This is a genomic window from Acidovorax soli, assembly GCF_014207955.1.
GTDB classification, from domain to species: domain Bacteria; phylum Pseudomonadota; class Gammaproteobacteria; order Burkholderiales; family Burkholderiaceae_C; genus Acidovorax; species Acidovorax soli_A.
On record NZ_JACHLK010000004.1, the window covers coordinates 222918 to 278901 of the forward strand.

The window sequence follows — 55984 nt, forward strand, 5'->3', positions numbered from 1 at the left end:
CGTGCCAGTGGCAAGGTGCTGCTGGCCGACAAGGTGCTCGTCGTGGCCCAGGCTGCGGGCAGCCCGCTGATGGGCGATCCCCAGTGGTCGCGCGATTTCGCACGCGCCGCCAGTGCCGCGCTGGCCCGGCCGGTCGTTCGGGTCGACGTCCCCGCGATGGCTGTAACGTTTTGATCCCCCCTGAGTCGCTTCGCGCCTTCCCCCCAGGGGGGGCGCCCCCAGCGCAAGCGCTGGATACGCCGCCTTCGCGGCGGGGCGGCCCTTGCGCGGGGGCACTGGCTTAGGCTGTGCCGGTATTTCAGGCTGACAGCACTTCAGACAACTGAGATCGAGGCGGTGGGGTCTACCGCGCCAGCGCCTGCAGCAGGCGTGCATGCACCCCGCCGAAGCCGCCATTGCTCATGCACACGATGTGGTCGCCGGGGCGTGCCGCGGCGCTGACCTGGGCCACCAGGGTGTCGATGTCGGGGGCGGTCTGGGCGCGTTGGCCCGGGCCGACGCCCAGGGGGGCGAGGGCTTCTGCCGCATCCCAGTCCAGCCCGGCGGTGTGGCAGAACGCCAGGTCGGCCGATTCGAGCGCCCAGGGCAGCTGGCTTTTCATGGCGCCCAGCTTCATGGTGTTGCTGCGCGGCTCGAACACCGCGAGGATGCGTGCGCCGGCAGGCAGGGTGCGTCGCAGGCCGTCGAGCGTGGTGCGCAGTGCGGTCGGGTGGTGGGCGAAATCGTCGTACACCGCCACGCCGTTGACCGTGCCGCGCAGTTCCATGCGGCGCTTGACGTTCTGAAAGCTCCCCAGCGCCCGTGCCGCCTGCTCGGGCACCACGCCCACGTGCTGGGCAGCGGCGATGGCGGCCAGCGCATTGAGCTGGTTGTGCACGCCGGTGAGTGACCACTCCACCCGGGCCACGGCACGGCCCTGGTGCAGCACATCGAAGGCCTGGGGCTCGCCCACGGCCGCAAAATCACCCACGGCCGCGCCAAAGCTGCTCACACTGCTCCAGCAGCCGGCATGCAGCACGCGCGCCAGGCTCTCCTCCAGCCCGTTGACCACCACGCGGCCCGAAGGCGGTACGGTGCGTACCAGGTGGTGGAATTGGCGCTCGATGGCGGCCAGATCATCGAAGATGTCGGCGTGATCGAATTCCAGGTTGTTGAGCACCGCCGTGCGTGGCCGGTAGTGCACGAACTTGCTGCGTTTGTCGAAGAAGGCCGTGTCGTATTCGTCGGCCTCGATCACGAACAGGGGGCTTGCGCCCAGCGGGCCATCGGCCGCATGCGGACGGGCGGCAGCGCCCAGCCGGGCCGAGAGGCCGAAGTTCAGGGGCACACCACCGATCAGGAAACCGGGCTGCTGGCCCGCGCTCTCCAGGATCCAGGCCAGCATCGAGGTGGTGGTGGTCTTGCCGTGCGTGCCGGCCACGGCCAGCACATGGCGGCCCTGCAGCACCTGCTCGGCCAGCCACTGGGGGCCGCTGGTGTAGGGGGCGCCCGCATCGAGGATGGCTTCCATCAAGGGGTACTTGGGGCTCCCGTCGGGCAGGCGCGCCCGGCTGACCACATTGCCGACCACGAACACATCGGGCGCGAGGTCCAGCTGGTCCGTGCCATAGCCCTCGATCAGCTCGATGCCCAGGGCGCGCAACTGGTCGCTCATGGGCGGGTAGACGCCCGCGTCGCAGCCGGTGACCCGGTGGCCCGCTTCGCGGGCCAGGGCCGCCAGGCCGCCCATGAAGGTGCCGCAGATGCCCAGTATGTGAATATGCATGGGCGATGATTCTAAGGTTCCCGGTCTGCAGGTCTGCGTTGGCAGCCCGGTGTCTTGGATTGCTATTGTTTGAACAGCGCGGCGTGTCAATGGCCCTGTGCTCTGCCATGCTGTGGGGGAATGCAGGCGACACCGCGCGCGCGTTCGCGCCACAATGGAGCTCCCATTGCCTGCCCGGTGTGTGCCATGACCTCCGACCTCAGTGCCGAAATCGCCCAAGCCACCGCCCGCATCGTTGTCGAAGAGGGGATGGAGTGGGGCCCCGCCAAGCGCCGCGCCGTGCGCGACATGGGCCTGTCCGCCCGCACGCCGCTGCCCGGCAACGACGAGGTGGAGGATGCGGTGCGCGAGTACATCGCGCTCTTTTGCGCCGACACCCAGCCGCGCGAACTGCGCGCCCTGCGCCAGCTGGCCCTGGTGTGGATGGAGCGCATGGCGGCCTTCCGGCCCCACCTGGCGGGGGCGGTCTGGCACGGCACGGCCACGCGCCTGTCGGATATTTACCTGCAGTTGTTCTGCGATGACTCCAAGTCGGCCGAAATTGCGCTCATCGACCACCATGTGGACTACGAGCCGCGCACGGTCACGGGATTCCATGGCGAATCGGTCGAGGCCCTGAGCCTGGGCAGCAAGTCGCCCGAACTCAATGAAATGATCGGCGTCCACCTGCTGGTGTATGACCTGGATGACCTGCGCGGGGCCTTGAAACCCGATTCCAAGGGGCGCACGCCCCGCGGCGACATCACGGCCGTGCGCCGCCTGCTCCAAGACACGGAAACCCCTGCTCCATGAATTCGCCTTTGCCCGAGACCTCGCCCGCACCCTCTCCTGTACCGCCCGCGCTCCCGGATGCGGCCCGCCGCCGCTGGCTGTATGCCGGTGTGGCAGGGGCGGCCGCCGTGGCAGGGGTGGCCTGGTGGAAGTTCCAGCCGCATGCGATGGAAAGCGAGGCGGAGAAGGCCCTGTGGGCCATGGAGTTCGAAACCCCGGAGGGCACGGCACTTCCCTTGAAGCCCTACCTGGGCAAGCCGCTGCTCATCAACTTCTGGGCCACCTGGTGTGCCCCGTGCGTGGAAGAGCTGCCCATGCTCAACGCCTTTTACCGCGAACAGGCGCCCAAAGGCTGGCAGGTGGTGGCACTGGCCATCGATCAGCCGTCTTCTGTGCGCAAGTTCCTGGCCAAGCTGCCGCTCGCCTTCCCGGTCGGGCTGGCGGGCATGCAGGGCACGGACCTGGGGCGCTCGCTGGGAAACCTCACGGGGGGCCTGCCCTTTACCGTGGTCCTGGGTGGGGAGGGGCGGGTGCTGCACCGTAAAATGGGCCAGGTCACGGCGCAGGATCTGCAGCAGTGGGCGGCCCTGCGCTGAGCCGCACCGCACGCAACGCCCTGCTGATCCGCCATTTGTGCTGATGTCGACACTCCGGCGTTCATCAAAATTGTGCTTCAAAGACGGAAATAGGGCGAAATTGGAGTAAATTCGCGCCCTGTTCAGTTTTTAGCCGTTGGAGCTTTCATGGATCTGCGAAAACTCAAGACCCTCATCGACCTCGTGTCCGAGTCGAATGTGTCCGAACTCGAAATCACGGAAGCCGAGGGCAAGGTCCGTATCGTCAAGAGCGGCGGTGCCGTGGTCCAGCAGTATGTCCCCGCGCCCGTGCAGCAGGCCCCGGCTCCCGCCCAGGCCGCCGCGGCCCCCGTGGCCGAGCTGCCAGCCCCCGCACCCGCCGTGCCGGCAGGCCATACCGTCAAGTCGCCCATGGTCGGTACCTTCTACCGCTCGTCCAGCCCCGGCGCCAAGCCTTTCGTCGAGATCGGCAGCCAGGTCAAGGAAGGCGAGACCATCTGCATCATCGAGGCCATGAAGATCCTCAACGAGATCGAGGCCGACAAGTCCGGCACGGTGACCCGCATCCTGGGTGAGAACGGCCAGGCCGTGGAATACGGACAACCGCTGTTCGTTATCGAATAAGGTTCGCATGTTCAAGAAGATTCTTGTAGCCAACCGTGGCGAGATTGCGTTGAGAATTCAGCGCGCCTGCCATGAGCTGGGCGTGAAGGCCGTGATGGTCTACTCCGAGGCCGACCGCGACGCCAAGTACGTCAAGCTGGCCGAAGAGGCGGTGTGCATCGGCCCCGCGCCCTCGCCGCTGTCCTACCTCAACATGCCGGCCATCATCTCGGCCGCCGAAGTCACCGATGCCGAGGCCATCCACCCCGGCTACGGCTTCCTGTCCGAGAACGCCGACTTCGCCGAGCGCGTGGAAAAGAGCGGCTTCCAGTTCATCGGCCCCACGCCCGAGTCGATCCGCATCATGGGCGACAAGGTGTCGGCCAAGCAGGCCATGATCCGCGCGGGCGTGCCCTGCGTGCCCGGCTCCGAGGGCGAGCTGCCCGAAGACCCGGTGCAGATCCGCCGCATCGCCAAGGCCGTCGGCTATCCCGTGATCATCAAGGCCGCAGGCGGCGGCGGTGGCCGCGGCATGCGCGTGGTGCACACCGAGGCCGCCCTGGTCAATGCCGTGCAGATGACCAAGGCCGAAGCCGGTGCCGCGTTCGGCAATCCGGCGGTGTACATGGAGAAGTTCCTCCAGAACCCGCGCCACATTGAGATCCAGGTGCTGGCCGACAAGCACCGCAATGCCGTCTACCTGGGCGAGCGTGATTGCTCCATGCAGCGCCGCCACCAGAAGGTGATCGAGGAAGCACCGGCTCCGGGCATCCCGCGCAAGCTGATCGAGAAGATTGGCGAGCGCTGCGTCGCCGCCTGCAAGAAGATCGGCTACCGCGGCGCGGGCACCTTCGAGTTCCTGTACGAGAACGGCGAGTTCTACTTCATCGAGATGAACACCCGCGTGCAGGTGGAGCACCCCGTGACCGAATGGATCACGGGCGTGGACATCGTGAAGACGCAGATCATGGTGGCGGCCGGCGAGAAGCTGCCCTTCACCCAGCGCCAGATCGAGATCCGCGGCCATGCCATCGAGTGCCGGGTGAATGCAGAAGACCCCTACAAGTTCACCCCCTCGCCAGGGCGCATCACGACCTGGCACCCGCCAGGCGGCCCGGGCGTGCGCGTGGACTCGCATGCCTATACCAACTACTTCGTGCCGCCCAACTACGACTCGATGATCGGCAAGATCATCGTGCACGGCGATACGCGCGAACAGGCGCTGGCGCGCATGCGCACGGCGCTGTCGGAGACGGTGATCGAAGGCATCAACACCAATGTGCCGCTGCACCGCGAGCTCATGGTGGACGCCAAGTTCATGGCCGGCGGCACCAACATCCACTATTTGGAAGAATGGCTCTCGCACCACAAGCGTTGAGCACCTCCCCGGTGGTTTGATTCATATGCTGGCCCCTGGCGACGGGGGCCGGCATTTCATTTTTTCTGAGAGGCCTTTGCCATGTTCGAGCTGATTCTGATGTGCCCCGAGGACCGGATCGAGTCGGTCAGCGACGCGCTGGATGCGCTGGACGCACTCAGCGTCTCGGTCGAGGACGCCGATGCCCAGACCGATGCCGAGCAGGCCCTGTTCGGCGAGCCCGGCATGCCGCCGCCCAAGGACGGCTGGCAGCGCAGCCGCGTGGTGGCCTTGTTCCCCACGCGCGAGGCCGCGGCCGAGGCACAGCAGCTGCTGTCGGTGCAGGACTTCTTCGAAGGCTGCCAGGTGCTGGGCCTGGCCGAGGTGGCCGAGCAGGACTGGGTGCGGCTCACGCAGTCGCAGTTCGCACCCGTGGACATCACGCCCGACTTCTGGATCGTGCCCACCTGGCACGAGCTGCCGGCCCAGGCCGTGCGCAGCATCCGCCTGGACCCGGGCCTGGCCTTCGGCACCGGCACGCACCCCACCACGCGCATGTGCCTGCGCTGGATCGCGCGCAAGGGGGGCACCGGTGAAGGTGCTGCCGTCTTCGGCCGCGTGCTCGATTACGGCTGCGGCTCGGGCATCCTGGCCATCGGCGCCGCCAAGTTCGGCGCCACCGACATCGATGCGGTGGACATCGACACGGCCGCCGTGGAATCCACGGCCCTGAACGCCGAGGCCAATGGCGTGCAACTGCGCGCCGGCCTGCCCGACAAGGCCAGCGGCCAGTACCAGACTGTGCTGGCCAACATCCTGGCCACGCCGCTGCGCGTGCTGGCGCCGCTGCTGTGCAACCACGTGGCGCCCGGCGGCCACCTGGTGCTGGCGGGCATCCTCGCGCGCCAGGCCGACGAGCTCAAGGAGGCCTATGCCCCCTGGGTGCAACTGGAGGTGGCGGACTCGGAGGACGGCTGGATCCTCATGACCGCGTCGCGCTGACGCGCGCTGCCATGCGGTGCATGCCGCCCCCTACAATCGACTGCAGATGAGCCAGATCACACGCTGCCCGGCCTGCGCGACCCAGTTCAAGGTGGTCGCTGACCAGTTGCGCATTTCCGAGGGCTGGGTGCGTTGCGGGCAGTGCAAGGAGGTGTTCGACGCAGCCGCACACCTGGTGGCGGCGCCCCCCCCGCCGATGCTGCCCGATGTGTCGCTCACCGACACGCGTCCGCCGCCCGCGATCGTTGCGCGGCCCGCCGAAGAGCGTGGTGCCTGGGGGGTGTTCGATCCGCCTGCGCCCCGGCCCGCATCCCAAGCGCCGGCGCCTGTCCCGGCACCCATGCCGGCCGCCCCGGTGCAGAGCGCGGCCAGCGAGGCGTTCGCGATTCCCGCCCCTACGGTTCCGGCATTCCTGTCGGCCACGCGCGCACCTTCCACGGCGCTCAGTGCCGATGAGCTGAGTCTGGAGCCCCTGCAGACCTTTGGCTGGCGTGCGCCGCCCCTGGCGCCACTGGCTCCCCTGGCACCTCTCGCGCCCCTGGCGCCCTTGGCCCCGTTGACCCCCTTGGAGCCGCCGGTGCCCGCCGCACCGATCGCGGCGCCCGCTGCCGCCACGGCATTTGTGCCCCCGCCGCCGCGCGAGGAGAGCCGCGTGCTGCCCGGCCTGGCGGCCTCGCTTCTGGCCGACCTGGCTCCGGTGGCGAGCCCGGCGCCATCCCGGGTGGTGGTGGACCCGGCGGCCGAGGGCATGGCGCTGCCTGCCGGCTACGAGCTTCCCGTGGCGGACTTTTCCGACCCGCTGCCCAAGGTCGATGGCGAGCGGCCGGACGACGATGGCCCGGACACGGAGATCATGTCCCTGCCCGCAGGCCTGGGCGACGAGGACGCCTATCCCGCCCTGGATCTGCCGGCCCTCCCTGCGTCGCGGCGCGAGCCCCTGGTGCCGCAGGAGGACGATGACGACCATGATGACGGTGTGCCGCTGTTCGGCCACGTGGTCGCGGAGCCCGAGCCGGCGCCTCCGCGCACGCCGGTGGCCTACGAATCCTCCGCCAGCGGGTTTTCGGATTCCGTGACCCCGTTTCCCCCCGATGCGGACCTCGAGCTGATGCCCGATCCGGTCTTTCCGGCATCGGCTCCGGCACTTGCCAGGGGGGATGCTGCGCGTGGGGCGGCGTCCGCACAGGGCCTGGATGCCGACGAGGACGACCTGCCGGCCGGCCCGCCCGAGGCCGAGGAGGTGAGCTTCGTGCGGGCGGCGCGGCGCAAGGCCTTCTGGCGCCGGCCGCTGGTGCGCGCCGTGTTGTCGCTGGTGTTCGTGCTGTTGCTCGGGGTGCTGGCCTTGCAGGTTGCCGTGCACGAGCGCAACCGCATTGCCGCGATGGACAGCCGGGCCCGCCCCTGGCTGCTGCAACTGTGCGCCCACCTGGGTTGTACGCTGGCGCCCCAGCGGCAGATTGCCGACCTGGTGATCGACAGCTCGTCCTTCAACAAGGCGCGCGGCGATGGCTACCTGCTGGCATTGACGGTCAAGAGCCGTGCCGACATACCGCTGGAAATGCCGGCGGTGGAACTGACCCTTACCGATGCGCAGGACCAGCCGGTGCTGCGGCGCGTGTTGCTGCCCTCCGACCTCGCAGCGCCTGCCGAACTGGCGGCGCGCGGCGAGTGGAGCACCTCGGTCTCGGTGGTGGTGACCTCGGGCGCCTCGCGTGTGTCGGGTTACCGGGTCATGACCTTCTACCCCTGATCCTGCCGGATCGGGGCCCTCCTTCCAATCCTCTACTTCCTACCTATGGCAGTCCTCATCTGCGGATCCCTGGCATTCGACACCATCATGACCTTCGAGGGGCGCTTTGCCGAGCAGATCCTGCCCGAGCAGTTGCACATCCTCAACGTGTCCTTCCTCGTGCCCTCGCTGCGCCGCGACTTCGGCGGCTGTGCCGGCAACATCGCCTACAGCCTGAAGCTGCTCGGTGGCGAGCCCCTGCCCATGGCCATGCTGGGCAGCGACGGTGCCGACTACCTGCAGCGCCTGGACAGCCTGGGCATCAGCCGCCGCTTCGTCGGCCAGGTCGAGGACGTGCACACCGCGCAGGCCATGATCATGACCGACCGCGACAACAACCAGATCACGGCCTTCCACCCCGGCGCCATGATGCAGGCCCATGCCAACCGCATCGACTCCGGCGAGGGCATCCGCCTGGCCATCATCGCGCCCGATGGCCGCGACGCCATGATCGAGCATGCAGCCCAGCTGGTCGCGGCCGGCGTGCCTTTCGTCTTCGATCCGGGCCAGGGCCTGCCCATGTTCAATGGCGCCGAGCTGTCGCGCTTCATCGAGCAGGCCACCTGGGTCACCGTCAATGACTACGAGGGCAAGATGCTCAGCGAGCGCACGGGCTGGAGCCTGGCCGAGATCTCGCAGCGCGTGGACGGCCTGGTCGTGACGCTGGGCGGCGAGGGCTGCGAAGTGTGGGTGAAGGGCGAGAAGACGCTGGTGCCGGCCGTAGTGCCTGCTGCGGTGGTGGACCCCACCGGTTGTGGCGATGCCTGGCGTGGAGCGCTGCTCTTCGGCCTGGAGCGTGGCTGGTCGCTGGTGCAGTGCGCCGAACTGGGCAACCGCGTCGGTGCGCTCAAGATCGCCCAGCGCGGCCCGCAGAGCTACACGCTCGACTTCACGCCGGCCTGAGCGGGCTGTGCGCCCGCGGACAAGGCGCTGCGCGGCGCCTGCCGTCCGGGCATAAAAAAACCCGGTGCCGAGGCACCGGGTTGAGCGTGAAGCACGTAACGCGAATTACGGCTTGGTGCCCGTGGGGAAAGGCCATGCTGCCTGAGGGTTCAGCGTGGTCTGCGCTGCGGGGGCTGCAGGAGCAGCGGCCGCAGGGGCAGGGGCCTTGGGAGCCTTCTTGGCTGCAGCCTTCTTGGCAGGAGCGGCCTTCTTGGCTGGTGCTGCTGCCTTCTTGGCGGGAGCGGCCTTCTTGGCTGGTGCTGCTGCCTTCTTGGCGGGAGCGGCCTTCTTGGCTGGTGCTGCTGCCTTCTTGGCGGGAGCGGCCTTCTTGGCTGCTGGCTTTGCAGCTACAGCCTTCTTCGCGGGAGCTGCCTTCTTTGCAGCGGGTTTTTTCGCAGTTGCCATCATGTTCTCCTTGAGTCAATTTGCAAAGAGCACTTCGTGTCTACAGTGGACATGAAGCGATCCATGGAGATGGGACTTGACCCATCTCCATGAACACGGGAACACCCCGCATGGCAACGCACTGCGGCGTTGTCCATGCGGGGTGTGGTGTGGGGATCCATGGCGTGCGTGCACCTGCGAGGCTAGTCCCAGGACAATGCGCCACCCGACTGGTACTCGATGACACGCGTCTCGAAGAAGTTGCGTTCCTTCTTCAGGTCGATCATCTCGCTCATCCAGGGGAATGGATTTTCTTCGTTGGGGAACAGCGTCTCCAGGCCGATCTGGGTGGCGCGGCGGTTCGCGATGTAGCGCAGGTAGCCCTTGAACATCGATGCGTTCATGCCCAGCACGCCGCGCGGCATGGTGTCTTCGGCGTAGCGGTACTCGAGCTCCACGGCCTTCATGAACAGGCCCTTGATCTCGGCCTTGAACTCGGCGGTCCACAGGTGCGGGTTCTCGAGCTTGAGCTGGTTGATCAGGTCGATGCCGAAATTGCAGTGCATGGACTCGTCGCGCAGGATGTACTGGTACTGCTCTGCGGCACCGGTCATCTTGTTCTGGCGGCCCAGCGCCAGGATCTGCGTGAAGCCCACGTAGAAGAACAGGCCTTCCATCAGGCAGGCAAAGACGATCAGCGACTTGAGCAGCGTCTGGTCGGTCTCGAAGGTGCCGGTGTGGAAGTTGGGGTCCATGATCGCTTCGATGAAGGGGATCAGGAACTCGTCCTTGTCACGGATGGAGGGCACTTCCAAGTAGGCACTGAAGATCTCGCCTTCGTCCAGGCCGAGCGACTCCACGATGTACTGGTAGGCGTGCGTGTGGATCGCTTCCTCGAAGGCCTGGCGCAGCAGGAACTGGCGGCACTCGGGCGCGGTGATGTGGCGGTAGGTGCCCAGCACGATGTTGTTGGCGGCCAGCGAGTCGGCGGTCACGAAGAAGCCGAGGTTGCGCTTGATGATGCGGCGCTCGTCATCGGTCAGGCCGTTGGGGTCCTTCCACAACGCGATGTCGCGCGTCATGTTCACCTCTTGCGGCATCCAGTGGTTGGCACAGGTGGCGAGGTACTTCTCCCAGGCCCACTTGTACTTGAACGGCACCAGCTGGTTGACGTCGGTCTGGCCGTTGATGATGCGCTTGTCGGCGGCGTTCACGCGGCGGTGCGTGGGGGCTGCGGTGGCCGTGGCCTGGGGTGCTGCGGATGCGGTCATCGACGCGTGCACCGCTTGCAGGGAAGGGGTCTGGAAAGACAGAGGCGACTGTTCAGCCGGGTGGCTTTTGCTCAGTCCACCGTCCAGTTGATTTTGCGATGAGGGCTTGACTTCTTCGTCCCAGGACAACATAGATTTTCCAGTGTTCGGATTATGAAAGCAGTGCTGCAAAAAGGAAAGCACTGCAGCGTTGCGCAGCAACGTTTTGTTGCTTCACAGCACCGAAGCAGCGCACATGGGTCCTCATGCGCGCTGCTCCATGGGGCCTTACTGGCAGGCCTCGCAGGTTGGATCGTCGATCGCGCAGAACTTGATGTCGGTCGCAGGCAGTGCTGCGGCCTGCGCTGCAGCGGCGGCTGCGGCCAATTCCATCGGGCTGGGCTTGGCGGGTGCCGCGGCTGCGGGCGCGGCCTGTGCAGCACCGCTGCCGTCACTGCCGGACGACACGGAGTTGAGCTGGCGTGTGTTCACGGTGCTCATCTCCACGTGCGTGGCGCTCTGCGTGCGCAGGTAGTAGGTGGTCTTCAGGCCACGCAGCCAGGCCAGCTTGTAGGTGTCGTCGAGCTTCTTGCCCGAGGCGCCGGCCATGTAGATGTTCAGGCTCTGCGCCTGGTCGATCCACTTCTGGCGGCGCGATGCGGCTTCCACCAGCCACTGCGGCGCGACTTCGAAGGCCGTGGAGTACAGCGCCTTGATGTCCTGCGGCACGCGGTCGATGGGGTGCAGCGAACCCTTGAAGTGCTTGAGGTCCATGATCATCACGTCGTCCCACAGGCCCAGGCGCTTGAGGTCGCGCACCAGGCCGCCGTTGATCACGGTGAACTCACCCGACAGGTTGGACTTGACCGACAGGTTGCCGAACGAAGGCTCGATCGATGCATCCACGCCGATGATGTTGGAGATGGTGGCCGTGGGGGCGATGGCGACGCAGTTGGAGTTGCGCATGCCGTCCTGGGCAATCTTCTTGCGCAGGGCGTCCCAGTCCAGCGTGGCCGAGCGGTCCACTTCCACGTAGCCGCCGCGGGCCTTGGCCAGCATGTCCAGCGTGTCCAGGGGCAGGATGCCCTGGTCCCACAGCGAGCCCTTGTAGCTCGTGTACTGGCCGCGTTCCTTGGCCAGCTCGGTCGAGGCCCAGTAGGCGTAGTAGCAGATGGCTTCCATCGACTTGTCGGCGAACTCCACGGCCTCCTGCGAGGCGTAGGGGATGCGCAGCTCGTACAAGCTGTCCTGGAAGGCCATCAGGCCCAGGCCCACGGGGCGGTGGCGCAGGTTGGAGTCGCGCGCCTTGGTCACGGCGTAGTAGTTGATGTCGATCACGTTGTCCAGCATGCGCATGGCCACGGTGATGGTCTTCTTGAGCTTGTCGTGGTCGAGCTGGCCATTCTTCAGGTGCTGCAGCAGGTTCACGGAGCCCAGGTTGCACACGGCGGTCTCGGTGTCGCTGGTGTTCAGCGTGATCTCGGTGCACAGGTTGGACGAGTGCACCACGCCGGCGTGCTGCTGGGGCGAGCGCACGTTGCAGGCATCCTTGAAGGTGATCCAGGGGTGGCCGGTCTCGAACAGCATGGTCAGCATCTTGCGCCACATGTCGGTGGCCTGCACCGTCTTGGCGGGCTTGATCTCGCCGCGCGCGGCTTTCTCTTCGTAGGCCACATAGGCCTTCTCGAAGTCGGCACCGAACAGGTCGTGCAGGTCGGGCACGCTGGAGGGGGAGAACAGGGTCCAGGTGCCCTTTTCCATCACGCGGCGCATGAACAGGTCGGGGATCCAGTTGGCCGTGTTCATGTCGTGCGTGCGGCGGCGGTCGTCGCCGGTGTTCTTGCGCAGTTCCAGGAATTCCTCGATGTCCAGGTGCCAGGTTTCCAGGTAGGTGCAGACCGCGCCCTTGCGCTTGCCGCCCTGGTTCACGGCCACGGCCGTGTCGTTGACCACCTTGAGGAAAGGCACCACGCCCTGCGATTCGCCGTTCGTGCCCTTGATGTGCGAGCCCAGGGCGCGCACACGCGTCCAGTCGTTGCCCAGGCCACCGGCAAACTTGGACAGCAGGGCGTTTTCCTTGATCGACTCGTAGATGCCGTCCAGGTCGTCGGGCACCGTGGTCAGGTAGCACGAGGACAGCTGCGAGCGCAGCGTGCCGCTGTTGAACAGCGTGGGCGTGCTGGACATGAAGTCGAAGCTGGAGAGCACTTCGTAGAACTCGATGGCGCGGGCTTCGCGGTCGGTCTCGTTGAGCGCCAGGCCCATGGCCACGCGCATGAAGAAGCACTGGGGCAGCTCGATGCGGGTCTTGCGCACGTGCAGGAAGTAGCGGTCGTACAGGGTCTGCAGGCCCAGGTAGTCGAACTGCAGGTCGCGCTCGGCCTTGAGCGCGGCGCCCAGGCGGGCCAGGTCGAACTTCAGCAGGCGCTCGTCCAGCAACTCGTTGTCCACACCCTTCTGGATGAACTGCGGGAAATACTCCACATAGCTCTGGCCCATTTCGGCCTGGGTGACCTCGCGGCCCAGCACTTCGCGCACGATGGTGTGCAGCAGCAGGCGTGCGGTGGCGTAGGTGTAGTCGGGGTCTTTCTCGATCAGCGTGCGCGCGGCCAGGATGGAGGCCTTGTAGACCTCGTCCATGGGGACGCCGTCGTACAGGTTGCGCATGGTCTCGGCCACGATGGGCTGGGCCGACACGTCGGCACCCAGGTTCACGCAGGCCGACTCGATCAGGCCCTGCAGGCGCTGCACGTCCAGCACCACGCGCTTGTCGCCGTCCAGCACATGCAGCGCAGGTGCGGGGGCGGCCTGGGCCTCCTGCTCGGTGTGGCGCGCACGTTCCTGGGTGCGGCTCTCGCGGTACAGCACGTAGGCGCGGGCGACTTCGTGGTGGCCGCCACGCATCAGCACCAGTTCGACCTGGTCCTGCACGTCTTCAATATGGAAGGTGCCGCCGCCCGGGCGCGAGCGCGCCAGGGCGCGGGCCACGTTCTGGGTCAGCGTGTCCACGACTTCGCGCACGCTGGCCGACGCGGCACCCTGGGTGCCGTGCACTGCCAGAAACGCCTTCATCATTGCCACGGCAATCTTCTGCGGCTCGAACGGGACCACCGCGCCATTGCGGCGGATGATCTGGTAGTGGGCGAACGTGGGGTTCGCACCCTCTGGCGCAGAAGCCGCCTCGGAGGCATCCGAGGATGCGGGGCGGGTGGTGGACGAAGGCGTGTTCAAAGCAGCTTGCATGGATGTCCTCTTTATGGGTGCTGTCTGGGATGTGCGGGCGGTTTTCGGTGCCGCCGGGGAGAGAAGCGATGCGCCAGCTTCTCGTCTGGCGCACACTATATATGGTGTGTCGATTGGCTTCAAGACACTACCGGTAGTGTACCGCCGACCAGGCCGTCAAAATCCGAAACAGCCTGTTTCTCGGGGCATGGGACAGGCCTTTGGACCCGCCGCGAACGCATGGCACACCACGGCGATGGGGGTGCAAACCACGCAGCGGCGCGCGATGCGGCAGGGTTTTGCGCGGCAGGCCGCATGCGCTCTGGAGTGGCCCGCATGTGCATCTGCACAAAAAATATTTGCCTTGACAGGCCGTTGCAGTGCTGGGCGCAACACGGTTGCGGCCCCCGCATGGGACTGCCTGCAGCGCTGTGCCTGTCCCTCTATCTGTCTAGCTATTTGTCGCCCTGGCCGTTCTCGCGGGGTGCGGCCCAGGTGGCTTCGGGAAAGCGCGCCATGGGCCAGCCCAGTGCCTGCTGCACGCCAGGCCAGTCGAAGCCTGCGCCCGGGTCGTGCTTGCGCCCCGGAGCGATGTGCTCGTGGCCCGCCAGGTGGGCGATCGGGTAGCGCAGCGCAATGTCCCGGCACAGCCAGGCCAGGGTGGCGTACTGGGCGGGCTCGAAGCGTTCGCCCTCCAGGCCTTCGAGTTCGATGCCGATGGAGTCGTCGTTGCATTGGGCCCGGCCCCGGTAGGCCGAGGGCCCGGCATGCCAGGCGCGCTGGTCGCAATCCACGAACTGCCAGAGACGCCCGGTGCGGTCGATGAAGAAGTGCGCCGACACCGTGAGGCCGCGGATGCCCTGGTAGTAGGGGTGTGCATCCCAGTCGAGGGTGTTGGTGAACAGCTGGTGCACGGCCGGCCCCCCGTACTCACCCGGGGGCAGGCTGATGGAGTGCACCACGATCAGGTCGATCTGCGCCGCGGGTGGGCGCGGCCCGAAGTTGGGCGAAGGGTGGCGCACGGCCGAGCGGTGCCAGCCCTGCTCCCATGCGGAGCCACCGGCATCGGCCCCGTCAGCCAGCGTCGTCATGGGCGTCCTGGTCGTTGGGCACGGCGATGTTCAGGCGCGCGATGCGGTAGCGGATCTGGCGCAGGCTGATGCCCAGCCGCGCGGCCGTGGCCGTGCGGTTGAAACCCGCCTCGCGCAGCGCGCGCACCAGGATGTCGCGCTCCTGCTGGTCCAGCCAGGCCTGCAGGTCGCTGGGCAGGGGCGTGACGGCACCGGGCATGGCCAGGCCGGGGGCGGCGTGGGCCGGGGCTGCATCGGCATCCCGGGGGCCCGGCACCGCCGGGGGGGTGAAGCCGGTGCTGTCGGCCAGCGGCATGGGTTGCGGGCTGTCGGCGGTGGCTTGGCCTGCGGCCGCCGGGCCCGAACCGTGGGGCATGCCGTCCACGTGCAGCTCATCGCCCTCGCTCAGGGCCACGGCCCGGTGCAGCAGGTTTTCGAGTTCGCGCACATTGCCGCTGAGCGGGTGGGCGGCAATCGCCTGCATGGCGTGCTCGGTGAGGGCCGGCACGGGCATGCCCGATTCCTGCGCGATGCGCGCCAGCAGTGCCCGGCACAGCGCGGGCAGATCCTCGCGCCGCTCGCGCAGGGGTGGGATCACGACCTCGATCACGTTGAGGCGGTAGTACAGGTCCTGGCGGAAGCGGCCGGACTGCACGTCGGCCGCGAGGTCGCGGTGGGTGGCGCTCACGATGCGCACGTCCACGGTCTCCTCCTGCGTGGAGCCCAGGGCGCGCACGCTGCGCTCCTGGATGGCGCGCAGCAGCTTCGATTGCATGGCCAGCGGCAGGTCGCCGATCTCGTCGAGGAACAGGGTGCCGCCGCGTGCCGCCTGGAAGTAGCCATCGCGGTCCTGCGTGGCACCGGTGTAGGAGCCCTTGCGGGCACCGAAGAATTCGGCCTCGAGCAGGTTCTCGGGAATGGCGCCGCAATTCACCGCCACCCAGGGGCCGTCGGCGCGCTGGCTGCTGGCGTGCAGGGCCTGGGCGACCAGTTCCTTGCCGGTGCCCGACTCGCCGTGGATCAGCACCGGTGCCATGCCGCGCGCCACCTTGGCCACGCGCTGCTTGACATTGCGCATGGCGGCCGACTCGCCGACCAGCCTGTCCAGCGCCGACGAAGAGGCCTGGGCATCGACCGCCGCACCCGCGCGGCCGCCCGGCGTGCGCGATGCCCGGGGCGCGGGCACGCCGCCCGTGCCCTGGATGGCCGAGGCCACCACCGAGCGGAACTGCTTCAGGTCCACCGGCTTGGTCAGGTAGTCGAAGGCACCGGAGCGCAACGCCTCCACGGCGTTCTCGGCCGAGCCATAGGCCGTCATGACCACGCAGCGCTCCTTGCGCTGCTGCTCGCGCAGGTCCTGCAGCAGCTCCATGCCAAAGCCATCGGGCAGGCGCATGTCGGTGATCACGGCGTCGAAGCGGTGGGCCTTGAGCTGCTCGCGCGCCTCCTGCACGCTGGCGGCCGTCTCCACGCGGTAGCCTTCGCGCAGCAGCGTGAGTTCGTAGAGCGTGCGCAGATCGGGCTCGTCGTCCACGACAAGAATGGAGGCAGCAGGGGCGTTCATGGGCGAGGAGGAGGCTTTCAGACCACGATGGTGTCGAACAGGGAGCTGGGCTCGGAGGGGCGGGTGGTGCGCCGAAAGCCGACTGTAAAGGCATTGCCGCCCGTGTCGCCACGCTGGGTCAGGCGCACGACCCGCTGGTAGCCGATGGAGGCTCCGTGGCGCTGGCACAGCTCGCGGCAGAGGTACAGGCCCAGGCCGCTGGAGCGGCTCTCGGACGAAAAGAAAGGCTCGAACAGGTGGCGTTCCACGGACTTGTCCATGGGTGCGCCATCGCTCCAGACCTGCAGGCTGATCTGGCCGGTGATGCTGGTGCGCGTGGTGATGCACAGCGAGTCGAGCTCGGGGCCCATGTAGCGCAGGGCATTGTCCAGCAGGTTCACGAGCACGCGGCGCAGGTGCTCGGGGTCGAACTCCACATGCGCATCGCCCGCCCCCAGGGCCACCAGGCCGCGCCGTGCGGCCGGGTCCTGGCCCTGCCAGTCGCTCCAGACCTGGGCCACGGCCTGGTCCAGTTGCAGGGTGGAGGCGGGCGAATGGCTGATCTGGTGCTGCACGCGGGCGATGTCCAGCACCTCTTCGGCAATGCGCGCCAGGCGGTCCGCGTTCTGCTGCACCATGTGCGCCAGGCGCTTGTGGCCGGGGTCCGTGAGGTCTTCCTCCAGCAGCGCGTTGGCCTGCACGATGGCCGCCAGGGGGTTGCGGATCTCGTGCGCGACGGCGGCCGACATGCGGCCCATGGCCGCCAGCTTCTCGGTGCGCAGGCGCGCCTGCATCTCGCGCAGGTCGTGCAGGAACATCACGCACAGCCGCTCGCTGCCGGCCTCGCGGGCCAGGGTGCGCGAAGAGGTCAGCCAGGTGCGCACATGCAGCCCGGTCGGGCTCTCGCCGGGGTGCAGCAGGTCCGCGTCGGCAGTCTGGGGCTGCTCCTGGCGGAAGGTGCGGCGTGCCAGCTTCACCAGGGGGTCCCAGGCTGCGGCGTGCGTCAGCGAAAAGGGCAGGGGCGGCAACGGTGGCTGGCCCAGCAGCTGCAGGGCGGCGGGGTTGGCGTTGCGCACGGTGTCGTTTTCGTCCACCACCAGCACGCCGTCCGTGAGGTTCTGGATCACCAGGGCGCTCACCTGGGTCTGCACCCGCGCTGCCATGCGGCTTTGCTGCGCCACTTCCTGCTCGCGTGCCAGGCGCGTGGCGAGCTGGTGCACCAGGTAGGAGACGATGAAATAGCCCGTGCCGGTGAGGGCGCTTTGCAGATAGCGCTGCGGGTCGTCGACCCCGGAGCGCGAGCCCAGCCAGGCCAGCCCCAGCAGCATCAGGGTCACCCCCGCCGTCGTGCCCAGTGCCAGGGTGAGCGTGCCCAGCACGGCGGCCATCAGGATCGGCAGGCCGAACAGCGGGGTGTAGTTCAGGGCGCCCGAGTGCAGCAGCTGCAGGGTGCAGACCACCGCCAGGTCGACGCCGATGGAGGGCAGCCAGTGCACGCCCGTGCCCGGCGGCGGAGGCCGGTGGCGCGCCAGGATGCGCATCAGCACGGTGGCGACCAGGTAGGCCACCGTGACCGCCAGCGTGGCCGGGTCCAGGGCCTGGTTGACCGCCTGCCCCAGGGTCTGCAGCAGCACCAGGGCGATGGCGACCATCACCCGGGCGGTCAGAAAGCCCTTCCACAGGCGCAGAAAGGGCGCCTCCACGGTCACGGGCAGGTTGCTTGCGGGCGGGCCGTCCGCCGGGATCGCTTCAGGGCTTGCCAAGGCGTTGGTGCTCCAGGCTGCAGTAGGCGTGGTCCCCCTGGACCAGCGCCTCGGCACGCGGCACGTGCACGCCGCAGTGTTCGCAGGCCACCATGTCCTGGGGCAGCGCGGGCGTGCGGGCCTTGCCGGGCCGGGCTTGCCCGGGGGCGGCGCGGTTGCTGCGCCAGATGCCGATGGCCACCACCAGCACCACCAGCAGAACGAGGTACTTCATGCGCTGCGGCCCAGGATGACCTCGAGCACGAAGCGCGAGCCCACATAGGCCAGCAGCAGCAGGCCGGCCCCGGCATAGAGCACGCCCACGGCGGTGCGCCCGCGCCAGCCGAAGCGGGCCCGGCCCAGCAGCAGCGCGGCAAAGGTGATCCAGGCCATCAGCGAGAAGATCGCCTTGTGGTCCCAGCGCCAGGCGCGGCCGTACAGGGCATCGCCAAACAGCCAGCCGGCCAGCAGCGTGGCCGTGAGCAGCACGAAGCCGGCCGTCACGAAGCGGAAGGTCAGGCGCTCCAGCGTGAGCAGCGGAATGCCGCTGTGCGGATCCTCCGCCAGGCGGATGTGGCGCTCGGCCCGCGTCATGAGCCAGGCGTGGACCACCGCAGCGCCAAACAGGCCATAGCAGGCAATGCCCAGCGCCAGGTGCAAGGGCAGCCAGGCCGAGGCCGAGACATGCAGCGGCTGGCCCGGGAACAGCAGGGCCAGCACGATGGCCACCGCACCCAGCACCGCCAGCACCCAGCGTGCCTGCATCTGGGGAAACAGCTGCTTTTCGACCGCGTAGACCGTGAGCACCAGCCAGGCCGTCATCGACAGGGCCGGCGCAAAGCCGAAGCGCGGTGCTTCGTTCCACAGCCCCAGCACCAGCGTGGCGCCGTGCAGCAACCATGCCGCCAGCAGGGCGTTGCGCATGCCCGCCGCCCCCAGGCGCGAAGCCGCGGCCGCGGGCATGGCATAGGCCGCCGCTGCGGCAAGCGCAAGCAGCCAGCCCAGGGGAGACGCACTGGGTAAAATCATGGCTTAGAGTTTAGTAGCCTTTCGCCTTATCGCCAGTGCCCTGGCGCGCACGCGGCTTGCCCGCGCGCAACACCGGAACAATTCCTATGGCCTCCGCCCTTACCGACAAACTCACGCGCCTCGTCAAGGAGATGCGCGGCCAGGCCCGCATCACCGAATCCAACGTGCAGGACATGCTGCGCGAGGTGCGCATGGCCCTGCTCGAAGCCGACGTGGCCCTGCCCGTGGTGCGGGATTTCATCGCCCGCGTCAAGGAAAAGGCCCTGGGCCAGGAGGTGCTGGGCTCGCTCAAGCCGGGCCAGACCCTGGTCTCCATTGTCAACCGCGAGCTCGCTGCCACCATGGGCGAGGGCGTCTCCGACATCAACCTGGCCGCCCAGCCGCCCGCCGTGATCCTGATGGCCGGCCTGCAGGGCGCGGGCAAGACCACCACCACGGCCAAGCTGGCCAAGCACCTGATCGAGAAGCGCAAGAAGAAGGTGCTTACCGTCTCGGGCGACGTCTACCGCCCCGCTGCCATCGAGCAGCTCAAGACCGTGACGAAGCAGGCCGGCGCCGAATGGTTCCCGAGCACGCCCGAGCAGAAGCCGCTGGACATCGCGCGCGGCGCGCTCGACTACGCCAGGAAGCACTACTTCGACGTGCTGCTGGTCGACACCGCCGGCCGCCTGGCCATCGACGAAGCCCTGATGCAGGAAATCAAGGAACTGCACGCCGCCGTGAACCCGGTCGAAACCCTGTTCGTGGTCGATGCCATGCAGGGCCAGGACGCGATCAACACGGCCAAAGCCTTCAAGGAGGCCCTGCCGCTCACCGGCATCGTGCTGACCAAGCTCGACGGTGACTCGCGCGGCGGTGCGGCCCTGTCCGTGCGCCAGATCACCGGCGCACCGATCAAGTTCGCTGGCGTGTCCGAGAAGATCGACGGCCTGGAGGTCTTCGACGCCGAGCGCCATGCGGGCCGCATCCTGGGCATGGGCGACATCGTGGCCCTGGTGGAGCAGGTCACGGCCGGTGTCGACATCGAGGCCGCGCAGAAGCTCGCTGCCAAGGTCAAGAGCGGCGACGGTTTCGACCTCAACGACTTCCTCTCCCAGCTGCAGCAGATGAAGCAGATGGGCGGGCTGTCCAGCCTCATGGACAAGCTGCCCGCCCAGTTCACCGCCAAGGCCGGCGCCGTGGACATGGACAAGGCCGAGAAGGACATCAAGCGCAAGGAAGGCATCATCCAGAGCATGACCCCGCTGGAGCGCCGCAAGCCCGAACTCATCAAGGCCACGCGCAAGAAGCGCATCGCAGGCGGTGCCGGCGTGCAGGTCCAGGAGGTCAACCGCCTGCTCAAGGAATTCGAGCAGATGCAGGAGATGATGAAAAAGATGAAGGGCGGCGGCCTGATGAAGATGATGAAGAAGATGGGGGGCATGAAGGGCCTGGGCGGCGGCGGCATGCCCAAGATGCCGTTCTGACCCAGACCTTTGATCACCCACAGCCCTGAACGAGCGCCGGCTGCGCTCTTCAGGGTTTTTTCATGGGCGGTGGCGGCAGCGGCCAGGGCAGCCAGTGCCAGGGGTGGTCGCGGTTGGCCACCCATTGCGCCACCTCTTCTTCGGTGAAGGCCACGCCCAGGCTGTCGGCGCGCGAGTGGGCCACCCACTGGCGGCGGCCGCGTGCATAGGCGCAACCGAAGTCCTCCCAGCTGTGAAAGCAGTCGGCGGCGCGCTGCGCGTTGTGGTGCAGGATCTGCCACTGCGTGGCCTCGTCCAGCCAGCCCAGCAGCGCCGCGGTGCGCGTGGCGAAGGCCACGCGGGCGCAGGCCAGGGCCATGGCATCGCGCGGGGCATCGTCGGGGCGCAGGGCATCCAGGCCCATGCGGAACCAGCGTTCGCGCAGTTGCGCGGGCAGGGTGGCCCGGAGCCGGGCTTCGTCCATGTCGCTGCGCAGGCCCAGCAGGTGCAGCAGGGCCGGGCGCAGCGATTGCTGCAGCGACTCGGTCAGCAGGGGCATGCGCGCATCGGCAAAGCCGCCCTTGATGCGGCCGAAGGCCATGGGGTCGGCCAGGGCCAGGGCCCAGCTCCAGTGCGCGTCCAGCACATACTGGCGGCGCAGGCGCGGGCGCCCGTACCAGCGCAGGAAGGGGCCCAGCACCCACAGCAGCAGCCGCCAGGCCAGCCAGGCCAGCAGGCAGAACACCAGTGCGAAGACCAGCCAGGCGATCATCGCGTGCCGCCCCCCGTGTCCAGTGCGGTTGCCACGGAAGCCGCCAGCGGCAGGCCCTGCAGCAAGGCCGGGTCGCGTGCCGCCACCAGCCACTGCACCAGCGGTGAGGGCGCGGGCAGCTCGCGCACCAGGGCGGGACGGGCCTGGACCAGGCGCACCTGGTCCTCCTCCTGTACCACGTCGCGCACGGTGCACCAGCCCTGCGCCGTGCGCACGATGCCCATCTGCAGCGCATCGGCGGGCGCCTCCTCGCAGGTCGGCAACTGGTTGAGCAGCGCCAGCACCTCGCCCTGGTAGCGCTCGACGGGCGGGCGGTTCTGCTTGCCCTTGATCTGGTCGATGGCCAGGCGGCCGTCCTCGCGCACATGGGCGCTGATGGTGATGTGCGGCACCTGGCTGGCCGTGCGGTAGGAAAACAGGCGCAGGCGCCCTTCCTCGCAGGCCTTGGCATAGTGCTCGCCGTAGCCGCCGGCCAGGCTGCGCCGGTTTGCGAACTGGCCCAGGCAGTGGCGCATCATCTGGCTTTCATAGGCCATTTCGGCACGCAGGTGCTCGCTGTCGGGGCGGAACTCGATGAAATGCCCCTGCTCGCCCTGCCAGGCCAGCGCCACGGCCTCGGGCAGGTGCTCGCGCCAGCCGGCCGCAGCCTTGGCCTCGTAGGCAGCATGCTCTTCTTGCCACAAAGCCAGGGCCTGCGGCGCGGTCACGCGCTGCAGCTTGCCCTGCAACGAGGTGCCTTCGCGCGACAGCAGAAATTCCACCAGCCGGGCCTCCAGCGCCAGCACCGCATCGGCCTCGGGGTCGATCCACCACAGGGGAATCTCCGGCACGGATGCATGGCGCGCGGGTGCCTCGCCCAGCCGGGCCAGTGCCCAGGGCGGCACGGGGGCCGGCTGGAGCAGGGCCTGCGCCTGCTCGCGCTGCGTGACGGCCTGCAGCACCGGTGCCGGCGCCTGCAGGTTGCCCACCACATGCCGGTAGAAGTGGTTGAGCAGCCAGGCGCGCACCTCCTCCGGATCACCGCGCGCGCTGGAGCGCCGGCCGATGGCGCTGCGGATCGCGGGCGCATTCACCACGTCGCGCGCGCCGTAGGTGCCGCGTGCGGCGGCGGCAAGGGCCATTACCAGAATTTCCACCAGGGCTTGCCGGCGCCCATGGCCTTCTTGCAGCTGGCGATGTCGTCGCGCGCATAGCCGGCCTGCTCGGCGTCGCTCTCGTCGTCCGGGCGCACCATCTTGAGCGATTCCTGGTAGAGCGCCATGGCCTGGTCGAAGTGCTTGGTGTTCTCGTACACATTGCCGGCCACGCGGCGGATACCGGGCAGTGCATTGGCCCGCACGCGCGGCATCACGCGCTCCAGCCGGGCCAGCGCATCGGCGGGCTGCGACCAGGCCAGGCTGCGCAGCATGACCAGCAGGGCGCCGAGGTAGTCGTCTTCGTTCTCGGCCTGGTCATCGCGGTCCAGGCCATTCCACCATTCGTCCAGGCGCTGCAGCCAGATGTCGATTTCGTTGTCGCGGTCCAGATCGTAGAGTGCGCGGCACACGGTCTTGAAGTAGCCCGTGGGATCGTGGCGGCTGTAGCCGTAGTCCAGCGAGTAGTGCCACAGGGTGTCGGCCGCGGCGATCAGCTCGGCCTTGCGCTCCGAGGCCGAGTAGCAGGACACGAGGCCGTTGTGGTGCTCGGCGAAGGGGCTGGTCTCCAGGCCCTTGTGGTGCAGCGCAATGGCTTTGTCGTAGTCCTTGAGGTTCCAGCGGTAGTAGATGGCCAGGTTGTTGCACAGCATGGAGTAGACATGCACGTCGCCATCGCGGAACCAGCCTTCGCCGGTGGCGAAGAAGGCCTCGAAATGCACCACCGCCGCCTCGTAGTAGCGGGCCTTGAGGGTGTCGATGTCCTGCTCGGGCCAGTCCTCGTCATCGCTGGCGCCGCAGGCCTGCTGGAGGTTGAAGTCCAGCCACACGCCGATGTTGTAGCACCAGCCGGCCGCGGGCGAGGCCGCAAACGGCTGCTGCAGGGCCTTGGCGACGCCATGCACCTTGACCCGGCTGACCCACAGCGCCTGCAGCAGGTCGGGCGCGGCCATGGCGGGCTCGCGCACCGCCGTCTCCAGCAGCGGCAGGGCGCGCGCATGCTCGCCGCCCGCGAACAGGCGCAGGCCGTCCAGACAAGCCAGCACCGGGTGTTCCGGCAGGGCCAGGCGCGCCTGGGCCAGGTGGTGGTCGATGAAGGCCTCGGGGTCCTCCGGGTCCTCCACCCAGCCGGCGTCGTCCATGGCGGCGCTGGCCAGCGCCAGGTGCCAGAAGGGGTGGGCGGTGGCGCCCCGGGCCAGGTGGGCCTTCATTTGCGCGAGGGCGACCGTGCAGGCATGGCGCATCGAACCTGGGCGCTTGCTGCTGGCGCTTTCGAAGGCCAGCTGCGCGGCTTCGTCCATGTGGCCGGCCTCGATCAAGAGGTCGAGCACGAAGATGCTGAAGTCGTCTTCCTGGTCATTGGTCAGGCCGAAACGGCCCTGCTTGGCCTTTGACAGTGCCGCGTCGAGCTGGCCCTGGCGCTGCAGTGCCCTGGCCTGCAGCCGGGCGCGGCGCACGGAAACGTCGCGTTGCAGCGGGCGGGACAGGTCGGCCGGCATGCGCGCGGGGATCTGCTGCACGATGGTGTCGATGCTGGCGGGGTGCAGGGCCACGAACTGCTCGCCCAGCTTCAGCCAGTCCTCGTGGTCCACGTCCTGCTCCGGCGCGGCATTGCGCAGCTGGTCCATGGCCTGCTGCACCAACTGCTGAGCCTGGGCGCCATCGCCCTCGGCGGCGGCCACCTCGGCCAGGCGCGTGGCCAGCACCGCCTCGTCCCAGGCGCGGTAGGCCGAGCGCCCGGGCTGCACCACCTGCAGCGCATAGCGGGCCTGGGCGCAGCGGCGCCACACGCCATAGTCCTTGCTGCGTTCGGCCTGGCCCGACAGGTGTTCCCAGGCCCGGTCGGACTGATGGTCCAGCGGCGGCTGGGCCAGCAGGCGCGCCATGCCATCGAGTGCCTGGTGCAGCAGCGCCACCTGGTCGGGCAGGGCGCGCAAGGCCTGGGTGCGCGCGAAGCCGATGTCTACCTGCGCGTCATGGCGCTCGGCGGCCGGCAGCGCCTCCAGCATGGCCGCGGCATGGGTGTCGATGGCCTGCAGGGCCTGGGCCGGCTGGCCGGCGCGCATCCACAGGTCATGCACACGGTGCAGCACCTCCAGCGAGCCGGGCTGCAGGGGCTGCAGGCCCAGCATGTCGGTCAGGGCCTGCATGCGCCGGGCATGGGTGTTTTCCTCGCCCTCTGCCTGCCCGTTGGCGCCGTCCTCCTCACCCTCGTCATCGGGGGCCTCGAACAAGGCCTCTGCTTCGTCCAGGTAGGCGTCGAGCAAGGGGCCGGACAGCGGGGCGGTGTGCAGGGTGGGGGCGGTGGCAGTCAGCATGGTGTGGGCGGAAAAGGAAAGGAGGGAAACGCCGGGGGGTGCCCGGCACGAAAGTCTGCGAGCGCTTATGGCGCCTGCAGCCAGTCCTTGAGCGGCTGGCCGGCCCAGGCCTTGGCTTCGTCACCCACAAAGGCCAGGGGCTTGGAGGCCGGCAGCTTGCGGCGCTTTTCCTGCGCAGCGATGGATTTCTGGGCTTCGCCCATCCAGTCGGTGATGGACAGCTTCTCGGCGTCGGCCTGGCCGAACAGGGCTTCGGCAAACGGCGTGTGGTTGCCGGTGTACTGGCACTTGAACGAGGTGCCGCGCACATCGGTTGCGGTCAGCACCACGCGGTTCGGGGCCTTCAGCGGTTCGATGAAGGCGCCGCTGTAGCAGGCCGACAGCACCACCAGGGTGGGCACCTTGCCCAGGGGGGCCAGGGCATCGCTCAAGATCTTGGGCGTGATGGGCTGCAGGTTCTTGCCGCCGGCGTTGACGCTGAGCAGGCCGGGGTTGGCGTGGGTGGAGATGAACAGCAGCACGCGGTCGCGCGGACGCGCCACCTCGGCCGTCTTGGCCATCACGAGGGCGAAGTTCTCGGCCGTGGCCTGCGGCCAGTCGGCGCTCTGGTCCTTGGCCGGGTTGGCCAGCTTGAGCATCAGCGCGTTCGGGTCGATCTCGCTGACCAGCTTCTCGGCCAGCACCACGTCGTTGCGGAAGGCCTTGGCCTGCGAATGCATGGCAAAGCCGGCAAAGATGATGCGGCCCGGCGGTTCGGCCGGCGGTGGGGGTGCGGGGGCGGCCTGGGGTTCCGGGGCTGGTGCTTCGGCCACCGGCGCCGGGGGGGCGGCGCAGCCAGCGGCCACGAGGGCCAGTGCCAGGGCACTGGCGTGGAAGAAGCGCCGCCGGGCGGCGCTGGGAGCGAGGGAAGAATGCATCGAAGGCAGGTCCACAGGAAGGCAACAACAATCGGGAGAAACCGGCCCGCTGCGCGCGGGCGGGCTCCGAAGCGTGCGTATCGTAAGGGAGTACCGTGGCCTGTCCAGCGCCTGTTTGGGTGAGTGGCCCAGGCACTGGTGTCGTTGTCATTCAAGGTGGTCAATACTCGATTGCTATCGAATGTGTAGCGCTCAAGAAAAAGCCGGTGCATGCACCGGCTTCGTGTTTTGTGGCATTTGTCACACTTTGCTCATGCGGCCCGCAGTGCCGGGCGCGCCAGCCGGCTGGCATGCAGCCAGGCGCGGCGCAGCACCGGGGGCGACCAGGCCTCCTCGGGGATCAGCAGCAGGCGCTGCGCGCGCAGGGCACGGCCCAGGTCGATCTGGCTGGTCAGCACGGCCAGCGGAATCGCCAGCGCCAGTGGCAGGCCCACGGGCATGAGCCACAGCAGCGCGCTGCCGTCGACGAAGGCCACGCCCAGGGCGAGCAGGGCGATCACGGCCGTCATGGGGGCGAGCTGGCGCGTGGCCTGGCCCCAGGGCACGGCGTTGGCTTCGCGCGGGGGCGACTTCCACTGCAGCTCCAGGCCGGTGATGGCCAGCAGCACGAACAGCGAATGGGCCAGCATGCGCACGGGGGCCTGCAGGATGGCCAGCACGCTTTCGGCCATGGCGCTCTTGACCAGGCTCCAGCCGCCGCCGTACTGCGCCTGTTCGCGGCGCATGAACACGGCGGTCACGCCCAGGATGCGCGGCAGGAACAGCATGGACACCGTCCAGGCCCACAGGCCCAGCAGCTCGGCGGGCAGGATGTGCCAGTTGGCCACCACGGGCGCGCCCGACAGCCACAGCGCCGTGCCCAGCGTCAGGAAGGCCAGCCACAGTGGCGCCGACAGGTAGGCCATGGCGCCGGTCACGAACATCGAGCGGTGCACGGCATGGATGCCGGGCTCGGCCACCAGGCGCGCGTTCTGCAGGTTGCCCTGGCACCAGCGGCGGTCGCGCTGCAGCTCGGCCAGCAGGTCTGGCGGCTGCTGCTCGTAGCTGCCGATCAGGTCGGACACCAGCCACACGTGGTAGCCGGCGCGGCGCATCAGCGCGGCCTCGACGAAGTCGTGCGACAGGATGCCGCCCGACATGCCGCCCTGGCCCGGAATGGGCGCCAGCGCGCAGTGCTGCATGAACGGCTCCATGCGGATGATGGCGTTGTGGCCCCAGTAGTGCGACTCGCCCAGCTGCCAGTACTGCATGCCCAGGGTGAACAATCGGCCCGTGACGCGCGAGGCGAACTGCTGCGCGCGGGCGTGCAGCGTGACGTGGCCGATGGCCTGCGTCGCGGTCTGGATGATGCCGGCGCTGGGGTGGGCCTCCATCAGCTTGGCCATGGAAACGATGCAGTCGCCGCTCATCACGCTGTCGGCGTCGAGCACTACCATGTAGCGGTAGTCCTTGCCCCAGCGGCGGCAGAAGTCGGCCACGTTGCCGGCCTTGCGGTGGCTGCGGCGCGTGCGCAGGCGGTAGTACACCTGCACCTGGGGCTGCTGGGCATGCTCGGCCAGCGCGCTGCGCAGGTCTTCCCAGGCGGCGCGTTCGGCCTTGGCAATGGCGGGGTCGTAGCTGTCGGACAGCACGAACACGTCGAAGGTGGCACCGTGGCCCGTGGCCGCGACCGACTCGCAGGTGGCACGCAGGCCGGCGAACACGGTGGCCACGTCCTCGTTGCAGATCGGCATGATGATGGCGGTGCGCGCATCGGGTGCCAGCGTGTGCGAGGCCACGCTTTTTGCCGACAGCGCATGGCGGTCGCCGCGCACCATGACCCAAAAGCCCATCATGCCGGTCATGAAGCCGGTGACCACCCAGGCCGATAGCAGGGCGAACAATGCCATCTGGCCATAACCCAGCCAGGCGTTGTCGTAGTCGGGTTGCACGCCGGCGAAGAGGGTGGTGGCCAGGGTGGTGGAGAGCACCGTCAGCAGCGCGAAGGTCCAGCGGCGGCGCTGGGCCGCGCCTTGCCAGGCCTCTGCCTGCGCGGGCGCTGCCGGGCCCTGGCCGCCACGGCCCGTGAGGCGCGACAGCAGGGCGGTGCCGATGCTGTTCCAGAAGCCGCGCCAGGGCAGGGGCGGCATGGAGCCGCGGTTCAGCGGCGGCGCCGTCACGGAGTTCGGGTGCCGCTCCTCGCGCAGCGCGCTGCGCTGGCTGCGGTGCTCGCCATGCAGCGCCACCACGACGGCGCCGTTGTCTTGGGAGGCGGCAGCCTCCGGCAGGCTTACTCGGGAAGAATGATGTGCGTCCATGTTTCGCTCACAGCGTGGTTGTCGTGTTGAAGGAAGGCGCGCAGCTCGATCGGGCGATCGCTCTGCTGGCGCTGCACGCGCACGGTCATGCGCCACTGCCCGTTGGCAGGGTTGCGGTAGGCCGCGTTTTCGAGAACCTTGCCGTTGGCATCGGCCGTGACCACGGCCTTCACGGCGGCGTCGGCCGGCAGGGCCGCGAGGGCCGGGCCGTTGAAATCGACCACGTACTGCACCTGCTGGCGCAGCTCCTGCGCGCTTTGCTTGGTAAAGCCCGTGCCGCGGCGCGATTGGGTGACCCAGCTGCCCGGCGGGCGCTGCTGCGCGTCGCCTTGCCAGGCCAGCTCGTACGCAAACTCCAGCGGGGTGCCGGGCGCAGGCAGCTTGGCCGGCACCCAGTAGGCGACGATGTTGTCGTGCGTTTCGTCGGGGGTGTTGTTCTGCACCAGCTCCACGCGGCCCGGGCCCCAGTCGTGCAGCGGGCGCACCCAGGCGCTGGGGCGGCGCTCATAGCGCGCCTCCACGTCCTCGTAGCTGGCCCACTGGCGGTCGCGCTGCATCAGGCCGAAGCCCTTGGGGTTGGTGGTCGTGAACGAGGTCACCAAGGTGCTGCCGGGGTTCTGCAGCGGGCGCCACAGCCACTCGCCCTCGCCCGTGGCGACCATCAGGCCGTCGGAGTCGTGCACCTCGGGGCGGAAGTCCTGCTTGCGCGGCTGGTTCTCGCCGAAGAAGAACATGCTGGTCAGCGGCGCCACGCCCAGCGTGCCGATGGCCTGCGGCGCGTTGCCGCGCACGAAGACCCGGGCGCGCACCGTGGTCACGGTCTGCGCGCCGGGGCGGATGTCGAAGCGGTAGGCGCCCGTGGCGCGGGGCGAATCGAGCAGCGCAAACACCGTGGCCTGCGTGCTGCCGGCCTCGGGACGCACCAGCCAGAAGTCGGTGAAGCGCGGGAACTCCTCACCGCCGCTGCCGCCCACCGTGTCGATGGCCAGGCCACGCGCCGACAGGCCGTACTGCTGGCCCGCACCGAGCGCGCGGAAGTAGCTCGCGCCCTGGAACACGGCCAGCTCGTCCTTGTAGTCGGCCGAGTTCAGGTGGTTGTGCAGGCGAAAGCCGGCAAAGCCCAGGTCGCCCCAGGCCTGGGGCTGCACGGTGTTCTTGCCATAGTCGAAGTCGGTGCGGCTGTAGGCAATGTCGCGCGTGCCGGTGGGCGTGACCTCGTGCAGGCGCACGGGCTGGGTCTGGTACAGGCCCAGGTGGAAGAACATGGCCTCAAAGGGCAGTTTCTCGGCACGCCACAGCGCGCGCTCGGGTTGGTAGCGGATGTCGCGCACCTGGTCGTAGTCGAGCCGGGCCAGGTCGGCGGGCAGCTTGTCGCTGGCGGGGGTGAAGGGCTTGTCGGCGCGTTCGCGCGCCAGGCGGGTCAGGCTTTCGAAATCGAAGGCCTGTGCCTGCGCCAGGCCCGCCACCAGCCAGGCCGACAGCGCCACGGCGGCCGCTGCACGGCGGCGCAGCGTGCGAGAAAAAGAAGGAAAGACAGCATCCATGCCAGCACCTAGGGCAAACCCTGTGCCAGCACGAAAAAATCCTGCGGTATCAACGACTTAGGGCGGCCCTGGCCTGTAAGCAGATGTGCAGTGCAGCAAAATGGCCCGAAAACCGCTGTTTTTGTCGCCGGATGGCGACAAGGGCCGGGCCGGTGGCCGCCAATCCCTTTGAAATCAAGGACTTATTCCTGTCGCTCATCGGCGACGTCGTCGCCGGCACCCTCGTCGGGGCCCGCATCGCTCTTGAAATGCCCGGGGGTCAGCGCATGCTTTTGCAGCAGGCGGTAGAACTCGGTGCGGTTGCGCTGCGCCAGGCGCGCCGCATCGGCCACGTTGCCATCGGTCATCTTGAGCAGGCCCACCAGGTACTCGCGCTCGAAGCGCTGGCGCGCGTCGGCAAAGCTCAGCACCTGGGCCGAGGGAATGCGCAGCGCGCGCTGCACCAGGGTCAGCGGCACCAGCGGCGTGGTGGACAGCGCGCACACCTGCTCCACCACGTTGAACAGCTGGCGCACATTGCCGGGCCAGGCCGCCGTGGTCAGCGCCTTGAGCGCCTCGGGGGCAAAGCCCGACAGGCGCTTGTCGTACTTGCGTGCCAGCCGGTCCAGGAAGTGGTTGGCCAGCAGGGGAATGTCCTCGCGCCGCTCGGCCAGCGGAGGCAGGGCCAGCGTCACCACGTTGAGGCGGTAGTACAGGTCCTCGCGGAACTGGGCGGCGGCCATGGCGGCCTCCAGGTCGCGGTGCGTGGCCGAGATGATGCGCACGTTGATGGGCGTGGACTGGCTCGACCCCACGGGCCGCACGGCCCGCTCCTGCAGCACGCGCAGGAGCTTGACCTGCAGCGCCGGCGGCATGTCGCCGATCTCGTCGAGCAGCAGGGTGCCGCCCTCGGCGGCCTGGAACAGGCCCTTGTGGTTGCTGGTCGCGTCGGTGAAGGCGCCCTTGACGTGGCCGAACAGTTCGGATTCGAGCAGCGCCTCGGGGATGGCGCCGCAGTTGACCGCCACGAAGGGCTTGGCCGCGCGCGGGCTGGCGCGGTGGATGGCCTGGGCCAGCAGCTCCTTGCCGGCGCCGCTGTCGCCCAGCAGCAGCACGCTGGCATCGGACTGGGCCACCATGTAGGCCTCGGCCAGCAGCTCGGTCATGCGGTTGGAGCGGCTCACGATCTCGGCACGCCAGGCCTCGTTGGCATGGGCCTGGGCGGCCACCGGGGCGCTCAGTGCCAGGGCCTGGCCGATCTTTTCGAGCAGGTCCTTGCCGTCGTAGGGCTTGGTCAGGTAGGTGAACACGCCGCGCGAGGTGGCCTCCACCGCGTCGGGGATGGTGCCGTGCGCGGTCAGCAGAATCACCGGCAGCGAGGGGTGGCGCTCGCGCACCTCGTCGAACAGGGCCAGCCCATCCTTGCCGGGCAGGCGCACGTCGCTGAGCACCAGCTGTGGCCGCGCCATGTCGAGCTGGGCCAGCGCGGCCTCGGCCGAGCCCACAGCGATCACCTCGTAGCCCGCGCCCTTCAGGCGCAGCGAGAGCAGGCGCAGCATGTCGGCATCGTCATCGACCACCAGGATGCGCTGCTGCGCCGTGGCCGCAGCGCCGGAAGAAGGCTTGTTCGATGCCGGCATGGTCAGCGCGCCTCGCTGGCGGCCGGGGCGGCAGGGCGCGCGGTCATGCTGCGCTCGATGGCGCGCACGGCCTCCAGGCGCTCGTTGAGCTGGTCGGTGCGGCGCTGGGCCTCGCGCAGCTGCTGGGCCTGGCGCTCGAGCTGCTCCTCCAGCCGGCGTTGCTGCAGCAGGCGCCCTTCCAGCAGGCGTGCCAGGGGGTGCAGGGGCTGGGTGGCCGCATCGTTGTGGCCCAGCAGGCGCTGCACCAGGGCCAGGGCGCGCGCGGTGTCCACCGGCTGGCGCGTCTGCGCCAGCGCCAGCGCCAGGTTCAGCGGGCTGGCGGCCAGGGTGTCCTCGGCCTCGCCCAGGCGCGCGATCTCGCGCGTGAGTTCGGCGGGCGCCATGCGCTGCACGCGGTCGGCATAGGCCAGCGTCAGCGCCACCTGGGATACCTCGGGCGCGGGCGGCATGGCCGGCGCGGCGGGCAGGGGCGTGGGCTCGGCCGGCGGTGGCACGGGCAGAGGCGCCGGCACCACCACGGCCACGGGCGCGGGCGGCGAGCGCGGCGGCGCAGGGCTGGTGCAGCCGGCCAGCAGCGCGGCCGGTGCCAGCACCAGCGTGCCGATCGGGAACCGTCTGGCGCGGCGGAGGGACGGGCTAGGAGGCATGGGGCAGTTCGATGCGAAAGAAGGAATGGTCGCCATCTTCCACCAGTTCCACCCGGCCCCCGTGGGCGCTGATGTATTCCTGGACGATGGACAGGCCCACCCCGGTGCCGCGCACGGCATCCTCGGGTTGGCGGGCACCACGGTAGAAGGGCTCGAAGACATGGGGCCGGTCGGCCGGGGCCACGCCCGGGCCCTGGTCGATGGCGTCGATGCGCACCCGCCCCGGCACGCGCGACACGGCCAGGCGCACCGTGCCCTGCTTGGGCGAGAAGCGGATGGCGTTGGACAGCAGGTTGCCGATGGCCGAGGCGATCTTGTCGCCATCGAGGTCCAGCGACACGGGTGAGCCTTCCACCCGCACGCGCAGGCCGCGGGCCTGCCACTGCAGGCGCTGGGACTCGACCTCGGCCTCCAGCAGCGCCAGCAGGTCGGTGTCGCGCCGGTGCAGTTGCCGCGCCTCGAAGGCCGCTGCATTGAAGCGCAGCAGCGCCTCGATCTCGTTTTGCAGCACCAGGGTGTTGTGGTGCAGGATCTGCGCGACTTCCTGCTGGCCGGGGTTGAGCTCGCCGGTCACGCCGTCCTGCAGCAGGGCCACGCCCTCGCGCATCGAGGCCAGCGGGGTCTTGAGCTCGTGCGAGACATGGCGCAGGAAGCGCGCCTTGTCCGAGTCGAGCTCCAAGAGGCGCAGGCGCAGCCATTCGAGCTGCAGGCCCACGCGGCGCACGTCGGCCGGGCCGCTGATCTGGATGGGCTGCTCCAGGTCGTTCTCGCCCAGCAGGCGGATCGCGCCTTCGAGCCGCTTGAACGGGCGCGCCAGCCAGATGCCGAAGGACAGGGCCAGCACCAGCGCCAGCACGATCACGCCCACCACCTGGTGGGTCACGTCGCGGCGGCTCGCGTCCACCTTGGCCTGCAGGGCGCTGTTGCGCTCGGCGTTGAGTTCCTGCACGGCCTGCACGATGGCATTGTTCAGCGTGTCCAGCGCGACGAACTCCTCGGCCACGGCGCGTTCGTTCTCCAGCGACACCGCGGCCGGCGCCGCCACCAGCGACTGCACCGTGGCCAGGTGGGCGCGCCACTGCGCTACATGCCTGGCGGGCAGCCCGCCGTCCTGCAGCTGCTGCAGGGTCTGCTGGGCCTCGCGCGCGATGTCGTCGAAGCCCTTGCGCAATTGCGCATCGCCCAGCACCAGCGACTGGCGCGCCGTGCGCTCCATGGTCTGGCCGCGCTGGCCCAGGGCCTGGGCGGCGGCGCTCAGGCGTGTGGCCTGCACCGCGCCCTCGCGGCTTTGCACCATGAGCTGTTCCAGCGAGTACAGCGCGCCGAGCGAACTGGCGCCCAGCAGGCCCGCGATCAGCAGAAAGGCCAGCAGCAGCAGTTGCTGGAACGACAGCCCGTGCAGCCGGTTCCTGCCGGGGTCGGCTGCGGGGGGCGTGCGGGTGTCCGCCATCGAGGCTGTCGCAGGATCAGGCCGTGGCCGTCTCGTTCACCACGACTTCGCCGCGCAGGGTGTAGGCCTTGGCCTCGGTGATGGTCACGTCCACCATCTGGCCCACCAGGCGCGGCTGGCCCACGAAGTTGACCACGCGGTTGCACTCGGTGCGGCCCATGAGTTCGGTGGCATCGCGCTTGGAGGCGCCTTCCACCAGGATGCGCTGCACCGTGCCCACGCGGCTCTCGCTGATGGACTTGATGTTGGCGTTGATCACCGCCTGCAGGTGCTGCAGGCGGCGCAGCTTCACGTCGTGCGGCGTGTCGTCGTGCAGGCCGGCTGCAGGCGTGCCGGGGCGCGGGCTGAAGATGAAGCTGAAGCTGTTGTCGAAGTGGATGTCGTCGATCAGCTTCATCATCTTGTTGAAATCGTCCTCCGTCTCGCCGGGGAAGCCCACGATGAAGTCGCTGCTCATGGCCAGGTCGGGGCGGATGGCGCGCAGCTTGCGCACCGTGCTCTTGTACTCCATGGCCGTGTAGCCGCGCTTCATGGCCATCAGGATGCGGTCGCTGCCATGCTGCACCGGCAGGTGCAGGTGGTTGGCCAGCTTGGGGATGCTGGCGTAGGCCGCGATCAGGCGCGGCGTGAACTCGTTGGGGTGGCTGGTGGTGTAGCGGATGCGCTCGATGCCGGGGATCTCGGCCACGTATTCGAGCAGCAGCGCGAAGTCGGCGATCTCGGCGGTGCCGCCCATCTTGCCCAGGTAGGCGTTCACGTTCTGGCCCAGCAGGGTGATTTCCTTGACGCCCTGGTCGGCCAGGCCTGCCACTTCCACCAGCACGTCGTCGAAGGGGCGGCTGACCTCCTCGCCACGCGTGTAGGGCACCACGCAGTAGCTGCAGTACTTGCTGCAGCCTTCCATGATGGAGACAAAGGCGCTGGCGCCCTCGACGCGCGCCGGGGGCAGGTGGTCGAACTTCTCGATCTCGGGGAAGCTGATGTCCACCTGCGGGCGGTCCAGGCGCTCGCGCTGGTTCAACAGCTCGGGCAGGCGGTGCAGGGTCTGAGGGCCGAAGACCACGTCCACATAGGGCGCGCGCTTGATGATCTCGGCGCCTTCCTGGCTGGCCACGCAGCCGCCTACGCCGATCTTCACGCCGCGCGCCTTCAGGTGCTTGAAGCGGCCCAGGTCGCTGAACACCTTCTCCTGCGCCTTCTCGCGCACCGAGCAGGTGTTGAACAGGATCAGGTCGGCTTCTTCCGCGTTCTCGGTGGGCTCGTAGCCCTGGGCGGCGTTGAGCACGTCGGCCATCTTGTCCGAGTCGTACTCGTTCATCTGGCAGCCGAAGGTTTTGATGAAGACTTTTTTGGCCATGGCAGTCAATCTCGTGTCCGAATGGGGATGCGGCGGCGCGCGTGGGGCGGCCGCTGGGGGGCAGGGCGGGGCGCCGGGCGACCTGCAGGGGCCGGCCCGGGCCGGGCGGCTTACTTCTTGACCGGGTCCGACTCGGTGCGGAAGTTGAAGTGGATCTCGCCCGAGCCCTTGCGTGGCTGGGCGGCTTCGCCTTCGGTCAGGATCCAGGCGGACAGCAGCATGCCCGTGCTGTTCTCGACCAGGTAGTTGACCTTGAAGGTCTGGCCCTGCACCGTGTGCAGCATGACCAGCGTGTTCTGTGGCGTGAACAGGCGCATGCCGGGCGCCATGCGGATGGGGTTGCCGTTGAGCGTGGCCTGCGAGCCGGCCAGCACGGTCAGGTTGCCGCGCAGCGAGGCGTCGGGGAAATTGCGCATTTCGCCCATGCCGCCGGGCACCTGCTGGGCCTGGGCCGGGAGGGCGGCGCACAGCAGCGCGACGGCCAGGCCGCTCAGGGACAGGGCTTTGCGGGCCTGGGAGATCAGGGCGGGGGTGCAGCGGTTCATGGTGTGTATCCAGAGGCTGTGGGCCAAGGTGGGGAGGTCGATTTTACCGGCCGGTGCAGGGGCAAAGGCCTTGGGAAACAAGGTCTTACCGGGCACAGCGTGCGCCGAAACAACGCGCGCGCAAAGAAAAAACCCGCAACGCCGGGGCGTTACGGGTTTTCAGATTTGGTGGTGGTAGGTGGACTTGAACCACCGACATCAGCATTATGAATGCTGCGCTCTAACCAACTGAGCTATACCACCGCAAGACTGAGATTATAGAACAAAAATTATTGGTGTGTAAAGTTCGCGGCGCGCTTGTTCACAAAAGCGTCCATGCCTTCCTTCTGGTCCTGGGTGGAGAACAGCGCGTGGAACAGGCGGCGTTCGAACATCACGCCGTCCGACAGGCTGCCCTCGAAGGCGCGGTTGACCGACTCCTTGGCGGCCATTACGGCGATCTGCGAGAAGCCCGCGATGATGAGGGCCGCGCCCAGGGCTTCTTCGGCCAGCTTGTCGTAGGGCACGACGCGGCTCACCAGGCCGGCGCGCTCGGCCTCGGTGGCATCCATCATGCGGCCGGTGAGGGCCATGTCCATGGCCTTGGACTTGCCCACCGCGCGCGGCAGGCGCTGCGTGCCGCCGGCGCCGGGGATCACGCCGAGCTTGATCTCGGGCTGGCCGAACTTGGCGTTGTCGGCCGCGATGATGAAGTCGCACATCATCGCCAGCTCGCAGCCGCCGCCCAGCGCGAAGCCGCTCACGGCGGCGATCACGGGCTTGCGGATGGCGCGGATGGTCTCCCAGTTGCGTGTGATGTAGTCGCCCTTGTAGGTGTCGGCAAAGCTGTACTTGGCCATGGCGCCGATGTCGGCGCCCGCGGCAAAGGCGCGTTCGCTGCCGGTCACGATGATGCAGCCGATCTTCTCGTCCGCGTCGAAGGCCTTGAGGGCCTCGCCCAGCTCGTTCATCAACTGGTCGTTGAGCGCGTTGAGCTGCTTGGGGCGGTTGAGCGTGACGATGCCGACCTTCTCGGCTTCGGTGCGCACTTCAATGGTTTCGTAGGCCATGGGATCCAATCTCCTCGGGTGTTTGTCTCGGTGGGGGACTATACCCAAGCGCGCTCCGGTGCGCCGGCAAGGGCTCAGCCCAGCCAGCGGCCCACGGCGCCGCTGTTGGTCACCGCCAGGCTGATGGTGTCGGGTGGGGTGGACTTGCGCTCGGCCGTGTCGGCCGGCAATACCAGCGGCAACTGCAGCAGCCGGCCATCGCGTGCCACCACGGCCACCAGCTTGTGCGCCGTGCCCGCGTAGAAGGCCACATCGTCGAGCTTCTGGATACGCCAGCCCTGTCCGTCGACCAGCAGCCCCAGCCATTCATCGCCCGCGGCGATCCCGGCCTTCTCGGCCGCACCGCCGCGCAGCACGGTCTTCACCTGCACGCTGTGGTTCTCCGCCACGCGCAGGCCCAGGCGCTGTGCCAGTTGCGGGCGCTCGGCCTTGAGCAGCACGCCATGGGCGGCCAGCAGCTCGGCCAGCGGGAGCTCGTCCGTGCTGTGCACCCAGGCATCGATCTCCGGGTCGAAGGCGCGGTGCGCCAACTCCCGGAGCACCTCGCGCAGGTCGGCCTCGGCCATGGGGCCGCCTGCGCAGCGCTTCCACAGCGCGCGCATCACCTCGTCCAGCGTGGTCTTGCCTTCGTGGCGCAGCGCCAGGTCCAGGCACAGGCCCACCAGCGAGCCCTTGGTGTAGTAGCTCACGGTGGAATTGGGGGTGTTCTCGTCCTGCCGGTAGTACTTGACCCAGGCATCGAAGCTGGCCTGTGCCACGGTCTGCACCTGGCGGCCCGGGGTCTGCAGCACCTGGTTGATGGTCTTGGTGATCAGCCGCAGGTAGGTGGCGTCGTCGATCAGGCCCGCGCGGCGCAGCAGCAGGTCGTCGTAGTAGCTCGTGAAGCCCTCGAAGAACCACAGCAGCTCGGTGTAGTTCTCCTGGCCGTAGTCGTAGCGGGCCAGCTCGGCCGGGCGCAGGCGCTTGACGTTCCAGGTATGGAAGTACTCGTGGCTGATCAGGCCCAGCAGCGTGGTGTAGCCGTCGCTGGCGCGGGCCTCGCCCTGGCGCGGCAGGTCGCGCCGGCCGCAGATCAGCGCGGTGGAGTTGATGTGCTCCAGCCCGCCATAGCTGTCGCCCACGGCGTTGAGCATGAACAGGTAGCTCTTGAACGGCGCCTTGCCCTTGTCGCCATGCCAGAAGGCCATGGCCGTCTCGCAGATCTTCTGCGTGTCGGCCAGCAGGCGCTTGCCGTCGAACGAAGGTGCGGCGCCCGCCACCACGAAGCGGTGGGCCACCCCGCCGGCCGTGAAACGGCCGCTCCAGAAGGTGCCCATCTCCACCGGGCAGTCCACCAGCTCGTCGTAGTGCGCTGCGGTGTAGGTGCCGAAGCCCGCCTTGTCGATCGCGCGGGCGCTGAGCCCCGTGGCGACCGACCAGTGCGCCGTGGCGGCCGTGCTGGCCACCTCCAGCGTGTGCTCGCCGTCCTCCTGGCCATGCACGCGCAGGCACAGGCTGGTGCCATTGAAGAAGCCGCGCGCTGCGTTCAGCCAGGCGGTGCGCACCGAGTTGTCGTAGGCGCAGACCTGGTAGCTCAGCACCAGGGGCTGGCCCGGGCGGCAGTCCGCCTGCCAGCGGTTTTTCTCCAATTGCACCAGGGGCACCGTGCGCCGGCCCTGGCGGGCCTGCAGCTGCTGCAGGTTCTTCGCGAACTCGCGCACCAGGTAGCTGCCGGGGATCCACACCGGCAGCGACAGCTCCTGCTGCTCGGCGGGGGCCGCCACCGTGAGGGTGACCGAGAACAGGCGGGCATGGAGATCGGCCGGCTCGATGCGGTAGTGGACAGGGGCGTGGGACGTGTCGTCGGTGCGCTGGGTGGCCATGGGCGGTGGTGCTTTGCGTGGCGCGGGGCCTGACCCGCGCGGTTCGAAATCGGGGGGAGCGCCGGGCGCGGTGGCCCGGTGCGTCCCGCGGGGCGCGGTCAGTTGGTCGTGGGGGTTTCTGCAGCGGCTTCGGCCAGGCGCTTTTCCACGTCCTGGGCGCCGATGGCCCCGGGCACGCGGATGCCGTCGGCAAAGATCAGGGTGGGCGTGCCGGTGATCTTGTGCTTCTTGCCAAAGGCCAGGTTGCGCTGCAGCGCGGTGGTGTCGCAGCTGGCGGATGCGGGGTTCTTGTCGCGCACCATCATGTCCTGCCAGGCGGCGACCTTGTCCTTGGCGCACCAGATGTTGCGCGACTTCTCGGCCGAGTCGGGGCTCAGGATGGGGTAGAGGAACAGGTAGACCGTCACGTTGTCCACCTTCTGCATGTCGCGCTCGAAGCGCTTGCAGTAGCCGCAGTTGGGGTCTTCGAACACGGCCACCTTGCGCTTGCCGTCGCCGCGCACGATGGTGAAGGCGTCCTTGATCGGCAGGGCCGAGAAGTCCACCGCCGTGATCTTGGCGATGCGGTCTTCGGTCAGGTTGCGGCGCGCCTTGGTGTCGATCAGCTCGCCCTGGATCAGGTAGTTGCCCTTGGCATCGGTGTAGAACACGTCGGTGCCGATGCGCACCTCGTACAGCCCCTGCATGGCCGTGGGGCTGACCTCGTCGATCTGCTTCATCTGCGGAATGCGCTCGGCCAGGGTCTTGCGGATGGCCGCTTCCTGGGCCGTGGCCGACAGGGCCAGCAGGCCCAGGGCAGCGCCTGCGAGCAGGGTGGGAATCAGTTTCATGGTGGTCTCGATGGCTTGGATTCGGGAGGGGCCACGGCGTGCAGCCCCTTCGGTGTCGGTCGGTGGGTCAATGGATCCCCATGGCCTGGCGGGCCACGAAATGCTTGAGCGGTCCGCTGCGCTCGAAGCCCTTCATGCCCCAGTTGCGCAGCGCCTGCCAGGGGCCCTCCTGGCGGGCGAACAGCTGTTGCAGCCCATCGGTGGCCAGTCCCATGGGCAGCAGCGCGGTCTTGCGTTCGCGCTCGTAGCGGCGCAGCAGCTTGAGGTCGGCCACGCTGCGCCAGTAGTCGCGTGCATGCAGCAAGCCCCCCAGGGCCTGGGCATCGGCCAGCCCCAGGTTCAGGCCCTGGCCCGCCAGCGGATGCACGTTGTGGGCGGCATCGCCGGCCAGCACGAAGCTGCGCGGCTGCCGGCCCTTGGGGGCCAGCGGGCCGCACCAGCGGTTGGCCCGGGCCTGCTGCAGCGGCCAGCTGGCGCGCTCGCCCGCCAGCTGCAGGCTGCCCAGGGCGCGTTGGCTCGCCGCTTCCAGGCGCTGTGCGAATTCCTCGGGGGCCAGCGCCAGCAAACCGGGCACCTGCTCCTTCTGCACAGACCACACCACGGCCACGGAGTTCCCTTCGGGGCCCGCGAGGGGCAGAAAAGCCAGGATGCCATCGGGCAGAAACCACTGGCGCGCCACCTGCCCGTGCGGCAGCTCGCATTGCAGCCGGGTGGCAATGGCGTGCTGCTCGTAGGGCGTGACCTCGAACTCGACCCCGAACTCGGCACGGGTCTGGCTGGCCCGGCCTTCGCAGACCACGGTCAGTGCGGCCTCGACCGGGGCCTCCAGCGTCTCGACCTGGGGCTGGTAGCGCACGGCCTCGGCCAGCCGGGCTTCCAGCGCTGGCACGTCCACGATCCAGGCCAGGGCGTCCACACCCTGTGCCTGCGCGTCGAAGCACACGGCACCGCCCTGGTCGCCCGCCACCTGCATGGAGCGGACTGCGGTGGCGTGGGCCGCATCGGGCCAGCTGCGCAGGCCTTCGAGCAACTGGCGCGAGGCCTGGTTCAGCGCATAGGCGCGCACGTCACAGTGGCCGCTCGACGCAGGGGCCGGGCCGGCCACCAGGGCCACGCGCAGGCGGTCGCGCGCCAGCAGCAGGGCCAGGGTGCGGCCCACGATGCCCGCGCCGCGAATACAGATATCAAAGGTTTGCGCCATGCGGGCCATTGTAGGAGCGGGGGCGGGCCCTGCGGAGGCAGTGCAGAATTGGGGCCTTTCCCTGTCCGTTCTTTTTCAGGAGCGCCACCGCGTGAGCTTCAGCACCGAATCCGACCTGTCGGGCACCATCGCCCGCCTGTTTGTCTACCCCATCAAGTCCTGCGCCGGCATTGAGGTGCGCGAAGCCCTGCTCACCGAAACCGGCCTGGACCTGGACCGCGCCTGGATGGTGGTCGACCCCGCGGGCCAGTTCCTCACCCAGCGCGAGCTGCCGCGCATGGCGCTGATCCGCCCCCAGCTCAAGAGCGAGGAGATGGTGCTGCGCGCCCCGGGCATGCTGGCCCTGCACGTGGGCATCGACGTGGTCGAGGAGCCCATGACCGTGACCGTCTGGCGCGACACCGTGCCCGCCTGGGACATGGGGGCCGTGGCGGCCCAGTGGTTCACCGACTTCCTGGGCAGGCCCTGCCGCCTGGTGCGCTTCGACCCCGAGGTCAAGCGCCTGTCCAGCATGGACTGGACCGGCGGCGTGGAGGCCCCCAACCAGTTCGCCGACGGCTTTCCGGTGCTGGTGGCCAGCCAGGCCTCGATCGACAGCCTCAACGAGCGCCTGGCCGCCGCCGGCCACGCCGCCGTGGGCATCGAGCGCTTTCGCCCCAACGTGGTGCTCGACGGCGTGGAAGCGCACGACGAGGACCGCGTGGACCAGATCCGCGTCGACGCCGAGGGCGGCGAGCTGCACCTGGCGACCGTCAAGCCCTGCGCGCGCTGCCCCATTCCCGATATCGACCCCGCCACGGCCGAGAGCACGCCCGTGGTGGGCGACACCCTGCGCACCTACCGCCAGGACAAGCGCCTCGATGGCGCCATCACCTTCGGCATGAACGCCATCGTGCGCCAGGGCGCGGGCCAGGTGCTGCGCGTGGGCCAGCGCATCGCGGCCGATCTGCGTTTCGACTGAGGGCTTGTGGGAGGGCATGTGGGGCCTGCGGCCAGCCGCCCGTAAAATAGGCGGTTTGTCTCCCGAATTCCAGAAAGCCCTGCCATGAGCCTCCAATGCGGCATCGTGGGCCTGCCCAATGTGGGCAAGTCCACCCTCTTCAACGCGCTGACCAAGGCCGGCATCGCCGCCGAGAACTACCCGTTCTGCACCATCGAGCCCAACACCGGCGTGGTCGAGGTGCCCGATCCCCGCCTGCAGAAGCTGGCCGGCATCGTCGAGCCCGAGCGCATCGTGCCGGCCATCGTCGAGTTCGTGGACATCGCCGGCCTGGTGGCGGGCGCCTCCAAGGGCGAAGGCCTGGGCAACCAGTTCCTGGCCCACATCCGCGAGACGGACGCCATCGTCAACGTGGTGCGCTGCTTCGAAGACCCCAACGTGATCCACGTGGCGGGCCGGGTCGATCCCATCGCCGACATCGAGGTCATCCAGACCGAGCTGTGCCTGGCCGACCTGGCCACCGTCGAGAAGGCCCTGAACCGCTATAGCAAGGCCGCCAAGTCGGGCAACGACAAGGAGGCGGCCAAGATCGTCTCCCTGCTCACGCCCATCCAGGCCGCGCTCGACCAAGGCAAGCCCGCGCGCAGCATCACGGTGAGCAAGGAAGACGCGCCCCTGCTCAAGCAGTTCTGCCTGATCACCGCCAAGCCCGCCATGTTCGTGGGCAATGTGAGCGAAGACGGCTTCGAGAACAACCCGCTGCTCGACCGCCTGAAGGAATATGCCGCCGCCCAGGGCGCGCCCGTGGTCGCCATCTGCGCCAAGATCGAAGCCGAGATGGCCGAGATGGGCGACGAGGACCGCGACATGTTCCTGCAGGAGATGGGCCTGGAAGAACCCGGACTGAACCGCCTGATCCGCGCCGGCTTCAGCCTGCTGGGCCTGCAGACCTACTTCACGGCCGGCGTCAAGGAAGTGCGCGCCTGGACCATCCACATCGGCGACACGGCGCCCCAGGCCGCCGGCGTGATCCACGGTGACTTCGAGCGCGGCTTCATCCGCGCCCAGACCATCGGCTTTGACGACTACATCGCCTACAAGGGCGAGCAGGGCGCGAAGGACGCAGGCAAGATGCGCGCCGAAGGCAAGGAATATGTGGTCAAGGATGGCGACGTGCTGAACTTCCTGTTCAACGTCTGACCCTTTGTGGCCGATTCCTCGGCAGGCGCCCCAGGGTGCCTGCCCCCGCATCCCTGCTGGGCCCTGGGCCTTGCAGGGATTTTTTTATGCGCCCGAATCCCCGATCCCCATGAACCCCGGAATCCTCTACGCCAGCCTGGCCTATGTCGCCTGGGGCCTGCTGCCCCTGTACTTTCGCCAGGTGGCCGATGTGCCTGCGCTCGAGGTGGTGGTGCACCGAACGGCCTGGGCGCTCATGTTCCTGCTCGCGGTGCTGGGGCTGCGCCGGCAGTGGGCCTGGCTGCCGGCCCTGCTGCGCCAGCCGCGCGTGGTGCTGGCGTTTGCGCTATCGGCGCTGCTGCTCTCCTCCAACTGGCTGACCTATGTCTGGGCGGTGCAGAACCAGCATGTGGTGGACGCCAGCCTGGGCTATTTCATCCTGCCGCTGGTCAATGTCGCCATGGGCTTTTTCTTTCTGCACGAGCGGCCGCGCCCGGGGCAGTGGCTGGCGGTGGCCGTGGCGGCCGCAGGCGTGCTGTGGCTCACGGTGCAGACCGGGCGCCTGCCGTGGATTGCACTGGTGTTGGCGCTCACTTTCGGTATCTATGGGCTGGTGCGCAAGCTGGCACCGCTGGGGGCGCTGGAAGGCCTGGCGCTGGAGACGCTGATGCTCGCGCCCCTGGCCTTCGGCGCCATGGCCTGGTGGGCCTGGCAAGGCCAGGGCGTGCTGGTGCAGGGCGATGCCGCCCACATCGGCTGGCTGGCGCTGGCGGGGCCGCTCACGGCCATTCCGCTGCTGCTGTTCGCCGCCGGGGCCCGCAGGCTGCCTTTGGCGACGCTGGGCATCCTGCAGTACATCTCGCCCAGCCTGCAGTTCGCCCTGGGCGTCTGGCTGTTCCATGAGCCGCTGCAGCCCTCCCGGCTGGCAGGCTTCGTGCTTATCTGGGCGGCATTGCTCGTCTACAGCCTGGAAGGCTGGTGGCAGGTGCGTGCGGGCACGGCCGTGGCTGCGGCAGACCGCTGACCCGCGCGGGCGGGCGCTGGCGGGCGGGGCCGCTACTGGAAAACACGGGGGTGGCTGCAGGGGGCTGTACCTAAAATACCGGGTCCCGTGATCGGGGCCCCAAGACTGTGCGTGCGCGCCCTGTCTGTGCGCCAGGGGCCGGTGCGAACCCGCCCTGGCCCTGGTGGCTGTCCATTGACTGAAAAAACGAACGTTTCCAACCAAGTGCACAGACCACCATGGGCGCCACCTCCCCCCTCGCGACGCTGTTTGGGCGCAAGAAGCCGCTGTTCGCCAACACCGATGCCTTTCCGCTGACGGACGCCATCCTGGAGTTCGATGACTCCAGCGATGAGCCGGCGGCGCAGCGCCACCTCTCGCGCCGCGAGATGGACCTGGCCGGCCAGCCGCGCGACCGGGCCGCCGCCCGGCGCTGGTGGGTGGCCAGCGCGCTGATCGCGCTGTATTTCCTGGCGCTGCTGGGCTTCCATGCGCTGGGCATGGTGCAGGCGCGCACCGTGTTCGTCGCGCTGGCGCTGGTGGCGGTGGGCGTGCCCGGTTTTGCCCTGGCCTTCGCGCTGGGGCTGCACCACCGCGCCCGGGACAAGCAGCTCAAGCTGCCCATCGCCATGGTGGCCAGCGCCAGCCTGCTGGTGCTCTGCTACCTCGACCCCATCCTGCAGATCCTGATGGCGCCGTTTGCCTTCATCGTCGTGGCCTATGCCATGTACCGGGTGTCGGGCCGCGCGCTCATGGCCCTGGCCGGCGTGCTGATGGGGGGCTACGCGCTGGTGATTGGCCTGCACCATGCCGAGCAGGGCAACGAGGCGCTGCTGCGGCTGGAGCTGGCGCACTGGCTGTCGCTGGCGCTGGCGCTGCCGGCCTTCATCCTGCTGATCGGCAAGGTGCAGAAGCTGCACCGCATCCTGCACCGCGCGAGCCGCAAGATCCGCAACATCCAGGAAGATGCCCAGCGCGACACCCTGGTGGGCTGCTTCAACCGGCGCTACACCGTGGCCGCGCTCGAAGAGCAAAAGCAGCTGGCCGACGAGAGCGGCATCCCGCTGTGCCTGGCGGTGATCGACCTGGACCATTTCAAGCGCATCAACGACGAACTCGGCCACCTGGGCGGCGACGAGGTGCTGCGCACCTTCTCGCGCGTGGCGCAGGACAATGTGCGCGCAGGCGACATCTTCGGGCGCTATGGCGGGGAGGAGTTTTTGCTGATCTTCCCGGGCACCTCGCTGCTGCCCGCGCTCAATACCTGCGAGCGCATCCGCGCCCACGTGGAGTCGCATGCCTGGCCCGCAGCGCTGCAAAGCCGCGTGTCCGTGTCCATCGGCGTCACGCAGTACATCCTGGGCGAGTCGGTGCTCGAATTCTTCTCGCGTGCCGACACGGCCATGTACATGGCCAAGGAAGGCGGGCGCAACCAGGTGGTGGTGGAAGAGCCCGTCTCCAAGGGCGACTCGTCCATTGCGCCCCTGGGCACCGAAAAGGATTTCCTGGGCACCCCAGCGCCCTGATCAGCCGCCCAGTTGCCCCGGCATGAAGTGCAGCAGCACGGTGGTCATCACCAGGTAGCGCATGAACTTGCCCACGGCCATGTAGGCCAGGCAGGGCCAGAACGGCAGCTTGAGCCAGCCGGCCACGGCGCACAGCGGGTCGCCTGCCACGGGCAGCCAGCTGAGCAGGCAGGCGCGCGGCCCGAAACGCTCCAGCCAGGCCAGGGCACGCACATTGGTGGCATGTCCGCGCGCCTTGTCCACCGCCTTGTGGGCCCCCAGGCCCATCCACCAGCTGACGCCGCCACCCAGCGTATTGCCCACCGTCGCCACGAGGATGGCAGGCCAGAACATTTCCGGGTTGAGCTTGATGAGGCCGAATACGGCCGGCTCCGATCCCAGCGGCAGCAGCGTCGCCGAGACGAACGAGACGACGAAGACGGTGCTCAGGCCGAACTGCGGCAGGGCCAGCCACTGCATCAGCTGGTGCATCCATATTTCCATGCATCGGAGTTTAGAGGGGGGGCGTACCCGAAAAGCCGGGTAGGGCTTCCGTCCTACAGGGGCGCGCGCCATCTGCGCATGGCCCACCGCCTGCCGGATTTGTATCGTTCATGGACGCTACCGCTCACGCAGGAGGCCCCATGCACACCATCCATCGCACCCCCACCACCGCCAGCCGCAGCCCCTGGCTGTCGCTGGCAGCGGTCGCGTTGCTGGCTGCGTGCGCGCAGAGTCCCCAGGCGGCCGTGCCCCCCGTGGCGCTGGCCGCGCCCTCGGGTGCGACCAGCGTGGTGCAGGGTCAGGACTGCGGTGCCACCGGCCAGCCGGCCGCCCTGCGTGCTGTGGACGACAGCCTGAAAGCCCTGGGACTGGCGCTCAAGGCGCGCTGCCATGCCGAGAGCGGGGCCTGGGTGGTGCGGGTGGCCGTGGTCGATGGCCTGCGTGCCAGCAAGCTCGTGCGCGGCCCCCTGGCCGATGGCGGCGAGGTGGACATGGGCACGCCGTCCGGCGTGGTGGCCCCGGCCAGCCAGGTCTTCTCGCCCGATGTGCACTACAACCGCCAGTGGCTGCGCACGCTCATGGCACGCCACCAGTTCGACAACCTGCCCGATGCCTGGTGGCATTACACCCAGCGCGGCGTGCCGGCTCCGGCCAGCGATACCGATCTCGCGGCCCGCTGACCGGCCCCTTGCAGGGGCAACGCACTATTGCTGCGCTGCAGCATGCGTGCCCCAAAAAAGTCGCGCAGATTTCATTTGCTGAAATTTTAAGCAGGTACAATCCTGCCTCCTTTTTCGGCATTCGCGGCATTCGCGCACCCCATCCCTTCCATGCAGATCGGCCACATTCCTTTGGCGAACGCCCTGTTCGTCGCCCCGATGGCGGGCGTCACGGACCGGCCGTTCCGCCAGTTGTGCAAGGCGCTGGGGGCGGGCTATGCCGTGAGCGAGATGGTGACCTCGCGCAAGGACCTGTGGAACAGCCTCAAGACCTCGCGCCGGGCCAACCACGAAGGGGAGCCCGGGCCCATTGCCGTGCAGATTGCCGGCACCGAGGCGCAGATGATGGCCGAGGCCGCGGTCTACAACGTGGAACGTGGCGCACAGATCATCGACATCAACATGGGCTGCCCGGCCAAGAAGGTGTGCAACAAATGGGCGGGCTCCGCCCTGATGCAGGACGAGGCGCTGGCCGTGTCCATCGCGCAGGCGGTGGTCGAGGCCTGTGCACCGCACAAGGTGCCCGTCACGCTCAAGATGCGCACCGGCTGGTGCCAGGAGCACAAGAACGCCGTGGCATTGGCGCGCCAGTTCGAGGCCGTGGGCATACAGATGCTCACGGTGCACGGGCGCACGCGCGAGCAGGGCTACAAGGGCCAGGCCGAGTACGACACCATCGCCGCCGTGAAGGCAGCGGTGCGCGTGCCCGTGGTGGCCAATGGCGACATCACCTCGCCCGAGAAGGCACGCGACGTGCTGGCGGCGACCGGGGCCGATGCCATCATGGTCGGCCGCGCGGCCCAGGGGCGACCCTGGATCTTCCGCGAGATCGGCCACTTCCTGGCCACGGGCGAGCACCTGGCGCCACCGCTGGTGGCCGAGGTGCGGCGCCTGCTGCTCGACCACCTGCAGGACCACTACCACCTGTATGGCGAGCTGACCGGCGTGCGCAGTGCGCGCAAGCACATTGCCTGGTACCTGCGCAGCATGCCGGGCGGCGAAGTCTTTCGACAACACATCAACACCATAGAGGACTGCGCGACCCAGTGGCAGGCGGTGGCGGATTATCTGGATGCCCTGGCGCAGCAGATGGACCGCTTTCCCGCCGCGAGTGCCCTGGCGGCCGACGCAGACCCCAGCGAAGAACAAGAGGGATTGGCTGCATGAGCAAGAAACACATAGAAGAATGCGTGCGCGAGAGCCTGCAGGGCTACTTTCGCGACCTGGGCGGCGAGACGCCCGATGGCATGTACGACATGCTGGTGCGCGTGGTTGAACGCCCGCTGCTGGAAGTCGTGATGCAGCAGGCCGACAACAACCAGTCGCGCGCCGCCGAATGGCTGGGCCTGAACCGCAACACCCTGCGCAAGAAGCTGGTGGAGCACAAGCTGCTCTGACCCCCTGCTGCGCCGGTGCAGTTGCCGGCAGCTGCACCCCACTCGATTCCAAACTCCCCTACCGATCTGCCATGAACGCACTTCTTTCCGTCTCCGACAAAACCGGCATCGTCGAATTCGCCCAGGCGCTGCACGCCCTGGGCATCAAGCTGCTGTCCACCGGGGGCACGGCCAAGCTGCTGGCCGACAAGGGCCTGCCCGTGACCGAGGTGGCCGAGGTCACGCAGTTCCCTGAAATGCTGGACGGCCGCGTCAAGACCCTGCACCCCAAGGTGCACGGCGGCCTGCTGGCGCGCCGCGAGCTGCCCGAGCACATGGCGGCGCTCAAGGAGCACGGCATCGACACCATCGACCTGCTGGTGGTCAACCTCTACCCCTTCGAGTCCACCGTGGCCAAGGCCGGCTGCACCCTGGCCGACGCCATCGAGAACATCGACATCGGCGGCCCTGCCATGGTGCGCAGCGCCGCCAAGAACTGGAAGGACGTGGGCGTGCTGACCGACGCCTCGCAGTACCCGGCCGTGCTGGCCGAGCTCCAGGCCGCGGGTAAGCTCTCCGACAAGCTGCGCTTTGCGCTGTCGGTGGCTGCCTTCAACCGCATCGCCCAGTACGACGGCGCGATCAGCGACTACCTCTCGTCCGTCACGTTCGAGGAAGAGAAGCTGTCGGAGACCTATGTGCCCGCGCGCGCCCAGTTCGCAGGCCAGAGCAACGGCATCTTCACCAAGGTGCAGGACCTGCGCTACGGCGAGAACGCCCACCAGCAGGCTGCGCTGTACCGCGACCTGCACCCCGCGCCCGGCTCGCTGGTCACCGGTGAGCAGCTGCAGGGCAAGGAACTATCGTACAACAACATCGCCGATGCCGATGCCGCCTGGGAATGCGTCAAGAGCTTCGAGGCACCGGCCTGCGTGATCGTCAAGCACGCCAACCCCTGCGGCGTGGCCGTGGGCCTGGATGCGCTGGACAGCTACGGCAAGGCCTTCCAGACCGATCCCACCAGCGCCTTCGGCGGCATCATCGCCTTCAACCGCGCGGTGGACGGCAAGGCCGCACAGCAGATCTCCAAGCAGTTCGTCGAGGTGCTGATGGCGCCCGACTTCACGGCCGAGGCACTGGAAGTCTTCAAGGCCAAGGCCAATGTGCGCCTGCTCAAGATCGCGCTGCCCGCCCACGGCGGCACCACCGACTGGCAGCGTGGCCGCAACGCCATGGACGCCAAGCGCATCGGTTCGGGCCTGCTGCTGCAGACGGCCGACAACCATGAGCTGTCGCTGACCGACCTGAAGGTCGTGACCCAGAAGCAGCCCACCCTCGAAGAGATGGAAGACCTGCTGTTCGCCTGGAAGGTGGCCAAGTACGTCAAGAGCAATGCCATCGTCTTCTGCAAGGGCGGCATGACCATGGGCGTGGGCGCCGGCCAGATGAGCCGCCTCGATTCGGCCCGCATCGCCAGCATCAAGGCCAGCCATGCCAACCTGAGCCTGCAGGGCACGGTGGTGGCGAGCGACGCCTTCTTCCCCTTCCGCGACGGCCTGGACGTGGTGGTCGATGCGGGCGCCACCTGCGTGATCCAGCCCGGTGGCTCCATGCGCGACAACGAAGTCATCGATGCCGCGAATGAGCGCGGCGTGGCCATGGTGTTCAGCGGAGTGCGCCACTTCAGGCACTAAGTACAACCCCCTGAGTCGCTTCGCGCCTTCCCCCTTCCCGAATGGCTGCGCCATTCGGGAAGGGGGACACCGCCAGCGCGGCGGGGCGGCCCTTGCGCGGCGGTCCTGGCTTGGGCCGCGCGCCTTGCTGGCAACTGAGGAAAGAAAAAAGGCGGCCTGGGCCGCCTTTTTTTGTGGTCTTCCGCCTCAGGCGCCGAAGTCCATCGGCAGGCCCACATAGTTCTCGGCCAATGCGGTCGATGCGGCGCGCGAGTGGATCAGGTAGTCGAGCTCGGCCTCCTGCATCTTCTGGCCGAACTCGCCGGTGTCGGGGAAGCGGTGCATCAGCGAGGTGAACCACCACGAGAAGCGCTCGGCGCGCCAGACGCGGCGCAGGCAGCGGTCGGAGTAGGTGTCGATGCCGGCATTCGACTTGTCGCCGTAGTGATCGGCAAACGCGTTCCACAGGTAGCCCACGTCGCTGGCCGCCAGGTTCAGGCCCTTGGCGCCCGTGGGGGGCACGATGTGGGCCGCGTCGCCCGCCAGGAACAGGCGGCCAAAGCGCATGGGCTCGGCCACGAAGCTGCGCAGTGGGGCGATGCTCATCTCCAGCGCCGGGCCGGTGACCAGGTGCTCGCGGGCCTCGGGGTCCAGGCGGTTCGCGAGCTCGGCCCAGAACTGCTCGATGCTCCAGTTCTCCACCTTGTCGGTGTCGGGCACCTGCAGGTAGTAGCGGCTGCGCGTGGTGCTGCGCATGCTGCACAGCGCAAAGCCGCGCTCGGTGTTGGCATAGATCAGCTCGTGCGAGACGGGTGGCACGTCGGCCAGCACGCCCAGCCAGCCAAAGGGGTAGACGCGCTCGTAGGTCTTGAGCGCGCCCTCGGGCACGCTGGCGCGGCACACACCGTGGTAGCCGTCGCAGCCGGCGATGAAGTCGCAGCGCAGCTCGTGCGCCTGGCCATCCTTCTCCCAGGTCACGCGTGGCTGGCTGCCATCGAAATCGTGCACGCGCACATTGGCGGCCTCGTACACGGTGGTGAGGCCCGCGGCGGCGCGCGCATCCATCAGGTCGTGTGTGACCTCGGTCTGTCCGTAGACCGTGACGCGGCTGCCGCCGCTCAATGCATGCAGGTCGATGCGGTGGCGCGCGCCCTTGAACAAGAGTTCGATGCCGTCGTGCGGCAGGCCCTGGGCATGGGCGCGCGCGCTCACGCCGGCTTTTTCGAGCAGGTCCATGGTGACCTGTTCGAGCACGCCGGCGCGGATGCGGCCGAGCACGTAGTCGGCGCTGCGCTGTTCGATGATGACGGCCTCGATGCCGGACGTGTGCAGCAACTGGCCGAGCAGCAGGCCGGCCGGGCCGGCGCCGATGATGGCAACCTGGGTACGCATGGGGGAACCTCGCAAAGCTGGGGATGAACGGGCCCTGGAAACGCTCTCGCAGGGCATGGCCCAAGCGTAGGTTGATGCAGGTCAAAGCGCGATGCCGCCAGGCCGGTTGCGTGCGATCAGTGGACGCTTTGTGCGATCATCGCGCAATGCTTGAGTGCCCGACCGCCTGCCGCCCATGACCACCGCCGCCACCCCCATCGCCAAGGCCGACCTCATCGAGGGCATGGCCAAGGGCATGGCCGTGCTGGAGAGCTTTGATACCGAGCGCCAGCGCCTGAACGCCACGCTGGCCGCGCAGCGCACTGGGCTCACGCGCGCGGCGGCGCGCCGGCACCTGCTCACGCTGGCGCACCTCGGTTACCTGGAGAGCGATGGCAGCTACTTCTGGCTGGCGCCCAAGGTGCTGCGCTTTTCGGGCAGCTACCTGGCCTCGGCGCGGCTGCCGCGCGTGCTGCAGCCCACGCTCAACCGCCTGGCGGCGCAGACGCAGCAGTCCTTCTCGGCCGTGGTGCTCGACGGCAGCGAGGTGGTGATCGTGGCGCGCAGCGGCGTGTACGGCGCGCCCTCGCGCGTGCTGGCCTATGGCCTGCACCTGGGCGCGCGGCTGCCGGCGCACCCCACCTCCACCGGGCGGGTGCTGCTGGCGGCACTGCCTGCACCCGCACTCACGGCCTGGCTCAAGGGCGCCACGCTGCAGCGGCTCACGCCCCACACCCTCACCCAGGTCGGGCCGCTGCGCCAGGCCATCGCGCGCGCGCGCCGCGACGACTGGTGCCTGGCGGTGGAGGAGCACGAACTGGGCGTGCACGCCCTGGCTGTGCCCCTGCGCAACCTGCAGGGGCAGACCGTGGCGGCGCTCAATGTGGTGGCTTCGCCCAAGCAGCTGGACGAGGGCAGCCTGCAGCGGGAGATGCTGCCGCTGCTGCAGGAAGCAGCGCGAGAACTGCGCGGCCTCCTTTAGGTGCTTACTTCGCGAGCAGTTTGAACACTTCGCGCGCGGCAGCCACCGTGGCGGCGATGTCCTCTTCGCTGTGCGCCGAGCTCACGAAGCCGGCTTCGTACAGCGCGGGCGCGATATAGATGCCGCGGTCCAGCAGCCCATGGAACAGCTGGTTGAAGCGCGCGCTGTCGGTGGTCAGCACCTCGGGGTAGCTCTGGGGCAGGGTGGGCAGCAGGAAGAAGCCGAACATGCCCCCTTCGCAGTCGGCGCTGAACGGCACGCCTTCGGCGGCAGCGGCGGCCTTCAGGCCCTCCACCAGCGACTGGGTGCGGGCCGACAGGGCTTCGAAGAAACTGGGCTTTCGGATCTCGCGCAGTGTGGCCAGGCCGCAGGCCGTGGCTACGGGGTTGCCCGACAGCGTGCCGGCCTGGTACACGGCACCGATGGGGGCCAGGTGCTCCATGATGGCGCGCGGCCCGCCGAAAGCCGCCAGCGGCATGCCGCCGCCGATCACCTTGCCCAGCACGGTGAGGTCGGGCGCAAAGCCCGGGATGCTTTTCGCGTACACGCCCTGCGCGCTGGTGAGGCCCACGCGGAAACCCGTCATCACCTCGTCGAGCACCAAGAGTGCGCCATATTGGGTGCACAGCTCGCGGCAGCGCTGCATGAAGGGCACGCTGGCGCGCACGAAGTTCATGTTGCCGGCGATGGGCTCGATCATCAGGCAGGCCAGGTCCTTGCCATGCAGGGCGAAGGCTTCTTCCAGCTGGGTGATGTCGTTGTATTCGAGCACCAGGGTGTGCTGCACCACCTCGGGCGGCACGCCCGCGCTGGTGGCGTTGCCGAAGGTGGCCAGGCCCGAGCCGGCCTTGACCAGCAGCGCATCGGCATGGCCGTGGTAGCAGCCGTTGAACTTGATGATCTTGCTGCGGCCTGTGGCGCCGCGCGCCAGGCGGATCGCGCTCATGCCCGCTTCGGTGCCCGAACTGACCAGGCGGATCATCTCCATCGAGGGCACCAGGCCGATGATCTCCTCGGCCAGTTCGACCTCGCGCTCGGTCGGTGCGCCAAAGCTGAAGCCCTCCAGCGCCGCCTTCTGCACCGCTTCGACCACGGCCGGATGGCCATGGCCCAGGATCATGGGGCCCCAGGAGCCGATGTAGTCGATGAAACGCTGGTCGTTGGCGTCCCAGAAATGGGCGCCCTGGGCGCGTTTGACGAAGCGCGGCGTGCCGCCCACGGCCTTGAAGGCGCGCACGGGCGAATTCACGCCACCGGGGATCAGCGCCTTGGCGCGTTCGAACAGGGGGATGTTGAGGTCAGTGCTTGGTGTCATGGGGGGGCATCACAAAGCCTTCGATGGCCGTGCTGTCGTCAATCGCGGTGTCGTCCTCTTCGGCTTCCTCGTCCTCGGGCTGGGCCCAGAACATGCGGTCGGGCACGATGTGCCCCATGCCGGGGCGGAAACCGGCGTCCAGGCAGCGATCCAGGTAGCCCAGCGCCTCGCTGGTGGCCTCGCCCAGATCGTTGCCGCTGGCCACCAGGGCGGTGAGTGCAGCCGACAGGGTGTCGCCTGCGCCCGAGAATGTGGCGTCGAAGAGCTCGAACTTGCCGCTGCCCAGCACGGTCTGCGGCGAGGCCAGCACGTTCTCGACGAACTGCTCGGGCAGGGGGATGCCGGTGACCAGGGTGTAGGGCACGCCCATCTCGGAGGCCGCCCGGGCGATGTCGCGCGCGGTCGGGTTGCGGTCGCTTTTCCAGTCCGGCAGCAGCCAGCGCCACAGCGTGCTGTGGTTTCCAACCAACACTGAGGTCTGCGGTAACAACAACTCACGGAAAGCGTCCAGGTACTCGTCGATCTGCTCATCCGTCCACCAGGACAGGTTGGGCATGTAGGCTATGACTGGAATCTCGTCATAGTCTGTGGTTATTTCGGCGATGGCGCTGATGTTCTCGGGGCTGCCCACGAAACCCACCTTGATGGCCTGCACCGGCATGTCTTCGAGCACTGCCCGGGCCTGCTCGGACACGGCCTCGTCGTCAAAGCTGAAATGGTCGAATATCTGCGCCGTATCACGTGCGTAGGCGCCTGTGACCACCGCGACGGGGTGGCCTCCGACCGATGCGATGCTGCTGATGTCGGCCGTCAGGCCGCCGGCGCCGCTGGGGTCGCTGGCGTTGAAAACCAGCACGCAGGCCGGGCTGGCTTCTTCGCCGGATGCGTCATCGGCGTCACCGATTTCGGAAGGGGGGAGTGCAGAGGATGTCATGGGCCAGTGGCAGCATAGGGGGTGGCAAGGAAGCCGCAGCCCGGGGAGATGACTAGATACAATCGTTGCATTCTATGTGAAGGCCCTTTAAGCTGTGACCGACTCTAAAACTTGGATGTGTTTGATTTGCGGGTGGATATATGACGAGGCAGAGGGTGCGCCCGAGCACGGCATCGCCCCCAACACTCCATGGGACCAGGTCCCCATGAATTGGACCTGTCCGGAATGTGGCGCCCGCAAGGAAGATTTCGAGATGGTTCAGATCTGATGCGCGGCTTTTGGGCCGCGCTGTTTATTTTTCCATCGGGAGCATTAGCAATTGACTACAACAGGCGCATCTTTCAAAGTGCTCGTGGTGGATGACAGCAATACCATCCGCCGAAGCGCCGAGATTTTTCTCAAGCAGGGGGGGCACGAAGTCTTGTTGGCAGACGACGGCTTTGATGCTTTGGCGAAAGTGAACGATTACCAGCCGCAGCTGATTTTCTGTGACATTCTCATGCCCAAGCTCGACGGGTACCAGACCTGCGCGATCATCAAGCGCAATGCCCGTTTCGCAGATACTCCGGTGGTGATGCTGTCCTCCAAGGACGGCGTGTTCGACAAGGCGCGCGGGCGCATGGTCGGCTGCCAGGAATATCTCACCAAACCGTTTACCAAAGACCAGTTGCTGCAGGCTGTGCAGCAATTCGGCAATTCCCAACAAGGAGCGATGTAATGCCCATCCAGAAAGTTCTGGTCGTCGACGATTCGAAGACCGAGTTGATGTTTCTGACGGACCTGCTGCAGAAAAAAGGCATGCAGGTGCGCACGGCGGAGAACGCCGAAGAAGCCTTCCGCCGCCTGGCCGAAGACAAGCCCGACCTGATCCTCATGGACGTGGTGATGCCCGGCCAGAACGGTTTCCAGCTCACGCGCGCGATCACCCGCGATCCGCTGTACGCCGATGTGCCCATCATCATGTGCACCAGCAAGAACCAGGAGACCGACCGGGTCTGGGGTATGCGCCAGGGTGCGCGCGGCTACATCACCAAGCCGGTGGATCCCGCCGAGCTGCAGGCCAAGATTGACGCGCTGAACTGAGGCGGCGGCGCGTTCATGGCCAACCGCGAAGCCCTCCGCGAGCTACAAGTCCGACTGGCCAGCCGCCTGCAGGCCGCCAGATCGGAAGGCTTGTCCGTATCGTCCTGGCTGGCTGTCGAGACAGCAGGGCAGTACTACCTTCTACCTCTCGCCCAATCGGGCGAGATTTTTCCTTGGGTCACCGTCCAGCCCGTGCCGTACACGCAAAGCTGGTTCCTGGGGGTTGCCAACCTGCGCGGCGGGCTGGTCGGCGTGGCCGACCTCGCTGGCATGCTGGGTACTACGGTCACGCGCTCCGAGCAGGCCCTGGCCGAGTCCAGCCTGCTGGCCTTCAATGCCGTGCTTGAAGTGAACGCCGCGCTGCTGGTGGACCGCCTGGCCGGTCTGCGCGGCACGGAGTCCTTCGTGTCGTCGGAGCCTCCTGCACCGGAATCTCCCGCATTCTTCGGCACCACCTACATCGATGCAGGTGGTGCGCGCTGGCAGGAGCTCAATTTGCAGATCCTGTCCCAACATCCCGCTTTCCTGAGCATCAGTGCTTGAGTTTTTCTGTAAGGCTGCACCATGTCCGTCGTCAATCAATTTGGAAAACTGTTCAACCGGAAGCCCGGCACGCCGGACGCCGCAGCGGGCAATGCTGCGGCCGATGACGGCCAGGACGCACTGGGGACCGGTTCGCTCGAGGCAGCCGCGCTGCGCGAGTACCAGAGCGATGCGATGAACAGCGTGCAGGGGGATCCCGGTGGCTACCCCTCCGAGCTCAGCGAACCCGATAGCGATGACGACCTGATCTCCCTGCCGGTGCTGGGCACCTCCACGGCAGCCGGCCACCAGCGCCGCCTGCTGGCCTTGCTGGCCATCGGTGTGGTGGTGCTGGGCGCGATTGCCGCCTGGGTGCTGCAGCAGGCGGACCGCTCCGCACAGCAGCTCGCCGCTACCGGCCAGTCCCTGATGCAGTCGCAGCGCCTGGCCAAGTCGGTGTCGCAGGCCCTGGTGGGCAGCCCCCAGGCCTTCCCTGACGTGGTGGAAAGCTCGGGCGTGCTGGCGCGCAACGTGCGCGCCCTGACCGCGGGTGACATCGAGCTCGGCGTGCAATCGCTGGGCGAGCCCTACAAGCCCGATCTGGATGCCGTGACGCCGCTGATGGAGCGCGCCGAACGCAACGCCGGTGTGGTGATGGGCCAGCAGAAGATCCTGACCCAGGTGGGCGACGCTCTGCGCACCATCAACCGCCAGTCGTCCGACCTGCTGGAAATCGCCGAGACGGTGTCCTCGCTCAAGCTGCAGCAGAACGCCCCCGCCGCCGAAATCTCGGCCGCCGGCCAGCTCGTGATGTTGACCCAGCGCATCGGCAAGTCCGCCAACGAATT

At 68.2% G+C, this 55984-nt stretch carries 50 protein-coding genes, 1 tRNA gene and 1 pseudogene (2 of these 52 only partly in view); 23 read left to right on the plus strand and 29 right to left on the minus strand.

Annotated elements, in window-relative coordinates:
* Nucleotides 1-174, plus strand: partial view of a hypothetical protein gene (locus HNP48_RS12680; RefSeq protein WP_184857333.1) — the 3' portion only. The gene continues 138 nt to the left of window position 1, outside the view; the window shows 174 of its 312 coding nt (coding positions 139-312); its start codon lies off the left edge, out of view; the stop codon is at nucleotides 172-174.
* Nucleotides 175-343: 169 nt separating this feature from the next.
* Here the strand turns inward: HNP48_RS12680 and mpl are convergent, their stop codons facing one another.
* Nucleotides 344-1765: a UDP-N-acetylmuramate:L-alanyl-gamma-D-glutamyl-meso-diaminopimelate ligase gene (gene mpl / locus HNP48_RS12685; protein WP_184857335.1), complete on the minus strand. Its 1422-nt coding sequence runs from the start codon at nucleotides 1763-1765 to the stop codon at nucleotides 344-346.
* A 186-nt stretch (nucleotides 1766-1951) separates the two neighbouring features.
* Between mpl and HNP48_RS12690 the strand changes: the two genes are divergently transcribed.
* From HNP48_RS12690 to HNP48_RS12720, 7 genes are all read left to right on the plus strand, one after another.
* Nucleotides 1952-2557 carry a hypothetical protein gene (locus HNP48_RS12690; protein ID WP_184857337.1) on the plus strand — a complete coding sequence of 202 codons (606 nt, stop codon included), beginning with the start codon at nucleotides 1952-1954 and terminating at the stop codon, nucleotides 2555-2557.
* Nucleotides 2554-3132 (plus strand): TlpA disulfide reductase family protein, encoded by a 579-nt coding sequence (locus HNP48_RS12695; RefSeq protein WP_184857339.1) that lies wholly within the window; start codon nucleotides 2554-2556, stop codon nucleotides 3130-3132. Before HNP48_RS12690 ends, HNP48_RS12695 begins: the two co-directional genes overlap by 4 nt.
* Nucleotides 3133-3279: 147 nt before the next feature.
* Nucleotides 3280-3735, plus strand: coding sequence for an acetyl-CoA carboxylase biotin carboxyl carrier protein (gene accB / locus HNP48_RS12700; protein WP_184857341.1), 456 nt, complete (start codon nucleotides 3280-3282; stop codon nucleotides 3733-3735).
* Between the two features lie 7 nt (nucleotides 3736-3742).
* Entirely contained in the window at nucleotides 3743-5092 is a 1350-nt protein-coding gene (gene accC / locus HNP48_RS12705) for an acetyl-CoA carboxylase biotin carboxylase subunit (protein ID WP_184857343.1), read from the plus strand.
* An 81-nt stretch (nucleotides 5093-5173) separates the two neighbouring features.
* Nucleotides 5174-6073: a 50S ribosomal protein L11 methyltransferase gene (prmA, locus tag HNP48_RS12710; RefSeq protein WP_184857345.1), complete on the plus strand. Its 900-nt coding sequence runs from the start codon at nucleotides 5174-5176 to the stop codon at nucleotides 6071-6073.
* Between the two features lie 46 nt (nucleotides 6074-6119).
* Entirely contained in the window at nucleotides 6120-7823 is a 1704-nt protein-coding gene (locus tag HNP48_RS35655; protein ID WP_184857347.1) for a zinc-ribbon and DUF3426 domain-containing protein, read from the plus strand.
* Between the two features lie 45 nt (nucleotides 7824-7868).
* Nucleotides 7869-8765, plus strand: a complete 897-nt coding sequence (locus tag HNP48_RS12720; RefSeq protein WP_184857349.1) for a carbohydrate kinase family protein — start codon at nucleotides 7869-7871, stop codon at nucleotides 8763-8765.
* 105 nt (nucleotides 8766-8870) lie between these two features.
* Here HNP48_RS12720 and HNP48_RS12725 read toward each other — a convergent pair.
* From HNP48_RS12725 to HNP48_RS12760, 8 genes and pseudogenes are all read right to left on the minus strand, one after another.
* Nucleotides 8871-9197: pseudogene (locus tag HNP48_RS12725) on the minus strand (histone); the annotation flags it as partial.
* A 194-nt stretch (nucleotides 9198-9391) separates the two neighbouring features.
* Entirely contained in the window at nucleotides 9392-10591 is a 1200-nt protein-coding gene (locus HNP48_RS12730; protein ID WP_184857353.1) for a ribonucleotide-diphosphate reductase subunit beta, read from the minus strand.
* A gap of 135 nt (nucleotides 10592-10726) precedes the next feature.
* On the minus strand, nucleotides 10727-13681 hold the full coding sequence (locus HNP48_RS12735; RefSeq protein ID WP_184857355.1) for a ribonucleoside-diphosphate reductase subunit alpha: 2955 nt from the start codon (nucleotides 13679-13681) through the stop codon (nucleotides 10727-10729).
* Between the two features lie 434 nt (nucleotides 13682-14115).
* The gene (ampD, locus tag HNP48_RS12740; protein ID WP_184857357.1) at nucleotides 14116-14751 is read right to left on the minus strand and encodes a 1,6-anhydro-N-acetylmuramyl-L-alanine amidase AmpD; all 636 of its coding nucleotides are present in this window, start codon (nucleotides 14749-14751) and stop codon (nucleotides 14116-14118) included.
* Nucleotides 14735-16294 (minus strand): sigma-54 dependent transcriptional regulator, encoded by a 1560-nt coding sequence (locus tag HNP48_RS12745; RefSeq protein WP_184857359.1) that lies wholly within the window; start codon nucleotides 16292-16294, stop codon nucleotides 14735-14737. The genes ampD and HNP48_RS12745 overlap by 17 nt, the downstream gene beginning before the upstream one ends.
* Before the next feature lie 17 nt (nucleotides 16295-16311).
* Nucleotides 16312-18018 (minus strand): PAS domain-containing sensor histidine kinase, encoded by a 1707-nt coding sequence (locus HNP48_RS12750; protein WP_184857876.1) that lies wholly within the window; start codon nucleotides 18016-18018, stop codon nucleotides 16312-16314.
* Nucleotides 18019-18022: 4 nt separating this feature from the next.
* The gene (locus tag HNP48_RS12755; protein WP_184857361.1) at nucleotides 18023-18250 is read right to left on the minus strand and encodes a PP0621 family protein; all 228 of its coding nucleotides are present in this window, start codon (nucleotides 18248-18250) and stop codon (nucleotides 18023-18025) included.
* A complete protein-coding gene (locus HNP48_RS12760; RefSeq protein ID WP_184857363.1) occupies nucleotides 18247-19044 on the minus strand; it encodes an inner membrane protein YpjD in 798 nt (265 codons plus the stop codon). Before HNP48_RS12760 ends, HNP48_RS12755 begins: the two co-directional genes overlap by 4 nt.
* Before the next feature lie 86 nt (nucleotides 19045-19130).
* On the opposite strand from HNP48_RS12760, the gene ffh reads away from it, so the two are divergent.
* On the plus strand, nucleotides 19131-20510 hold the full coding sequence (gene ffh, locus HNP48_RS12765) for a signal recognition particle protein (RefSeq protein ID WP_184857365.1): 1380 nt from the start codon (nucleotides 19131-19133) through the stop codon (nucleotides 20508-20510).
* 49 nt (nucleotides 20511-20559) lie between these two features.
* Here the strand turns inward: ffh and HNP48_RS12770 are convergent, their stop codons facing one another.
* From HNP48_RS12770 to HNP48_RS12845, 16 genes are all read right to left on the minus strand, one after another.
* The gene (locus tag HNP48_RS12770) at nucleotides 20560-21261 is read right to left on the minus strand and encodes a DUF1266 domain-containing protein (RefSeq protein ID WP_184857367.1); all 702 of its coding nucleotides are present in this window, start codon (nucleotides 21259-21261) and stop codon (nucleotides 20560-20562) included.
* The gene (locus tag HNP48_RS12775; protein ID WP_184857369.1) at nucleotides 21258-22382 is read right to left on the minus strand and encodes a hypothetical protein; all 1125 of its coding nucleotides are present in this window, start codon (nucleotides 22380-22382) and stop codon (nucleotides 21258-21260) included. Before HNP48_RS12775 ends, HNP48_RS12770 begins: the two co-directional genes overlap by 4 nt.
* Nucleotides 22382-24712 carry a hypothetical protein gene (locus HNP48_RS12780; protein WP_184857371.1) on the minus strand — a complete coding sequence of 777 codons (2331 nt, stop codon included), beginning with the start codon at nucleotides 24710-24712 and terminating at the stop codon, nucleotides 22382-22384. The genes HNP48_RS12775 and HNP48_RS12780 overlap by 1 nt, the downstream gene beginning before the upstream one ends.
* Nucleotides 24713-24777: 65 nt before the next feature.
* The gene (locus HNP48_RS12785; protein ID WP_184857373.1) at nucleotides 24778-25629 is read right to left on the minus strand and encodes a C13 family peptidase; all 852 of its coding nucleotides are present in this window, start codon (nucleotides 25627-25629) and stop codon (nucleotides 24778-24780) included.
* A gap of 251 nt (nucleotides 25630-25880) precedes the next feature.
* The gene (gene mdoH, locus HNP48_RS12790; RefSeq protein WP_260420216.1) at nucleotides 25881-27926 is read right to left on the minus strand and encodes a glucans biosynthesis glucosyltransferase MdoH; all 2046 of its coding nucleotides are present in this window, start codon (nucleotides 27924-27926) and stop codon (nucleotides 25881-25883) included.
* Nucleotides 27899-29470, minus strand: a complete 1572-nt coding sequence (locus HNP48_RS12795) for a glucan biosynthesis protein G (RefSeq protein ID WP_221480188.1) — start codon at nucleotides 29468-29470, stop codon at nucleotides 27899-27901. The genes mdoH and HNP48_RS12795 overlap by 28 nt, the downstream gene beginning before the upstream one ends.
* A gap of 182 nt (nucleotides 29471-29652) precedes the next feature.
* The gene (locus HNP48_RS12800; protein ID WP_184857375.1) at nucleotides 29653-31089 is read right to left on the minus strand and encodes a sigma 54-interacting transcriptional regulator; all 1437 of its coding nucleotides are present in this window, start codon (nucleotides 31087-31089) and stop codon (nucleotides 29653-29655) included.
* A 2-nt stretch (nucleotides 31090-31091) separates the two neighbouring features.
* Nucleotides 31092-31736 carry a hypothetical protein gene (locus HNP48_RS12805; protein ID WP_184857377.1) on the minus strand — a complete coding sequence of 215 codons (645 nt, stop codon included), beginning with the start codon at nucleotides 31734-31736 and terminating at the stop codon, nucleotides 31092-31094.
* A complete protein-coding gene (locus HNP48_RS12810; RefSeq protein ID WP_184857380.1) occupies nucleotides 31726-33186 on the minus strand; it encodes a HAMP domain-containing sensor histidine kinase in 1461 nt (486 codons plus the stop codon). Before HNP48_RS12810 ends, HNP48_RS12805 begins: the two co-directional genes overlap by 11 nt.
* Before the next feature lie 16 nt (nucleotides 33187-33202).
* Nucleotides 33203-34543, minus strand: a complete 1341-nt coding sequence (miaB, locus tag HNP48_RS12815) for a tRNA (N6-isopentenyl adenosine(37)-C2)-methylthiotransferase MiaB (protein WP_184857382.1) — start codon at nucleotides 34541-34543, stop codon at nucleotides 33203-33205.
* Between the two features lie 110 nt (nucleotides 34544-34653).
* Nucleotides 34654-35088, minus strand: a complete 435-nt coding sequence (locus HNP48_RS12820; RefSeq protein ID WP_184857384.1) for a hypothetical protein — start codon at nucleotides 35086-35088, stop codon at nucleotides 34654-34656.
* A 166-nt stretch (nucleotides 35089-35254) separates the two neighbouring features.
* Nucleotides 35255-35331, minus strand: a tRNA-Met gene (locus tag HNP48_RS12825).
* Between the two features lie 26 nt (nucleotides 35332-35357).
* Nucleotides 35358-36137, minus strand: coding sequence for an enoyl-CoA hydratase (locus HNP48_RS12830; protein ID WP_184857386.1), 780 nt, complete (start codon nucleotides 36135-36137; stop codon nucleotides 35358-35360).
* Nucleotides 36138-36211: 74 nt separating this feature from the next.
* Nucleotides 36212-37999, minus strand: coding sequence for a M61 family metallopeptidase (locus HNP48_RS12835; protein ID WP_184857388.1), 1788 nt, complete (start codon nucleotides 37997-37999; stop codon nucleotides 36212-36214).
* 98 nt (nucleotides 38000-38097) lie between these two features.
* Nucleotides 38098-38829: a DsbC family protein gene (locus HNP48_RS12840; protein WP_184857390.1), complete on the minus strand. Its 732-nt coding sequence runs from the start codon at nucleotides 38827-38829 to the stop codon at nucleotides 38098-38100.
* Between the two features lie 67 nt (nucleotides 38830-38896).
* On the minus strand, nucleotides 38897-40030 hold the full coding sequence (locus tag HNP48_RS12845) for an FAD-dependent monooxygenase (protein ID WP_184857392.1): 1134 nt from the start codon (nucleotides 40028-40030) through the stop codon (nucleotides 38897-38899).
* A 91-nt stretch (nucleotides 40031-40121) separates the two neighbouring features.
* Here HNP48_RS12845 and HNP48_RS12850 point away from each other — a divergent pair, with 91 nt between their 5' ends.
* The 4 genes from HNP48_RS12850 to HNP48_RS12865 all read left to right on the plus strand — a co-directional run bounded on the left by HNP48_RS12850 (nucleotide 40122) and on the right by HNP48_RS12865 (nucleotide 44678).
* Nucleotides 40122-40991: an MOSC domain-containing protein gene (locus HNP48_RS12850; RefSeq protein ID WP_184857394.1), complete on the plus strand. Its 870-nt coding sequence runs from the start codon at nucleotides 40122-40124 to the stop codon at nucleotides 40989-40991.
* An 84-nt stretch (nucleotides 40992-41075) separates the two neighbouring features.
* Nucleotides 41076-42170, plus strand: coding sequence for a redox-regulated ATPase YchF (gene ychF / locus HNP48_RS12855; RefSeq protein ID WP_184857396.1), 1095 nt, complete (start codon nucleotides 41076-41078; stop codon nucleotides 42168-42170).
* A gap of 109 nt (nucleotides 42171-42279) precedes the next feature.
* Nucleotides 42280-43173 (plus strand): EamA family transporter RarD, encoded by an 894-nt coding sequence (gene rarD / locus HNP48_RS12860; RefSeq protein ID WP_184857398.1) that lies wholly within the window; start codon nucleotides 42280-42282, stop codon nucleotides 43171-43173.
* A gap of 218 nt (nucleotides 43174-43391) precedes the next feature.
* Nucleotides 43392-44678: a diguanylate cyclase gene (locus HNP48_RS12865; RefSeq protein ID WP_184857400.1), complete on the plus strand. Its 1287-nt coding sequence runs from the start codon at nucleotides 43392-43394 to the stop codon at nucleotides 44676-44678.
* Here the strand turns inward: HNP48_RS12865 and HNP48_RS12870 are convergent, their stop codons facing one another.
* A complete protein-coding gene (locus HNP48_RS12870) occupies nucleotides 44679-45149 on the minus strand; it encodes a YqaA family protein (protein WP_184857402.1) in 471 nt (156 codons plus the stop codon). It abuts the gene before it with no gap.
* A gap of 152 nt (nucleotides 45150-45301) precedes the next feature.
* On the opposite strand from HNP48_RS12870, the gene HNP48_RS12875 reads away from it, so the two are divergent.
* The 4 genes from HNP48_RS12875 to purH all read left to right on the plus strand — a co-directional run bounded on the left by HNP48_RS12875 (nucleotide 45302) and on the right by purH (nucleotide 48950).
* Entirely contained in the window at nucleotides 45302-45841 is a 540-nt protein-coding gene (locus tag HNP48_RS12875; RefSeq protein WP_184857404.1) for a M15 family metallopeptidase, read from the plus strand.
* Nucleotides 45842-45991: 150 nt separating this feature from the next.
* A complete protein-coding gene (gene dusB, locus HNP48_RS12880; protein WP_184857407.1) occupies nucleotides 45992-47047 on the plus strand; it encodes a tRNA dihydrouridine synthase DusB in 1056 nt (351 codons plus the stop codon).
* Nucleotides 47044-47277, plus strand: a complete 234-nt coding sequence (locus tag HNP48_RS12885) for a Fis family transcriptional regulator (protein WP_015015597.1) — start codon at nucleotides 47044-47046, stop codon at nucleotides 47275-47277. Before dusB ends, HNP48_RS12885 begins: the two co-directional genes overlap by 4 nt.
* Before the next feature lie 71 nt (nucleotides 47278-47348).
* Nucleotides 47349-48950 carry a bifunctional phosphoribosylaminoimidazolecarboxamide formyltransferase/IMP cyclohydrolase gene (gene purH / locus HNP48_RS12890; protein WP_184857409.1) on the plus strand — a complete coding sequence of 534 codons (1602 nt, stop codon included), beginning with the start codon at nucleotides 47349-47351 and terminating at the stop codon, nucleotides 48948-48950.
* Between the two features lie 186 nt (nucleotides 48951-49136).
* On the opposite strand, the gene pobA is transcribed toward purH, so the two are convergent.
* A complete protein-coding gene (gene pobA / locus HNP48_RS12895) occupies nucleotides 49137-50321 on the minus strand; it encodes a 4-hydroxybenzoate 3-monooxygenase (RefSeq protein WP_184857411.1) in 1185 nt (394 codons plus the stop codon).
* A gap of 175 nt (nucleotides 50322-50496) precedes the next feature.
* Here pobA and HNP48_RS12900 point away from each other — a divergent pair, with 175 nt between their 5' ends.
* Complete coding sequence (locus tag HNP48_RS12900) at nucleotides 50497-51282, plus strand: IclR family transcriptional regulator C-terminal domain-containing protein (RefSeq protein ID WP_184857413.1); 786 nt, start codon at nucleotides 50497-50499, stop codon at nucleotides 51280-51282.
* Nucleotides 51283-51286: 4 nt separating this feature from the next.
* Here the strand turns inward: HNP48_RS12900 and hemL are convergent, their stop codons facing one another.
* Both hemL and HNP48_RS12910 read right to left on the minus strand, forming a co-directional pair.
* Nucleotides 51287-52597, minus strand: a complete 1311-nt coding sequence (gene hemL, locus HNP48_RS12905; protein WP_184857415.1) for a glutamate-1-semialdehyde 2,1-aminomutase — start codon at nucleotides 52595-52597, stop codon at nucleotides 51287-51289.
* Nucleotides 52581-53531, minus strand: coding sequence for a bifunctional hydroxymethylpyrimidine kinase/phosphomethylpyrimidine kinase (locus HNP48_RS12910; protein ID WP_184857417.1), 951 nt, complete (start codon nucleotides 53529-53531; stop codon nucleotides 52581-52583). Before HNP48_RS12910 ends, hemL begins: the two co-directional genes overlap by 17 nt.
* 94 nt (nucleotides 53532-53625) lie before the next feature.
* Here HNP48_RS12910 and HNP48_RS12915 point away from each other — a divergent pair, with 94 nt between their 5' ends.
* The 5 genes in view from HNP48_RS12915 to HNP48_RS12935 are tightly spaced (at most 51 nt apart) and all read left to right on the plus strand, a layout consistent with a single transcriptional unit that may run on beyond the window.
* A complete protein-coding gene (locus HNP48_RS12915) occupies nucleotides 53626-53799 on the plus strand; it encodes a rubredoxin (RefSeq protein ID WP_007853166.1) in 174 nt (57 codons plus the stop codon).
* Between the two features lie 51 nt (nucleotides 53800-53850).
* Nucleotides 53851-54249 (plus strand): PleD family two-component system response regulator, encoded by a 399-nt coding sequence (locus tag HNP48_RS12920; RefSeq protein ID WP_005796099.1) that lies wholly within the window; start codon nucleotides 53851-53853, stop codon nucleotides 54247-54249.
* Nucleotides 54249-54614: a PleD family two-component system response regulator gene (locus HNP48_RS12925; RefSeq protein WP_007853160.1), complete on the plus strand. Its 366-nt coding sequence runs from the start codon at nucleotides 54249-54251 to the stop codon at nucleotides 54612-54614. The genes HNP48_RS12920 and HNP48_RS12925 overlap by 1 nt, the downstream gene beginning before the upstream one ends.
* Before the next feature lie 15 nt (nucleotides 54615-54629).
* Entirely contained in the window at nucleotides 54630-55157 is a 528-nt protein-coding gene (locus tag HNP48_RS12930; protein ID WP_184857419.1) for a chemotaxis protein CheW, read from the plus strand.
* Nucleotides 55158-55178: 21 nt separating this feature from the next.
* A protein-coding gene (locus tag HNP48_RS12935; protein WP_184857421.1) for a methyl-accepting chemotaxis protein crosses the window boundary here: on the plus strand, nucleotides 55179-55984 show its start. The gene runs 1480 nt beyond the window's last position; 806 of the gene's 2286 nt are visible here — the first part of the coding sequence; its start codon is at nucleotides 55179-55181; its stop codon lies beyond the right edge, outside the window.

Bases quoted from the DNA above. Each gene is read 5' to 3' on its own strand.
- mpl (WP_184857335.1), bottom strand. From the start codon at position 1,765: ATGCATATTCACATACTGGGCATCTGCGGCACCTTCATGGGCGGCCTG.
- HNP48_RS12690 (WP_184857337.1), top strand. From the start codon at position 1,952: ATGACCTCCGACCTCAGTGCCGAAATCGCCCAAGCCACCGCCCGCATC.
- HNP48_RS12695 (WP_184857339.1), top strand. From the start codon at position 2,554: ATGAATTCGCCTTTGCCCGAGACCTCGCCCGCACCCTCTCCTGTACCG.
- accB (WP_184857341.1), top strand. From the start codon at position 3,280: ATGGATCTGCGAAAACTCAAGACCCTCATCGACCTCGTGTCCGAGTCG.
- accC (WP_184857343.1), top strand. From the start codon at position 3,743: ATGTTCAAGAAGATTCTTGTAGCCAACCGTGGCGAGATTGCGTTGAGA.
- prmA (WP_184857345.1), top strand. From the start codon at position 5,174: ATGTTCGAGCTGATTCTGATGTGCCCCGAGGACCGGATCGAGTCGGTC.
- HNP48_RS35655 (WP_184857347.1), top strand. From the start codon at position 6,120: ATGAGCCAGATCACACGCTGCCCGGCCTGCGCGACCCAGTTCAAGGTG.
- HNP48_RS12720 (WP_184857349.1), top strand. From the start codon at position 7,869: ATGGCAGTCCTCATCTGCGGATCCCTGGCATTCGACACCATCATGACC.
- HNP48_RS12730 (WP_184857353.1), bottom strand. From the start codon at position 10,591: ATGTTGTCCTGGGACGAAGAAGTCAAGCCCTCATCGCAAAATCAACTG.
- HNP48_RS12735 (WP_184857355.1), bottom strand. From the start codon at position 13,681: ATGCAAGCTGCTTTGAACACGCCTTCGTCCACCACCCGCCCCGCATCC.
- ampD (WP_184857357.1), bottom strand. From the start codon at position 14,751: ATGACGACGCTGGCTGACGGGGCCGATGCCGGTGGCTCCGCATGGGAG.
- HNP48_RS12745 (WP_184857359.1), bottom strand. From the start codon at position 16,294: ATGAACGCCCCTGCTGCCTCCATTCTTGTCGTGGACGACGAGCCCGAT.
- HNP48_RS12755 (WP_184857361.1), bottom strand. From the start codon at position 18,250: ATGAAGTACCTCGTTCTGCTGGTGGTGCTGGTGGTGGCCATCGGCATC.
- HNP48_RS12760 (WP_184857363.1), bottom strand. From the start codon at position 19,044: ATGATTTTACCCAGTGCGTCTCCCCTGGGCTGGCTGCTTGCGCTTGCC.
- ffh (WP_184857365.1), top strand. From the start codon at position 19,131: ATGGCCTCCGCCCTTACCGACAAACTCACGCGCCTCGTCAAGGAGATG.
- HNP48_RS12770 (WP_184857367.1), bottom strand. From the start codon at position 21,261: ATGATCGCCTGGCTGGTCTTCGCACTGGTGTTCTGCCTGCTGGCCTGG.
- HNP48_RS12775 (WP_184857369.1), bottom strand. From the start codon at position 22,382: ATGGCCCTTGCCGCCGCCGCACGCGGCACCTACGGCGCGCGCGACGTG.
- HNP48_RS12780 (WP_184857371.1), bottom strand. From the start codon at position 24,712: ATGCTGACTGCCACCGCCCCCACCCTGCACACCGCCCCGCTGTCCGGC.
- HNP48_RS12785 (WP_184857373.1), bottom strand. From the start codon at position 25,629: ATGCATTCTTCCCTCGCTCCCAGCGCCGCCCGGCGGCGCTTCTTCCAC.
- mdoH (WP_260420216.1), bottom strand. From the start codon at position 27,926: ATGGACGCACATCATTCTTCCCGAGTAAGCCTGCCGGAGGCTGCCGCC.
- HNP48_RS12795 (WP_221480188.1), bottom strand. From the start codon at position 29,470: ATGGATGCTGTCTTTCCTTCTTTTTCTCGCACGCTGCGCCGCCGTGCA.
- HNP48_RS12800 (WP_184857375.1), bottom strand. From the start codon at position 31,089: ATGCCGGCATCGAACAAGCCTTCTTCCGGCGCTGCGGCCACGGCGCAG.
- HNP48_RS12805 (WP_184857377.1), bottom strand. From the start codon at position 31,736: ATGCCTCCTAGCCCGTCCCTCCGCCGCGCCAGACGGTTCCCGATCGGC.
- HNP48_RS12810 (WP_184857380.1), bottom strand. From the start codon at position 33,186: ATGGCGGACACCCGCACGCCCCCCGCAGCCGACCCCGGCAGGAACCGG.
- miaB (WP_184857382.1), bottom strand. From the start codon at position 34,543: ATGGCCAAAAAAGTCTTCATCAAAACCTTCGGCTGCCAGATGAACGAG.
- HNP48_RS12820 (WP_184857384.1), bottom strand. From the start codon at position 35,088: ATGAACCGCTGCACCCCCGCCCTGATCTCCCAGGCCCGCAAAGCCCTG.
- HNP48_RS12830 (WP_184857386.1), bottom strand. From the start codon at position 36,137: ATGGCCTACGAAACCATTGAAGTGCGCACCGAAGCCGAGAAGGTCGGC.
- HNP48_RS12835 (WP_184857388.1), bottom strand. From the start codon at position 37,999: ATGGCCACCCAGCGCACCGACGACACGTCCCACGCCCCTGTCCACTAC.
- HNP48_RS12840 (WP_184857390.1), bottom strand. From the start codon at position 38,829: ATGAAACTGATTCCCACCCTGCTCGCAGGCGCTGCCCTGGGCCTGCTG.
- HNP48_RS12845 (WP_184857392.1), bottom strand. From the start codon at position 40,030: ATGGCGCAAACCTTTGATATCTGTATTCGCGGCGCGGGCATCGTGGGC.
- ychF (WP_184857396.1), top strand. From the start codon at position 41,076: ATGAGCCTCCAATGCGGCATCGTGGGCCTGCCCAATGTGGGCAAGTCC.
- rarD (WP_184857398.1), top strand. From the start codon at position 42,280: ATGAACCCCGGAATCCTCTACGCCAGCCTGGCCTATGTCGCCTGGGGC.
- HNP48_RS12865 (WP_184857400.1), top strand. From the start codon at position 43,392: ATGGGCGCCACCTCCCCCCTCGCGACGCTGTTTGGGCGCAAGAAGCCG.
- HNP48_RS12870 (WP_184857402.1), bottom strand. From the start codon at position 45,149: ATGCACCAGCTGATGCAGTGGCTGGCCCTGCCGCAGTTCGGCCTGAGC.
- HNP48_RS12875 (WP_184857404.1), top strand. From the start codon at position 45,302: ATGCACACCATCCATCGCACCCCCACCACCGCCAGCCGCAGCCCCTGG.
- dusB (WP_184857407.1), top strand. From the start codon at position 45,992: ATGCAGATCGGCCACATTCCTTTGGCGAACGCCCTGTTCGTCGCCCCG.
- HNP48_RS12885 (WP_015015597.1), top strand. From the start codon at position 47,044: ATGAGCAAGAAACACATAGAAGAATGCGTGCGCGAGAGCCTGCAGGGC.
- purH (WP_184857409.1), top strand. From the start codon at position 47,349: ATGAACGCACTTCTTTCCGTCTCCGACAAAACCGGCATCGTCGAATTC.
- pobA (WP_184857411.1), bottom strand. From the start codon at position 50,321: ATGCGTACCCAGGTTGCCATCATCGGCGCCGGCCCGGCCGGCCTGCTG.
- HNP48_RS12900 (WP_184857413.1), top strand. From the start codon at position 50,497: ATGACCACCGCCGCCACCCCCATCGCCAAGGCCGACCTCATCGAGGGC.
- hemL (WP_184857415.1), bottom strand. From the start codon at position 52,597: ATGACACCAAGCACTGACCTCAACATCCCCCTGTTCGAACGCGCCAAG.
- HNP48_RS12910 (WP_184857417.1), bottom strand. From the start codon at position 53,531: ATGACATCCTCTGCACTCCCCCCTTCCGAAATCGGTGACGCCGATGAC.
- HNP48_RS12925 (WP_007853160.1), top strand. From the start codon at position 54,249: ATGCCCATCCAGAAAGTTCTGGTCGTCGACGATTCGAAGACCGAGTTG.
- HNP48_RS12930 (WP_184857419.1), top strand. From the start codon at position 54,630: ATGGCCAACCGCGAAGCCCTCCGCGAGCTACAAGTCCGACTGGCCAGC.